The sequence below is a fragment of the Gluconobacter sp. Dm-44 genome (assembly GCF_018256175.1).
Classification (GTDB): Bacteria; Pseudomonadota; Alphaproteobacteria; order Acetobacterales; family Acetobacteraceae; genus Gluconobacter; species Gluconobacter cadivus.
The window spans coordinates 1-56,712 of the sequence record NZ_JAERLZ010000010.1 but is presented as its reverse complement, the minus strand read 5'-3'; the positions used below and the strand labels follow the sequence as shown (position 1 = coordinate 56,712).

The following is a 56,712-nucleotide window of genomic DNA, read 5'->3' as shown; positions in this document are numbered from 1 at the left end:
GTACCGACGAGAGCCCGGGCGAAACATTTCTGTATCAGGGCCGCTCCTACAAGGCTTATCGCGGCATGGGATCGCTCGGCGCCATGGCCCGCGGCTCCGCAGATCGTTACTTCCAGGCTGAAGTCCGGGATACGCTCAAGCTGGTCCCGGAAGGTATTGAAGGTCAGGTTCCATACAAAGGGGGCATGTCCGCCGTCATTCACCAACTCGTCGGTGGTCTGAAGGCGGGTATGGGTTACACGGGATCGGCCACCATCGCCGATCTTCAGGTCCGCACCATGTTCCGTCGCATCACGAATGCAGGCCTGCGTGAGAGCCATGTCCATGACGTGACGATCACCCGCGAAGCCCCGAACTACCGCCGGGACTGAACGTCCCTGCATCAAAGTCTCTCGCATTGAGAGGCTAAACGGGCTACGGGGGCGCTATGACCCCCGCAGCCCGTCTTTCAGGCGCCATCGATCTGCTCTGTGCGATCCAGAATGCGCCCCGCCGTCCCGCCGACGCCACAGCCAACGCTTTTTTCCGCGAACGCCGTTATATTGGTGGCGGAGACCGTCGGGCCATTTCCACGATCGTCTGGGATGTCCTGCGTGGCTGGAGACGGCTGCAATGGAATCTCAGGGATATTTCCGGCGACATTTCTCCACGGCTAATCTGTGCGGCATCGCTCCTGCTTGGCGGAGAGACGATGGAGAATGTCCGTCGGCTTTTCTCCGGGGAGCGTTACGCGCAGAACCCTCTGACGTCTCGTGAAGATGTGGCACTCAAGGGTTTGGAAGGAAAAGAACTTTCCACCCAGAAGCAGCCGCTGGCCGTGCGGCTTGAATACCCGGACTGGCTGGACAGCGCGCTCCGGGAAACGTTCGGCAACCGGCTGCCAGACGAAATGGAAGCAATGCTGGGCACGCCGACGCTCGATCTTCGGGTCAACCTGCTCAAGGGCAGTCGGGAGCAGGCCGCGCGCGAACTTCGGCGCGAATCGCTTCCTGCAGAAATGACGAAACTGTCTCCGTGGGGTCTGCGTCTCGATGGGCGCCAGCCTGTCACGGCAACGCAGGCTTTCAAAGACGGTCTGGTTGAGATTCAGGATGAAGGTAGCCAGCTTGTGGTCGCGGCCGCCGATGCACGTGGTGAGCACCGGGTTCTGGATTATTGCGCCGGGGCAGGCGGCAAGACGCTGGCACTGGCGATGACCATGGAAAACCGTGGGCATATCGTTGCCTGTGACGTGCATGAAAAACGTCTGGACGGAGCGGTCAAGCGGCTGCGTCGTGCAGGTGTTCATAACGTAGAACGGCATCTGTTGGTGTCCGGAGACAAATGGGCGAAGCGTCGGGCTGGCAGCTTTGATCGCGTGCTTGTCGATGCGCCTTGCTCGGGAACCGGGACATGGCGGCGCAACCCGGATGCACGTCTGCGCCTGACGCCCGAAGACATTCAGGAACTCGTCATCAAACAGGCGCAGATCCTTGATCGTGCAGCATCTTTGGTGAAGCCGGGTGGACGTATGATCTATGCGACATGCTCGCTTCTGGCCTGTGAGAACGGCCAGCAGATCGACGCCTTCCTCAAGCGTCGCGATGACTTCAGACGCCTGCCGAAAGAGCAGATGTCCGAACTTCTGCCTGCCGAGTTGCGGAGCAAGGCGCAATTCTCGCTAACGCCGTTGCGGGATGGCACGGATGGATTCTTCGCATGCGTTCTCGAGCGCATCGTGACGGAAGCAAAGACACAAGAGGAAGACGTTGCCGTTACGGCCCCGGTGGCAGAAGATCCTTCCACATAACAAGCGCGTCCACATATCCTTCCGAAGGGTGATCGAAGGCGCCCGGCAGCGTTCCGATCACCCGAAACCCCAGTAATTTCCACAGCTCTACGGCGCGCAGATTGGTGCTGACAACGAAATTGAACTGCATGGCGCGAAAGCCGAGTTTCGTCGCTTCAGCAAGTGCTTCCTCGGCCATTGCCCGCCCAGCACCAAAACCGGGTCGTGCAACGAATCCCGCATTGGCGATGTGACTTCCGCCGCCTTTCTGGTTGGCCTGAAGATAGAATGTGCCCACGATTTCATGATCGTGGGTCTGAGCGACATAAACGCGATGCTCGACAGCCATCCAATACGCCAGCGCCTGCTGCCGTCCCCAGTGTCGGGGCAGTGCGTAAGTTTCGCCTTTACGCAATACAGGAGACAGCAGACGCCAGATTCCTTCCCGATCCAGAGACTGGGCGGGACGAATCAGGAGACCGCTTCCGGTTTGAGCTGAAGACGATGGCATAACAGGGCTTTCTTCCATGTTTTAGGTGCGCGACGGCATTTGAGGTATGATACCGCTTCGTATCCATCATGCGGAGCCCGTGCCGAATATCCATGCAGTATGACATTCTTATCGGCATTGCCTCGACGTTTGGCGCAGGAATGCTGGCCCAGTGGGTCGCCTGGCGCTTTCGGCTTCCGGCCATTGTCCTTCTCTTCTCGCTGGGTCTGATTTTCGGGCCGGGGTTGGGTATTCTTCATCCCTCCGAAACGATGGGATGGATGTTCCGACCATTGGTGTCACTGCTTGTGGCGCTTGTCGTGTTCGAAGGCGGCATGGCGCTCGATTTCCGCCAGTTACGCGAAGCCGGGGAGGGTGTCGCACGCCTGACGATGCTCGCACTGCCCATTAACTGGGTTCTCGGATCCCTGGCAGCACATTACGTGGCCCATCTGGAATGGGGCACCTCCATGCTGTTTGGGGCAATCGTCGTGGTGACGGGCCCGACAGTCGTGTTGCCGCTTCTGCGAAGTGCCAAACTGCAACCGCGTGTGGCGGCGTTCCTGCGGTGGGAAGCCATTGTCAACGATCCGCTAGGCGCCATTCTGGCCGCAGTCGTGCTTCAGCTCATGCTGCTGCATGCGGACGTTCATGCAGGCGTCTTCTTCACCCACACACTGCCTGATCTGCTGGGCGCGATTGCCGTCGCGCTCTCTGCAGGCATCCTGCCAGCCTATCTGATCCGGTATCTGTTCACACGCGACTTGATGCCGGAAATTCTCAAAACGCCCATGTTGATCTCGATGGCATTGGTGATCTTCTCGCTGTGCAATCTGGAAATGGGTGGCGCAGGGCTGATGGCGGTCACGATCTTCGGCATGGCGCTGGCCAATCTTCATATTCCGGGTGTGACAGAGCTCCGGCGTATGAAGGAGTCACTGGTGGTTCTGGTCGTATCGGTGCTGTTCATCATGCTAACAGCCGATCTGCAGCGGAATGTTCTGGCGCAGCTCTCGATTCCGATTTTCGCACTGACGGTAGTGGTTTTATTTGTCGTGCGTCCGTTGGGTATTTTCCTTTCGACTCTGGGGACAAGCATGCCCTGGAAGGAAAAGCTGTTTGTCGGCTGGATTGCGCCACGCGGTATTGTCGCAGCTGCTGTGGCGGGTGAGGCAGGTGTCAGCCTGAAGGAAGCGGGCTATCATTCTGCCGATCTGATCATGCCCGCTGTATTCGCCGTGATTGCCGTTACGATGATCCTACACGGTTTTTCACTTGGCCCGATTGCGCGGCGCCTCAAACTCACACTCTCCAATGATCCGGCAATCGCAATTCTGGGATCAAGCGGATGGTCCATCAACTTTGCGTCCTGTCTGCGCAAGGCAGGGGTGCCAGTTTTGCTGGTCGATAACCGCTCCAGCGCACTTCTGCCCGCCACCCGGCAGGATATTCCAGTACTGCGCGCAGAACTCCTGTCACAACACGGACAGGAATCCCTCGAGGAGCGCCCTGCCGACTATCTGATCGCAACAACGGCTGACGGCATTTATAACGGCATGGTCTGCGGGCATCTGGCCCCGACCATGGGACGGCAGCGCGTCTACCAGATCAGCCCAGGTGTGGCGCGGCTCGACTTCTATCACGGTCTGTCACGCGATGCGCGCGGCAAGGTTCTGGGCGAACCGGCGTGGAATTATACGCTGTTCGATACGCTATTCGATCAAGGCTGGCGTTTCAGCGCCACAGAAGCCACCGAAGAGAGCGCCTCAATGTTCGGAAATGACGAAAATAGGCTTGATATTCTCGTCGTGCGCCGTGACGGAGGCATCCTGATCCGTTCAGCTGAAGACAATGACAAAGCCGTACCCCAACCAGCAGATTACATGATCTCCATGGTTCCACCGGATGTCGAATAAATATGAAGATACATCTCAAAAATGACGTCTGATTTTTTACAATAGAATTTCCTCTTCCCTTGCCCGCATGGCGCCGCCATCATACAGAAAACGGAGAACTCGCATGGACGTACAGACTTGCGTTTGTTACTGCACTGATCGATCATATCTTTTTCCGACTCTCGTCAGTGCACTTCAGGCGCGCGCCCATGCGGCATCACACATTGCAGACATTATTATTGTCTGTTTTGACGTCGATGCAGAGACAATTTCCGTTGCTCAATCAATATGCAATAAAAATAATATCATTCTCTTCTCAAGATCCGGAAAAGACATAGATGGCGCGCCAGCTATGCTTGGAAGACTGTATCTAGATGAAATTTTACCTGAAAATTATAGAAATATCCTTTATATCGATGGCGACACGCAGATCAAATCGTCGCTGAACGAATTTCTGGCCCGCGTACCGCCTGAAGGACGCTTTTTCGCTTCAGCCGATCCTATGGTTTTCCTGCTTGAAGATCAGTCAAAAGAAGGAGAGTCAGTCCGGAAGCATTTTCAGGAAATCGGCCTCAATCCTGAGCGATCCAGGCAATATTTCAATACAGGAGTGCTCTACTTCAATCGCTCAGCCTGGGCTGTTATTGCGGAGAAGGCGCGGACAATTATTCGGTCTCAGAACACAATGTCCAGATTTCCGGATCAAGATATTCTTAATATTGTCGGCATTGAGCGTGTATTGCCAATGTCGCTATCGTGGAATTTTCCCGTCTTTCTGTACAATGCCAGACTTGAGAGCGCGGTTCAGCCAAAAATTGTCCACTATATGTCCCAGCCAAAGCCATGGGACGGAATCTTTCAGCCGTGGCAGGCAGGTGATTATGCTCCATACCCGGCATTCGTTGCAGCTTATCCCGAAATTTCCGGACTATGGAAAAGAAGCTCGCCCCTTCGAAAGATACGATATTTCGCGCAGCAGCATTACAAACGCTTCTGCGAGACCCGGAAATGGGGGCATGGTGCTGTGCATGCCCTCGTTCTGGATTACGAAGCCAAATGCCGTAATGACGCGAAACAGGTTTAACGACTATAATTTCGATAGGGCCCTCAAGACGGCTCTTCGACTGTAATATGCGATAAACCGGCTTCAAGAAGCGCACGGAGGTCCTTTTCCTCAACGGCAATACAGCCCTCCGTGTATCCACTGGCAGGCGGTAGGTGCAGGAAAATCGCCGATCCGCATCCCGACTTGGCTGGCGCATCATTCCACCCCAGAACGATGCAAAGATCGTAAACATGATCGTCACGCCACAGGTTTTCGCATGAGGCCGGGTGAGGAAGCGTTACGGCGCGATTGTAATCAGAATGAGCGGGATCGTCGCACCAGCCATCATTAGGGGCGATAGGCTCGATGGGGAGCGCTGCTGTACAGGCCGGACGCGATATACGGTCTGCACGGTAGAGAACGCGCCGGAGTGGCAGTTCCCCGACGGGAGTACGAAGGTCTCCTTCTCTTTTGTCAAGAGACAGGCCGCGTTGTCCGATCAAAACCGGAATGATTTTTCCCTTAAAGTGAAGAAAAGCGCGGTCTCCAGCGGCTCTCAAAATAGCTTTAGCCACAATGCTGTTTCCTTTTTCAGCTGTACTTGCCATAGTCTGATGCGAAAGCATGCTGCTTTCTTCCCGTTTACCGGGAATGGTAAGTCCGGATGTGCAAGTTACGAACACCGAATTTTTGCGGATGTGACGTTTCTTCCGTCGCGAGAGAACGAGACAGGTTATTATGGCAGGTCCACGCCCCATCCTGGTTGTTGACGATGATGATACGCTCCGTCGTCTTCTGGCGGAGCAGCTTCAGCACGGCGGCGAACTGGAAGCGGTTGAGGCGACGTCCGTTGCCGCAGCACGCGAATTCCTCGCCAAGCCTGGTGCCCGGTATGACGCCATGTTGCTGGACATTACCCTTCCCGATGGCGATGGGCGCGATTTCTGCGCCGAACTGCGACGCGCGGGCGTCCGCATGCCAATCATCATCCTGACAGGCTCCGACGACGAACACGACGTGGTGCGCGGCCTTGATGCAGGGGCCAACGACTACGTTGCCAAGCCTTTCCGGATTGGTGAGCTTCTGGCCCGTCTGCGTGCCCAGTTGCGGATTTTCGAGAATAGCGAAGACGCCGTATTTGAAATCGGCCCTTATGCGTTCCGCCCGTCCGCAAAACTGCTGGTCGAAACAGCTCGCAACCGCCGGATCCGTCTGACGGAGAAGGAAGCAGCGATCCTGAAATATCTCTACCGTGCAGGTCAGCGTCCGGTGGCGCGTCAGGTTCTTCTGAACGAAGTCTGGGGTTATAACGCCGCCGTCACCACCCATACGCTTGAGACGCATATCTATCGCCTGCGTCAGAAAATTGAGCCCGATCCGACACGCACATCGCTTCTGATTACAGAAGGCGGCGGATACCGTCTTGATCCTGAAGGACGTGGCGTTATTGGCTCCGACAGCCTGTCAGCCTAAAGGCTGACAGGCGTGGTGAGGGGTCAGGCTGGATCGAAGTCCAGCACGACCGGGACGTGATCGGAGGGGCTTTCCCAGTCCCGTACGTCCTGTAAGACCCTGATATCCCGCAGGCCCGGCATAAGATCGGGCGTCATCCAGACATGATCCAGCCGCCGTCCGCGGTTGGATTTTTTCCAGTCCTTGTTGCGGTATGACCACCATGTGTAGAGCTTTTCCGGCTCCGGTGTGATCTTTCGCATGGCATCCTGAAATCCTGTCGCCATCCACGCTTTCAGACGTTCGATTTCGGGCGGTGTGTGGCTAACGATTTTCAGGAGCTGTTTGTGGCTCCAGACGTCATGCTCCAGCGGCGCGATATTGAGATCGCCGACCAGAATGCTGCGGGCAGGAGGCGTATTGCTGAACCAACCCGTGGCTTCATCCACAAAAGCGAGTTTGTGGGCGAATTTTTCATTTTCCACCGGGTCGGGAATATCGCCACCTGCCGGCACATAAAAATCATGCAGCAGGATCGGACCGGCCGGCGTCGCAATGCTGGCTGCCACATGTCGGCAGTCCGAGCGCGTGCACCAGTCGGGCGTACCCGCCACGCTTTGCAGCGGATGTCGCGACAGGATCGCCACACCATTATAGCCCTTCATGCCCTTATAGACCTGATGGGGCAGCCCCATTTCAGCCAGAGCCTGAGCGGGAAAGAGCGGATCCGGGACTTTCGTTTCCTGTAGACAGACGATGTCCGGGGCTTCCTGTTCGACGATCTGCTTCAGCAGAGGCAGTCTGAGTCGAAGGGAATTGATGTTCCAGGTGATGAGACGCATGACGACTGGATCGACCGGATCAGGCGTTTTGACAAGCACCCTCTTGCACACAAAGCTTTCCCGTCCGATCTAGAACGAACCATGACTGATCTGCACAACACGCTCCTGACGCTTGATTCCCATATCGATATTCCCTGGCCGGACCGGCAGGATGCCTGGGCGGAAGATACGCCGAGGCAGGTAAATGTCCCCAAGACACGCAAAGGTGGCCTGAAAGCCGTATGCCTTGCAGCCTATATTCCGCAGGGTTCGCGTGATGAGGCGGGACATGCCGAAGCCTGGGAGCGGGTTCAGGGCATGCTGGATGTCATTTCCGGGATCGAAGGACGTCAGGGCGATCACAGCGCACGCGTCTGTCGGACGGCGGCGGATCTCCGTGCGGCCCATACAGCAGGCGACCTTGCCGTCATTCCGGCGATCGAAAACGGCCATGGGCTGGGCGGTCAGCCAGAGCGTATCGCGGAACTCGCCCGTCGCTATGGTGTGCGCTACATGACGCTGACCCATAACGGGCACAATGCGCTCGCGGATGCGGCCATTCCGCGCAAGGATCTGGCGGACAGCGAAACACTTCACGACGGGCTGTCAGATCTCGGGCGTGAGGCAATCGCACACATGAACCGCTCCGGCGTTCTGGTGGACGTCTCCCATGCCGCAAAATCGACCATGATGCAGGCCAGTGAAGTCTCCGCCACACCGATTTTCGCAAGCCACTCCTGTGCCCGCGCCCTGTGCGATCACCCGCGCAATCTGGACGATGAGCAGCTTGATCGCCTGAAAGAAACGGGCGGCTTGATTCAGGTGACGGCGATGGGGTCATTCCTGAAGAAAGGTGGCGGCGGGACGCTCGAAGATCTGGTGCGCCACGTTTCGTATATTGCGAACCGGATCGGTGTCGAACATGTGGGCATCTCCTCGGACTTCGATGGCGGCGGCGGCATTCCGGGTTGGAAAGATGCAACCGAAACCGCGAATGTGACGCATGCCCTTCAGGCGGCCGGGTTCAGTGATGCGGACATTTCTGCCATCTGGGGTGGCAACATGCTGCGCCTTCTGGAGACTGCTGAAAAAGCAACAACGGCACCCTGAACCCAGCATTGAAAACCCGCTTCGATAGACCGAAAAAGAACAGAACATGATCATGGCGGGCAAAACAGGCACCGCTTCGTCCACCATGATCTGTTGAGGCCCTCGCAAGCCTCCTGTCGATCCTTTCCTCCCTTCCAAAAATGCTTCTTGGAAGGGAGGAAGAAAGTAAGAAGTGACTGTTTTCAACAACTTACAAAATATGATTAAAAATTAGGCAATCTGAAGGCAGGTCTGGCAAACCGTGGCTTTCATGATTCTGTCACAGACCAGCCCACAGACTTTTCCACAGGTTCAGTGGATGACTGAAGAAGCCCGATGACCGACCTTCCTCCCCAGAACTCCGACCGGCCTGACGACCATGACGAACCCACTGTTTCTTCGGAAAAAAGACAAGGTGTGGAGGCGATCCGCGAGGCCCTAAAGACCATACCATACAGCCCTGGCGTGTATCGCATGCTGAGTGCGAAAGGGGAGGTGCTGTATGTCGGCAAGGCGCTGAGCCTGAAAAAACGCGTCTCATCCTACACCCGCATCAACCAGCTCCCGGAGCGGCTGAGGCGCATGGTGTCGATGACGGTTTCAATCGAAATCGTCATCACGAAAACAGAAGCAGATGCACTGCTTCTGGAAGCAAATTACATCAAGCGCATGAAGCCGCGCTTCAACATCCTGCTGCGTGACGACAAGAGCTATCCGTGGTTGATGCTGACTGAAAGCCACGAGTTTCCGCAAATCACCAAGCAGCGCGGCAAACCCGTAAAAGGCGCGACCTACTGGGGCCCGTTTGCCAATGCCTGGGCCGTCAACCAGACGCTCAATCTGGTGCAACGCAGCTTTCTGCTCCGTTCCTGTTCGGATGCCGTGCTGAACAGCAGAACGCGGCCCTGCCTGCTGTACCAGATCAAGCGTTGCTCAGCGCCCTGTGTGGATCGCATTTCCGGGCCTGACTACGCGAAGCTGGTTGACGAGGCCCGGCAGTTCCTTTCGGGACACAGCACGGACCTGCAACAGCGCCTGGCTGCCGAGATGGAGCAGGCCTCGCAGGACATGGATTACGAGCGGGCCGCGTCGATCCGGGACAGGATCCGAGGCTTCGCCAGCATTCAGGGCTCCAGCACTGTTAACCCGGCGTCGATCAATGACGCCGATATCATGACGATCTGGCAGGAAGCCGGTCAGAGCTGCATTCAGGTATTCTTCATCCGTGGCAGTCGCAATAACGGCAACCGGGCGTTCTATCCGGCTCATGCAGAGGAAGAGACCGCAGCGGATGTGCTGTCGGCATTCATGATCCAGTTCTACGACAACAAACCGCCCCCGCCCACAATTCTGGTGAACTGCGAGATTCCCGAATTGAATCTGGTCGAAGAAGCACTCAGCATCCGGCGCGGACAGAAGGTCGAAATCCTCAGGCCACAACGGGGGGAGAAAAAAGACGTCGTCGAACACGCGGCTCTGAACGCCCGGGAGGCGCTGGAACGCAAGCTGGCCGAGAATACCGGACAGCGCAAACTCCTCGAAGGGGTTGCGGAGGTCTTTGGTCTTCCGGAAACGCCACAGCGCATTGAGACTTACGACAATTCCCACATCATGGGGCAGGCGCCTTATGGTGTAATGGTCGTCGGCGGTCCTGAAGGTTTCAACAAACGCGCTTACCGCAAATACGGGATCAAGGGGCCGGTCGCACCGGGAGATGATTTCGGCATGATGCGTGAAGTCATGGAACGCCGGTTCGGGAAACGACCGGAAAACGGAGAGCGGCCGGAGGACTGGCCGGATCTGCTTCTCATCGACGGCGGCCTTGGACAGTTCAATGCCGTGCGGAAGGTATTGGCCGATATCGGCGTTACCGGAATTCCGATCGTGGCCATCGCCAAAGGGCCGGACCGGGATGCCGGACGGGAATGGTTCTTCACAGAGACAAAACCGCCCTTCCAGCTCCCTCCAAGAGACCCGGTTCTCTATTATCTGCAAAGACTGCGTGACGAGGCGCATAGATTCGCGATCACCACCCACCGGGCAGGACGCTCGAAAGGCTTACGCAGCTCCGAACTGGATAATGTGCCGGGAATCGGCGCCGCCCGAAAAAAAGCTCTTCTCAATCATTTTGGCTCGGCAAAATCAGTCAGACAGGCGAGTCTTGAGGAGCTGGAAAGCGCGCCCGGCATCAGTTCGAGCACGGCAACTGCCATATATGGGCATTTCCATCCTGAATGGGTCCAGAAAGCCTCAACCGATCATCGCAGCCCCTGAGACCCGTTCGACGATTTACACGAAAAATACATCTTTCGCGGACACATTGGCGCATACCGGTATGAGGGAAACTGTTCTAGACTGAACGTGATGCTGACAGATCTGCCAAACATTCTGACACTGCTGCGTATCGCGTCCATTCCCGTACTGGTCGTGCTGCTCTCCGTGCATTCACCGACCGCGAATGTGATCGCCTGCGTGTTCTATACGGCCGCATGCATCACGGACTATCTGGACGGAGCACTGGCCCGTCGCTGGCAGCAGCTGTCCGAGCTGGGCCGGATGATGGACCCAATCGCAGACAAGCTTCTGGTCGGATCACTTCTGCTGGCTCTAGCAGGGCTAACGCAACTGCCTGTCTACTCGCTCTATGCAGCGATCATCATCATGATCCGAGAAATTCTGGTCAGCGGCCTGCGGGAATATATGGCGTCCCAGCGGGAAACCCTTCCATCGACCCGGTTGGCGAAATGGAAGACCGGCATCCAGATGGTGGCAATCGGTTTTCTCATCGGTGGCGATGGGGCCGCAGGAATGCTGGGGCTTTCCTTTCTGCCGGCAACGCTGATTGGCGGAATCCTCCTTTGGTTCTCGGTCATTCCGACCGTCATCAGCGGATGGGGATATCTGACCGCAGGGTTAGCCCGCATCATGGCGGGACAATCCCGTAAATCATCCAAAATCGGCTTCTGAGGTCATAAGGCGAAAGAATTGTAGCGTTCTTCGACTGTCTTCATCTGGCGCTCCGTTACAAGGACCGCTAAAGGTCATGGATTGACCTCGTGGGAGTAAGAAATGCGGAAGACCGCTCTGCTGGCACTACCTCTCGCTCTGAGCGGCTGTTCAGGCATGGGCAAGTATATCCGCGACACGATGGTCTGGACGGCGCTCGATAATCCGAACGGCCCTCATGGTGACAGCGAGAATATTCATCGCGCCCGCGGTGAGAAATACTCCGAAACTCCAATTCTTCCTGAAAGCGGAAATATCTGGCCCGGGGCCCCGCAACCGCTCCCGACGCTCAAGGATGTCGAAAACCCTAACAGTACGTTCAGCCACGCTCTCGGCGATCCGGCGACGTACTTTGGCGGTGCTGCACTTGACGAAAACTTCATGGGCGGAATCGCTGGCAAGGGCGCCCTTGGCGCATCCGGCCCGCAACTCATGCAGGGCCAAAGCCTGTCAGTCGGAGAGGGTGCCGATACGCATCAGGGTGTGTCACACGACCGTAGCCATCTTATTCCGACGCTTCCTTCGTCAGTTCCCGATAGTGCGGCCCGCTTTCTGAACAAAAGCCCCAGCAAGGCCATCATCATTCCTAACGGAGATGGCACCAGCACAGTTATCGGCCCGGACGGTAGTGTGAAGGTCATTCATGGAGCGGCCTTACCCCCAACCAAATAAGGATTTGCTGATAGGCCGTAACCGCATCAGCATCCTATCACTCCAGACGCCCCTCTTTAATACTGACGAAAAAGGGCGATCAGCCGTCCCTGAATGTTCACACGTTCTGCTGGGAAGATGCGCGTTTCGTAATCCCGGTTCGCAGCTTCCAGTGCGATCATTGATCCACGACGGCGCAGCTTCTTGAGCGTCACTTCCTGTCCATCAATGAGAGCAACGATAATCTGTCCATTTTCGGCCGTCTCACGTCGCCGGATAATGGCGATGTCTCCATCCAGAATTCCAGCCTCGATCATCGAATCGCCAGCCACCGTGAGAGCGTAATGCTCTCCGGTGCCCAGAAGCGAAATGGGAACTTCGATCCTGTCGCTGTCGTCCTGCATGGCTTCAATCGGCAGACCCGCTGCGATACGACCATAAAGAGGAATGCTGACGGTTTGACGATCATTGGCGACACTGGCTTCGGAGAAGGCTCCATCAAGGCCCGTCTCGCCCTGGCTCAGAACAGCCGGGACAAAACCGGTTTCCGGAGCCAGAGCGGCAACAGGAGCTTCCGTACCCATATGGGGCAGACGCAGCACTTCGAGCGCCCGTGCACGGTGATGGTGCCGACGCAGAAAGCCACGTTCTTCCAAAGCGGAAATCAGGCGATGAATGCCCGATTTGGAACGCAGTTCGAGGGCATCTTTCATCTCATCGAAAGAGGGCGAATATCCCGTGCGGCGGAGATGGTCGTCGATATACAGCAAAAGCTGGTGCTGCTTACGGGTCAGCATACAGGCGCTCCCATGCGCCTCGGCGGAGGCAGGTCAGAACAGGACACAGAATGACGGGCATCCTGCATTTGTTCCTTATAGGTTCCCACCTGTTGCCCTTCAAGCAAAGAGACGCACCGACAGAGTTATCCAGCAAGAATTTTTAAGCTTCAAACTCCTTGAAACCACAGGAAAACCGCTAAATCGTGCGCAAAGGTCTTGACCTACGGGCCACAAATCAGCATGGTGCGCCAAATCTAGAGATCAACATGCTGCATCGACACCTTCGAGCGGCATAAGTTATGGCGAAAGCCCGAGGGTATCATGGGAAAGAGCAACGTTATTCAGATCCGGCTCGTTTCGTCAGCTGAAACCGGCTACTTCTACGTCACGAAGAAGAATGCCCGTTCCGCTACGGGAAAGATGGAAGTACGCAAGTACGATCCGGTCGCACGCAAGCACGTCGTGTTTCGCGAAGCCAAGATCAAGTAAGGCTGCTCCAGCAGTCTTTATAAAAAAAGCGGCCTTCGGGCCGCTTTTTTATGCTCTGAGAGCTGTTCGTTTTAACTGCCGTTCAGAACAGCTTGTCATGCGGTCCGTAAGGAACAACCAGATCGCCGCTGCGCGTCAGGTTCATCGTGGCACGGGCACGCTCATCCAGCATATCAGCGTCCAGCGCTTTCTCCTTGAGGGCAACGACACGGCGACGCCAGACATTCTGCTCGTCATCAGCGTCCTGCCGGGCCTGAAGCGCATCCTTTTGAAGCTGGGTCTGCTCCTGATAGGCATGAATCCCGTGCGCTCCATGCAGCGCGTTCCAGCCGAAATAGGCGGTAAGCGACAGGAAAAAAGCCGGAGGAGCTACGGCGCGGACACCACGCTTGATAAGTCGGATCAGTGTCACGTCGTGAAAACTCCGTTCTGAGAGACTGTATCAGTCTATATCAGTCATTTGTGACCAGACAATGAATGATACGGATATCAATCATATTCAGGCACAAAAAAGGCCTCATTCCGGGGAGGAATGAGGCCTGGCTCAGTCTCAGGAGTTTCTGAGAATGTTGCGACCGGCATAACGGGCCGCACTGCCGAGCTGCTGCTCAATGCGAATAAGCTGGTTGTACTTGGCCGTACGGTCAGAGCGGGAGAGGGAACCCGTCTTGATCTGGCCGCAGTTCGTGGCGACCGCGAGATCAGCAATGACGGAGTCTTCCGTCTCGCCCGAACGGTGGCTCATGACGCAGGCGTAACCGGCCTTGTGAGCGGTTTCGACGGCTTCCAGCGTCTCGGTCAGCGTGCCGATCTGGTTGACCTTTACCAGCAGTGCGTTACCGGTTCCGGCCTTGATGCCGCGACGCAGACGCTCGGGATTGGTGACGAACAGATCGTCTCCGACCAGCTGGAGCTTCTTGCCCAGGCGAGTCGTCAGTTCGGTCCAGCCTTCCCAGTCATCTTCCGCCAGACCGTCTTCGATGGAGACGATCGGATAGCGGTTGGCCAGATCTTCAAGGTAGGAAATCATGCCCGACGCATCAAATTCCTTGCCTTCACCCTTCAGATTGTAGCGTCCGTCAGCATAGAATTCGGTGGCGGCGCAGTCGAGCGCGAAGGTTACGTCTTCACCAAGTCTGTAGCCAGCGGCTTCAACAGATTTTGCAATGAAACCAAGAGCTTCGTCAGCAGACTTCAGGTTCGGCGCAAAGCCGCCCTCATCGCCGACATTAGTGTTATAACCAGCTTCGGACAGACCTTTCTTCAAGCGTGCGAAAATTTCGGAGCCCATACGGATGGCATCCGCAATCGTCGGCGCGCCGACCGGCTGGATCATGAATTCCTGAATGTCGATCGGATTATCGGCATGCTCGCCACCATTGACGATGTTCATCATCGGCACGGGAAGAAGGTGGGAATAGGCGCCACCGACATAGCGGTACAGCGGCAGTTCCAGTTCCTCGGCGGTCGCCTTGGCAACGGCAAGCGAGACGCCGAGAATGGCGTTGGCACCCAGACGGGATTTGTTGGACGTTCCGTCCAGATCGATCATCGCATTGTCGATAGCGATCTGATCTTCGGATTCGGCCCCCTGAAGCACTTCAAGGATGTCGTTCTCGACGTGACTACAGGCCTTCAGGACGCCTTTGCCGCCATAGCGGGACTTGTCACCATCGCGCAGTTCCACGGCTTCATGCGCGCCTGTGGAAGCGCCGGACGGGACGGCTGCACGGCCGCGGGCACCGGAGGACAGCTCGACTTCGACCTCGACAGTGGGATTGCCGCGGCTGTCCAGGATTTCGCGGGCGATGATATCAACGATGGCGCTCAATGGAAGCTCTCCTGGGATGCGTGAACCGGGTTGGCTCGTGACCGTTCTGAATGGAACAGCTATTTCAAGTCTCAAAATCACGCCGTGAGGTCAACGACGACATGCGCCTTCCTTTTCCCATTTTCGTGCTTGGCATTGCCGGACTGATCCCTTTCATGACGCTTGGAGGGTGGATCTTCCTTGCTGGACTGTTTACGCCGCTGCCGCATCTGAAGATCATTCTGCTGGCGTATGGTGCCTGCATCCTGTCATTTCTGGGGGCCGTACACTGGGGGCTGGCCATGGAGCGACCGGACATCATTACGGTCGGTGGCACCTCACAGCAGGACCGGCAGCGCCTCGTGCTGGGTGTCTGCCCTGCGCTCTGGGCATGGCTTGCCCTCTGCATCGGCGTTCTCGGTCATGTCCGGGCCGGGTTCGGGCTGGAAATCATCGGTTTTGTCGGGACGTTTCTGGTGGAACGGGAAGCCTGGAGGAAAGGTGCGCTTCCCCCAGGCTATCTGCCACTGAGAGCCGGACTGACGGCTATTGCGGTACTGAGCCTGTTTCTGGCTGCTCTGGCTCCGTCGGGGAGTTAGGCCGGAAAGGATTTCGCCAGAGAATCAAAGGCTTGCAGACGCGTCAGGAGGCTGCGCATTTCATGAAGCGGCACCATGGTCGGGCCATCGCTTGGAGCATGGTCCGGGTCCTGATGTGTTTCTATGAAAACAGCCGCCACACCGATCGAGAGCGCCGCACGGGCGAGGGGTTCCACGAATTCACGCTGCCCCCCCGTTGATGCCCCAAGGCCACCCGGCTGCTGCACGGAATGCGTCGCATCGAACACGACGGGATAGCCCGTCTGCGCCATGATCGGCAGACCGCGCATATCGCTAACAAGCGTGTTGTAGCCAAAGCTCGTGCCACGATCGCAGAGCATGATGCGCTTATTGCCGGTCGAGGCAATCTTGGCCGCGACGTTCGCCATGTCCCACGGTGCGAGGAACTGGCCCTTCTTGATGTTGATGGCCCGCCCAGTTTCGCCCGCCGCCAGCAGCAGGTCCGTCTGACGGCACAGGAATGCCGGGATCTGTAAAACATCCACGGCCTGAGCGGCAGGTGCGCACTGCTCTGCAGTATGCACATCCGTCAGGACAGGAACACCGAATCGTTCACGGATGCTGGCAAGGATCTCCAGACCGGCATCCATGCCCACACCACGCGCAGCGTTGACCGAACTCCGATTGGCTTTGTCGAAGCTGCTTTTATAGATCAGCCCGATTCCGAGTTCGCGGCAGATGGCGGAGATGGCATCAGCCATCTCCGTTGCATGCTCGCGGGATTCGATCTGGCAGGGGCCAGCGATAAGCGTGAAGGGCTGATCCTGACCGACCGTAAGGTCTCCAATCCGGAAGCTCACTTGCTGTGAGCCTCCTTGATGGCGGCACCAATAAAGCCTGCAAACAACGGATGCGGATCGAAAGGCTTGGAGAGCAGTTCCGGATGGTACTGCACGGCCACGAACCATGCGTGATCCGGGTATTCGACCACTTCGGGCAGCACGCCGTCCGGGGAAAGGCCAGAGAACCGCAGACCTGTCTTTTCCAGACGATCCTTGTAATGCGCGTTGACTTCCCAGCGATGACGATGGCGTTCGCGAATTTCCGTACGGCCATAAATCTCGGCCACACGGGAACCCGGAACCAGCTTTGCCGGATAGGCGCCAAGACGCATCGTGCCGCCCAGATCGCCGCCTTCACGACGGCGGAGCAGCTCGCCCCCACGCGCCCATTCCGTCATCAGACCGACCACCGGTTCGTCCGTCGGACCGAATTCAGTAGAGGACGCTTTGGGGAGACCCGCAAGTGAGCGGGCGCATTCGACCACAGCCATCTGCATGCCAAAGCAGATCCCGAGGAACGGAATGTTGTTCTCGCGGGCATAACGGACAGCCTGGATCTTGCCCTCGGCACCGCGTTCACCAAAGCCGCCGGGAACGAGGATCGCATCTGCGTCTTTCAGGCGCTCGGCGATATTGCCGTTCTTTTCGAACTCTTCCGATTCGATCCAGTCCAGATTGACCTTCACATGATTGGCGATGCCACCATGCAGCAAGGCTTCAGCGAGCGATTTATAGCTATCGAGCAGAGCTGTGTACTTACCGACAACAGCCACGCGGACTTCGGCTTCGGGTTCGCGAATCGCATGGACGATCTTTTCCCAACGCGAGAGGTCGGGCTTGCTGTCATAGGGCAGGCCGAAATAGCGCAGGACTTCCTGATCCATTCCTTCATTGTGGTAGGAAATGGGGCAAGCATAGATCGTGTCCACATCCAGCGCCGCAATGACGGCTTCCGGGCGGACGTTACAGAAATTGGCGATCTTGCGACGCTCGTTGTCCGGAATGGGACGGTCCGAGCGGCACAGGAGCATCTGCGGCTGGATACCGACATTCTGCAGTTCCTTGACGGAATGCTGCGTCGGCTTGGTCTTGAGTTCGCCCGCTGCCGGAATGTAGGGCAGAAGCGTCAGATGCACACACATGGTCTGGGCGTGGCCCAGATCATTGCGGAGCTGACGGATGGCTTCAAGGAAGGGCAGACTCTCGATATCGCCGACCGTGCCGCCGATCTCCACCAGCACGAAATCGTAATCGTCCGTGCCCGTGACCACCACGTCCTTGATCGCGTCCGTGATATGCGGAATGACCTGCACGGTCCCGCCCAGATAGTCGCCGCGACGTTCGCGCGCAATCACATCCGAATAGATCCGGCCCGTCGTGGTATTGTCAGCCCGAGAGGCATGAACGCCCGTAAAGCGTTCATAATGACCGAGATCGAGGTCGGTTTCCGCCCCGTCATCGGTAATGAACACCTCGCCGTGCTGGTACGGGCTCATGGTGCCCGGATCCACGTTGAGATAGGGGTCCAGTTTGCGCATGCGGACCTTGTATCCGCGCGCCTGGAGGAGAGCAGCGAGGGCCGCAGAAGCGATGCCCTTGCCGAGAGAAGATACCACACCGCCGGTGATGAATACGAAACGCGTCATGGGCGGTCTTCATACACTGCCGACATGGGGCAGGGGAAGCGAAGAGACGCGTCTGTGTGAAAGATCCCCGTTAAAAAATCTGAACGGGGATCTTCAGGCCCGATTAGTGAGCAGGCGTGGACGCCGGAGCGGCGGGAGCTGCCGGGGTTGTGGTCGCGGGTGTCGTCTGAGCAGCGGGTGGCTGGGCCAGAATGTCGCGGGAGCCAACGCCGGAGGAGGCACCACGGTTCATGACGGCCAGCACCAGGCACAACAGCATGAAAATTCCGGCGAGGACGGACGTGGCCCGCGTGAGCAGCGTTGCCGTTCCGCGGCCACTCATGAACGAGCCCATCCCCTGGCCACTGCCGATACCGAGGCCGCCGCCTTCGCTGCGCTGGATGAGGATCACCCCGATCAGCGCCAGTGTGACCAGCAGGTTGAGAGCAAGCAGAAGAGTGGTCATGAACGATAGGGTCCGGACAATGGTTGGGCAGACAGGCGGAGAGAGGCTGATTCGGCAATGCGCAGAAAGCTCTTCGCTTCCAGACTGGCACTGCCCACCAGCACCCCTCCGAGCGACCCGATGGAAAAAATGGTCGGCGCCTGAGCCGGTGTTACGGAGCCGCCATACAGGATCGGGACACGAATGTCATCCATCTTGAGACGCGACTGCAACAGTCCGTGAAGCAAAGAGAGGGTCCGTTCAAGCTCCTCAATCGGCGGAACGGAGCCACTGCCGATGGCCCAGACGGGTTCATAGGCCAGTACACCATTGAAATTGTCCGTCAGCGACCCTTCGACCTGCGTTGCCAGAACGGTGGTCGTCCGCCCTTCGAGGCGCTCCTCCATCGTCTCGCCGATACAGACGATGGGAATAAGCCCGGCAGCCTCGGCCGCCTCGACCTTCCGGCGGATCAGCGCATCGGTTTCGCCATGGGCCTGACGACGCTCGGAATGACCGAGGATGACATACTGTACCCCCAGATCGGACAGCATATCCGCCGAGATATCGCCGGTATGTGGACCGGACGAAGTCGTATGGCAGTCCTGCGCGCCAAGGTGCAGTAGCGTATTTGGGCCTGCGGCATTGATGATGCCGTGAACGCTCGCAAGCTGGGTGAAGGGCGGGCAAAGGACGAGCCGCACATCATCAGGAAGGGCCTCTGCGCCCTCGGCGACGGCACGGGCCAGACGGGTGGACTGCTCACGCAGCCCGTGCATCTTCCAGTTACCAACGACAAGTCTTGGGGATGGGATCACTCTTCCTCCTTCGTGGCGATAGTAGCGGGATAACCGCTCAATCGGGGCTTAAGGACCGGACGGGGGCTAAAAGGATGCTTTCCGTTCCGGTCTGCTTCTGGTCAAGCCGTTCTCACGACATTATGGTGCGGCAAGTTTAGCGGTCCTACCGTGTCCGCACCATCCCGTTATCCGGATCTGCCCTGACCCCATGATTATCTCGCTCCGCCACCTGTTTGTTGACTCCTGGATTGGCCGTGCCGCCGCTCTTCTGATCTTTCTGGCCTTTATCGGCTGGGGCGTGGGAGATGTTTACTCCAATCTGGGCGCGACAGGGTCCAACGAAATCGTGCGCATCTATGATCGCAGCATCACTCCGGACGATTTCAGCCGAGCACTTTCAGCCCAGCTTCCCGCCGTCGCCAAGCAGATCGGACTTGCCGATCCCTCCAAGCTACCCAAGAGCGAAGTGGAGCAGATCGCCCGACAGACGCTTCAAAATCTCGTGATGCAGAACGAGATCCAGCTTGCGGCCGAGCGCGCAGGCATGATGGTGCCCGACGATCTGGTTCGGCAGGATATTTTCGCGATCCCCGCTTTCCATGACGCGGCCGGAAAGTTTGACCGAAGCATCTTTAACGACCGTCTGACCCGGATGGGTCTGACTGAAGGCAAACTGATTCAGGTCGTTCGCGAGGATATTGCGTCCCGTGGTCTGTTGCAGGGGATCGGTCAGGCCGTAGTCGCGCCCCCGTCATTGACGGGGCGCATGCTGTCTTTCGATGCGAACCAGCGCCTTTTCGATATGGTGGAAATTCCGTTTGCGAGCGGCACTGTGACTGCGCCTCCCACAGACGAACAGCTTCACCGCTTTTATGACAACCACCCACAGATGTTCCGCACGACAGAATATCGTCATGCCAAGATGGTCGTCATGACGGCGGACAGCGTTGCCAAGACAATCGAGGTTCCGGACGATGTTCTTCATCGTCTCTACGATTTTCAGGCGCGCACCTATGACATGCCCGAGACCCGGACGCTTCAGGTCCTGACCTTCACGGATCAGGCGAAAGCCGCTGCGGCAGCGACTGCATGGAAAGGCGGACTTTCTTGGGACGATATCCAGAAGAAGTTCCCCGAAGCCGCTGCCGTTGCCCTGCCATCGGTTCGGCAGAGCGATATTCCCAACCCCGAACTCGCCAAGGCCGCTTTCGCTGCACAGCCTGACCGCATTTCCGGCCCGGAAAAGACCGGAATGGGATGGGTCGTTTTCAACATCACGGCAGTCGTGGCGCCTCACAAAACGACATTCGAACAGGCAAAAGGCGATCTGAAAAAGCAGGTCCAGACGCAGGAATCTGCCGAGGCTCTTCAGGCACGCCAGAAGCAGTTTCAGGACGCGGTTGCCGGTTCTTCGACGCTGGAACAGATCCCGGGCGATCTCGGCGCTGTTCCGGCTGCGGGAACGCTGGACTCCAATGGCATGACGCAGGACGGTCTGCCCGCGCCCATTCCGGGCGATGAGGCTCTGCGTCAGGCCATCGTTCATCAGGTCTTCACGCAGTCCAAAGGTGCCCAGCCGACAGTGGTCAACGGCCCGAATGGCACCTTCTTTTCGGTACTGGTGGACGAGGTCCGCCCCGGAACCCTCAAGCCTTTCGACAGCGTACGCGATCAGGTCGTTCAGGCGTGGACGGCCGAACAGAAGCGCCGCGCCGCCAATCTGCGCGCAACAGCCCTGTTCGGTACCGCAAAGTCTGGCACGCTTCGCAAGGCCATGGAGGGACAGCCGGAAGCTTCGGCCCTGCGTCAGGACGTGAGCGTCTCGCGCGTTCATCCCGATCAAAGCCTGCCCCAGAACATCCTGCGCGGGATCTTTGATCTCAAGCCGGGTACGACCGGGATGTTTGAAACGCCGGATGCATTCTGGCTCGTTAACGTGACGGCCGATCGCCCTGCCTCGGCAGAAGACCTGAAATCCCTCGGCACCCGTCTTGTGGACGATTATCGTCAGTCCATGCAGTCCGATATTCCGATGGTCCTGAGTGCTGCGATGGAAAAGGCTTTTCCGCCCTCGCATATCAATATGGCGCTCTACAATCAGGTCGTAGCAGCCGCGGCTCCGGCCAGCGCACCCGCAGCAGAAAACGGGGCACACTGATGGGCATCGTCTACAGCATTGAGGCCGCCGATCTCCTGACGCCTGTTTCGGCATTTCTCAGACTGTCGAACCTGTCGGATGATCCGTATCGGCTTCTGTTTGAAAGCGTCGAGGGTGGTGCTGCACGCGGGCGTTATTCCGTCATAGCTCTACTGCCGGATCTGGTCTGGAAGTCCCGGGACGGGAAGGTCACGCTCGACGGCAAACCCATCGACGGAATACCGCTCGAGACGCTCAAGACCATCGTGGACGAAAGCCAGATGGATCTTCCGAGCGGAATGCCTCCCATGATCGGGGGCGTGTTCGGCGTGTTGGGCTACGACATGGTGCGGCAGATGGAGCGTCTGCCGAATGCGCCGGTCAACGATCTGGAACTGCCGGAAGGAATCATGATCCGTCCGCGCCTGTTTGCAGTCTTTGATTCCGTACGGGACGAACTGACGCTGGCCGTTCCGGTCCGTGGAGACACGACGGACGCGGAAGCTCACGCGCTTCTGGACAGGGCGCGCGCCGCTCTGGCCGCGCCACTTGGAGACGCACGCGAGACCCTGCCTACCGATACGGAACTGGAAGCTCCGGTCTCCAACATGACGCAGCAGCAGTTCGAAGACCATGTCCGCAAGGCGCAGGACTATATTGCGGCGGGCGATGCCTTCCAGATCGTGCCGAGCCAGCGCTTCACGACACCATTCCCACTTTCACCGCTTTCGCTCTATCGCAGCCTGCGCCGGGTCAATCCGGCGCCGTTCCTGTTCGTGATGGAGCTTGAGGATTACGCCCTCGTGGGTTCCTCGCCGGAAATTCTGGTTCGACTGCGGGATGGCGAAGTCACGGTGCGGCCGCTGGCGGGCACCCGTCCGCGCGGTGCAGACCGCGATGAAGATCTGGCTCTGGAAACAGAGCTTCTGGCAGACCGCAAGGAACTAGCCGAGCATCTGATGCTGATCGATCTGGGACGCAATGACGTAGGCCGCGTCTCGAAGCTTGGGACCGTCGCAGTGCCGGAGCAGTTCGTCGTCGAGCGCTACAGCCATGTGATGCATATTTCCTCGACCGTCACGGGCCAGATCAAGGATGGCAGTACGGCGATGGATGCGCTTGTCGCCGCGTTCCCCGCAGGAACCCTGACAGGCGCCCCCAAGATCCGCGCCATGGAGATCATCGACGAACTGGAGCCGACACGACGCGGGCCATATTCCGGCTGCGTCGGATATTTCGGCGCGGACGGCGAGATGGACACCTGCATCGGACTGCGCATGGCCGTTCTCAAGGACGGCAACATGTATGTGCAGGCCGGATGCGGCGTCGTTGCGGACAGTGATCCGAATGCTGAGTTCCGCGAAACTCAGGCCAAGGCCCGAGCCCTTTTCCGCGCCGCTGAAATCGCGGTTGCGACCGCGGCCAAAGCCTGACGGAGGGCCGAAACACGATGTGTTGTTTGACGAAAAGAGACGCGAAGGTCATTCTGTTGCCATGATCCTTCTCATCGACAATTACGACAGCTTCACGTTCAACATCGTCCATCATCTGGGCGCGCTTGGAGCAGCATGTGACGTGCGTCGCAACGATGCGCTGAGCGTTGAAGAGGCTCTGGCGCTCAATCCGGCTGCCATCGTAATCTCACCCGGTCCCGGTGCCCCTGCGGAAGCGGGGATCTGCTGCGATCTGATCCGCGCGGCTGCGGGACGTGTGCCGGTTTTTGGTGTGTGCCTCGGCCATCAGGCCATCGGGCAGGTCTTCGGTGCAGAAGTCGTGCGGGCGCCGGTGCCGATGCACGGCAAGATCAGCGCCGTTCACCATGATGGAACGGGGGTTTTTGCCGGATTACCCGATCCGGTCGATGTCGTGCGTTATCACAGCCTGACGCTTCGGCCCGACAGCATTCCCGAGACTCTGGTCGTCAATGCGCGGACGGAAGACGGGGTCATCATGGGCGTGCGCCATCGCGACTATCCCATACATGGCGTTCAGTTCCATCCTGAGAGCATCGCTTCCGTCGCCGGACGCGAACTGCTGGCCAATTTCCTGACGATTGCCGGGATTCCGGTCGTGACCTCGCAGGCCGCCTGACGGTGGGAATTGAGTTTACAACGCTTTTGCACAAAGCTGCTTCGGGACAGGTTCTCAGCAATCAGGAGGCAGAGACTGCTTTCCACGCCATCATGGCAGGAACGGTTGATCCGGTTCATCTTTCGGCTTTTCTGACGGCTCTGAAACTCCGTGGAGAGACTTTGGCCGAGCTGACGGGTGCCGTGAAAGCCGTCCGGCATCACATGACGCTCCTGCCGGATGTTCCGTCTGGAGCGATTGATGTTTGCGGAACGGGCGGGGATGGCCTGAAGACGCTGAACGTCTCGACGGCCGTAGCCTTCGTGCTCGCCGGTCTGGGCGTTCCCGTCGCCAAACATGGCAACCGCGCGCTCTCGTCAGCCACGGGCGCGACGGATGTTCTGGAAGTTCTGGGCATTCCGCCAACCGATGATCTGGCTCTGCAAGGTAGACGTTTGCGTGAGGACGGTCTTGTCTTTCTAGCGGCCCCCCAGCATCATCCTGCGATGCGTCATGCGGCACCGGTGCGTAAGGCGCTGGGTTTTCGGACATTGTTCAATCTGCTCGGGCCACTCTGCAATCCCGCTCAGGTGCGCCATCAGCTGATCGGCGTGTTTGATGGACGCTGGTGCGAGCCGGTGGCGAAAGCACTCGGTGCATTGGGGAGCCTGTCTGTCTGGGTTGTGCATGGCGAGACCCTGGAAGGTGGCAGTGACGAACTGACCCTCGCTGGCCCCTCTCAGGTCTCGGCCTGGGAGAAAGACGCTCTTTTTTCGTTTGAGATCGAACCGGATATGGCAGGCCTGAAGGCAGCTCCGATCTCCGCCATCCGGGGCGGTGATGCCCAGACCAACGCGACCGCACTGCTTTCCCTGCTGGAAGGCACTGTTGGTGCTTACCGTGATACGGTTCTTCTCAACGCCGCCGCGGCCCTGCATGTGGCAGGACGCGGCGATATCGTGAAGGGCGGGACGATTGACGTTCCGGCTTTCCGTCGCAATGTAGGTCTGGCGGCAGAGTCCATCGACCGTGGGCTCGCCCGCGCCGCGCTTGAGCGGGCGCGTCTGTCAGCTCATTCCCCGACTCATTCCATTGCTTCCACAGACGCAGGACGATCATGACATTCATGCACCATCGACCGGCGATGACATATTCGCCCGAGGGAACAGAACAGTTTCCGGACCCGGAAGTTCCGGAAACGACGACCCCTCCCATCAAAAATCCGGAAGCGGAAACCGCTGCCGACCGGAGTGATGTTCTGGCACGCATCTGCGCGCGTACGCGGGTGGATATCGAACAGCGCTCGCAGATCATGTCTCTCAAGGACATCACGGCGCGGGCGCGGGAAGTCACCACTCCCACACGGGGGTTCGGGCAAGCGCTTCAGCATCTGACGGCAGACCGTCAGGTCGGACTGATTGCCGAAATCAAGAAAGCATCTCCCTCCGCGGGAATCCTGCGCCCGGATTATGATCCGGTGAAGATCGCGCAGGACTATCAGGCCGCTGGCGCCACCTGCCTGTCCGTTCTGACGGAAGGCTCGTGCTTTCATGGCAGCACGGAAGATATCCGCGTTGTTCGCGAAGCCTGCAGTCTGCCGATTTTGCGCAAGGACTTTATCCTTGACCCTTGGCAGGTTCATGAAAGCCGTCTGATCGGGGCGGACTGCATTTTGCTGATCATGGCGGTGCTTACGGAAACGCAGGCCGCCGAACTGATCGCGATTGCACGTGGACTAGATATGGATGTCCTGCTGGAAGTCCATGATGAAGCCGAACTGAACCGGGCGCTGGCACTCGATACATTCCTGATCGGGATCAACAACCGTAACCTGCGCACTCTGAAAACCGATATCCAGACGACGATCGATCTGGCGCCGATGGTGCCGCCGGATCGTCTGGTCGTCTCTGAAAGTGGCATCCGGACGCAGGATGACATGATGAAGGTTGGCGCAGTTGGCGCGAGCGCCGTGCTGGTCGGTGAGAGCCTGCTGCGTGAGCCCGATCCGGGCGTGGCGGCACGTCGACTGCTCGGTTTTATTTAAACTCCGGCCGCCTTTCGGGGCGGTCAGGGCCGTTTTTTCACGGCATACCCCTCAGATCGGGGCGTTTCGCGCAAGCGGAACGTGGTCTGGCTTTTGGTGGCTTCTGCCGCTAAGAGCATGCGGGATTTTATGCATTTCCATCAGGAGACCGTCATGGACGAGACACCGTCCGCTTCAGGCCGGAGCAACGGTCCGGCCCTTTCGCCGGAGACCATGAAGCGCGCTTACAGGGACATGCTTCTTGTCCGGCGTTTCGAGGAAAAAGCCGGACAGCTTTACGGCATGGGTCTGATCGGCGGCTTCTGCCATCTTTATATCGGGCAGGAAGCCGTTGTGGTCGGGATCGGCCTCAACATGAAGCAGGGCGACAAGTCCATCACGTCCTATCGTGACCACGGACAGATGCTCGTGGCGGGTATGACGCCGCGCGGTGTGATGGCGGAACTGACGGGCCGGTCCGGCGGGTATTCCCGCGGCAAGGGTGGCTCCATGCATATGTTCTCCCGTGAAAAGGAGTTCTACGGTGGTCATGGTATCGTCGGTGCGCAGGTCGCACTGGGTACGGGTCTAGCTTTCGCGAACAAGTATCGCGGGACGGATGAAGTCTCGATCGTGTATTTCGGCGAAGGCGCATCGGCACAGGGGCAGGTCTATGAGAGCTTCAATCTCGCGGCACTGCATAAGCTGCCCTGCATCTATGTGATCGAGAACAACCGCTACGGCATGGGCACGTCCATTGAGCGCGCCTCGGCCTCGAAGGACCTGTCGCGCAATGGCGAGCCCTGGGGCATTGCCAGCCGCAAGGTCGACGGCATGGACATTTTCGCAGTTCATGAAGCCGCGCAGGAAGCTGTGGAATACTGTCGTGCGGGTAAGGGGCCGTTCCTACTGGAAATGGAAACCTATCGCTATCGTGGGCACTCCATGTCGGACCCGGCGAAGTATCGCCAGCGTTCGGAAGTCGAGGAGATGCGCCGGACGCGCGACCCGATCGAGACGCTGAAGGCCGAGATGCTGCGCAGCGGGATCGAAGAGAGTGTGTTCAAGGACATTGAGACGGACGTGAAAGCCATTGTCGCTGACGCGGCCGAATTTGCGCAGACGAGCCCCGAGCCGGATCATTCCGAACTCTGGACTGACATTCTGGTGGAGGCCTGATCCATGGCATCTCTAATTCTGATGCCGGCTCTCTCGCCGACCATGACCGAAGGGACGCTTGCGCGCTGGGTCAAGACGGCGGGTGAGGCCGTTTCCGCCGGAGACGTGATTGCCGAGATCGAGACCGACAAGGCGACCATGGAAGTGGAAGCCGTGGACGAAGGCGTGATCGGCAAGACGCTGGTTGCCGAAGGTACGCAGAACATTGCAGTCAACACGCCGATCGCCGTGCTTCTGGCAGAAGGCGAAGATGCTTCGGCTGCGGACACCGTGACCCGTTCTGCTGATCCGGCTGCTGGCGCTTCTATTGCGATTGAAACACCGGCTGATCCGGGGATCGTGGAAGCACCGGAAGTCGCACAAGCCGAGAATGACCGGGACTGGGGCGAGACCAGCGAAATCACCGTCCGTCAGGCCCTGCGTGATGCGATGGCAGCCGAACTTCGTCGTGATGAGGACGTGTTCCTGATCGGCGAGGAAGTGGCGCAATATCAGGGCGCCTACAAGGTCAGTCAGGGCTTGCTGGATGAGTTCGGCGAGAAGCGCGTCATCGATACGCCGATCACGGAACATGGTTTCACGGGTATGGCCGTGGGTGCGGCGCTGACGGGACTGAAGCCGATCGTCGAGTTCATGACCATGAACTTCTCGCTTCAAGCCGTTGATCATATTATTAATTCTGCTGCCAAGACGCTCTACATGTCCGGCGGTCAGATGGGCTGCCCCATCGTGTTCCGTGGCCCGAATGGTGCAGCGGCGCGCGTGGGGGCACAGCACTCGCAGTGTTTCGCAAGCTGGTTTGCCCATATTCCGGGCCTGAAAGTGGTCGCTCCCTGGTCGTCTGCGGATGCGAAAGGACTGCTGCGGGCGGCCATTCGCGATCCGAACCCGGTCATCGTTCTGGAAAACGAAATCCTCTACGGCCAGAAGTTTCCGTGCCCCGTGGATGAAGACTTCATCCTGCCGATCGGTCGCGCGAAGATCGAACGGGAAGGGACGGACGTAACGCTCGTGGCCTTCTCCATCATGGTCGGCGTGGCGCTGGAAGCCGCAGCCCTTCTGGCAGAAGAAGGCATTTCGGCCGAAGTCATCAACCTGCGCTCGATCCGTCCTCTGGATACCGAGACAATCGTACGCAGTGTGAAGAAGACGAACCGCATCGTCTCCGTCGAAGAAGGCTGGCCGGTCGCGGGCATCGGGGCGGAAATCTGCACCGTGGCCGTCGAGCAGGCTTTTGACTGGCTCGATGCTCCGCCAGCGCGTGTCTGCGGGCTTGACCTGCCGATGCCCTATGCGGCCAATCTCGAAAAACTGGCGCTTCCGAAACCTGAATGGGTTGTGGATGCGGTTCGCAAGCAGCTGCGGGACTGACAACGATGGCTACCGATATTCTGATGCCGGCGCTGTCGCCGACCATGACCGAGGGCAAACTGGCCCGCTGGCTCAAAGCCGAGGGCGATACCGTCGCTGCGGGTGACGTGATTGCTGAAATCGAGACCGACAAGGCGACCATGGAAGTGGAAGCCGTAGACGAGGGCATCCTTGGTCGCATTCTGATTCAGGAAGGCGTCGAGGGGATTCCCGTCAACACGCCGATTGCGATTCTTGTGGAAGACGGCGAGGCCGTGCCTGACGCCTCTTCCACGCAGACTGCAGCAACTCCGAAGGCTGAGACACCAAGCGCGGAAACAACGCCTGCGGCTCCAGCATCCAAAGCTCCGGCTGAGGACAAGGGAGAGCGGATTTTCGTTTCTCCGCTCGCCAAGCGTATGGCGCGTGAGCGGGGCATTGCCCTTGACGCCCTGACAGGAAGTGGTCCGAACGGACGCATTCTCAAGCGCGACGTTGAGAAAGGCCCTGCTGCACCCAAGACAGCTCCGAAAGCTGCTTCTACGCCCGTCATCACCGCATCGGAAGAGACGGTCCGTCGGGTGCCGAACTCGACGATGCGCAAGGTGATCGCGCGTCGTCTGACAGAATCCAAGACGCAGGTTCCGCATTTCTACGTCTCGGTCGATATCGAACTGGATGCGCTGTTGGCCCTGCGTTCGAAACTGAATGCGACAGCGCAGGAAAACAGCTTCAAGATCTCGGTCAATGACATGATGATCAAAGCCGTGGCGCTGGCACTGAAGAAAGTTCCGGGCGTGAACGTTCAGTTCACGGATGCCGAGACATTGCATTTCGAGAATGTTGATATCTCGATGGCCGTCTCAATTCCGGACGGGCTGATTACTCCGATCATCCGCAATGCCGATCGCAAATCCCTGCGCGACATCAGCGTCGAAGCCAAGGATCTAGCCAAGCGCGCGCGTGCCGGAAAGCTCAAACCCGAGGAATTCCAGGGCGGGACGTTCTCCGTTTCCAATATGGGGATGTTCGGCGTGCGTGACTTCGCTGCGATCATCAATCCGCCCCAGGCCGGTATTCTGGCGATTGCGTCAGGCGAAAAACGGGCTGTGGTCCGTGGTTCGGAGATTGCGATTGCAACCGTGATGACGGCGACGCTGTCGGTCGATCATCGGGCGGTTGATGGTGCCCTTGGGGCCGAGTGGCTGAATGCGCTGCGCGATATCGTGCAGAACCCTTATTTTCTGGTGGTCTGAACCATGTCCGAGACTTTCGATCTGATTGTTGTTGGTGGCGGCCCCGGCGGCTATGTGGCGGCGCTGCGGGCCAGCCAGCTCGGCATGAGCGTGGCGCTCGTGGAAAGCACGCATTTTGGTGGCGTCTGCCTGAACTGGGGCTGTATTCCGACCAAGGCGCTTCTGCGCTCTTCGGAAATCCATCATCTTCTGCATGAACTGGGTACGTTCGGCCTGTCCGCAGACAATATCTCGTTCGACCTGTCCAAGATCGTGGGCCGCTCACGCAGCATTGCGCGCCGGATGGGGGGAGGGATTGCCCATCTTCTGAAGAAAGCCAAGGTCACGACCTTTGACGGCCGCGCCAAACTGGCCGGTCGTTCGGGCGAGGCGCATCAAGTTGCTATCACGAAGGATGGCGCGGCGGTTGCGACCATCAAAGCCCCGCATGTCATTCTGGCAACGGGTGCGCGGGGGCGTCAGCTTCCGGGACTGGAAACGGATGGCACCCTGATCTGGGGGGCACGCGAGGCCATGACGCCGAAGGAGTTGCCGAAGCGTCTTCTAGTCATCGGATCGGGTGCGATCGGTATCGAATTTGCGTCGTTCTACCGGAACATGGGCAGTGAGGTCACGATCGCCGAAGTGGCGGATCGGATACTGATCGCCGAAGATCCAGAAATCAGCGCAGCAGCCCGCAAGGCTTTCGAAAAGCAGGGGATGACGATCATCACCAGCGCGAAGGTCGGGCCGCTAAATAAGGCTGAAAACGAGGTTTCCACGACGATCGAAAGTCCGACAGGCAAGATCGATCTGACGGTGGACCGCGTCATCTGTGCGGTTGGCATTGTGGGCAATGTCGAGGATCTGGGGCTTGAGGGCACCAAGGTTCAGGTGGACCGGACCCATATCGTCACGGACGGCTTCTGCCGGACAGGCGAGCCGGGTGTCTATGCGATCGGTGATGTGGCCGGAGCGCCGTGGCTGGCCCATAAGGCGAGCCACGAAGCCATCCTGTGCGTTGAAAAAATTGCCGGACGTTCGCCGCAGCCCTTGCATCCGCTGAACATTCCGGGCTGCACCTATTCGCGTCCACAGATCGCGTCTGTCGGGCTCAGTGAAGAGAAGGCCATTGCCGCAGGACACAAGGTCAAGGTTGGCCGTTTCCCGTTCATCGCCAACGGCAAGGCTGTGGCGATGGGTGAGACGGACGGCATGGTCAAGACCGTGTTCGACGCGACGAGTGGCGAACTTCTGGGTGCGCACATGATCGGCGCGGAAGTAACGGAAATGATTCAGGGTTATGTCATTGCCCGAACCGGGGAACTGACAGAGGCGGAACTGATCGAAACGGTCTTCCCGCATCCGACCATTTCCGAGACCATGCACGAGGCAACACTGGCGGCCTTCGACGGCCCGCTGCATATCTGAGCACCATGTCCCAGCGCATCACCATCGACCATCGCGCAGCACCCGCGCTCCGTCACCCGGAAAAGGCGCACCGACCTGACAATCCGATCCAGCGCAAGCCGTCCTGGATCCGGGTCAAGGCGCCGAACCATCCCGTGTATCACGAGACGCGGGCGCTGATGCGCGATGCAGGCCTCGTGACGGTGTGCGAAGAAGCAGCATGCCCCAATATCGGGGAATGCTGGTCGCAACGTCATGCCACGATGATGATCATGGGCGAGATCTGCACCCGGGCCTGTGCGTTCTGCAACGTCACGACCGGGATGCCAAAGCATCTTGATGCGGACGAACCCCGGCGTGTTGGCGAGGCTGTGGCGAAGCTTGGACTACGACATGTCGTCATCACGTCCGTGGATCGCGACGATCTGGCAGATGGTGGCGCGGAGCATTTCGCACAGGTCATCCGTTCGATCCGGCAGACCTCTCCAGAGACTACGATTGAAATCCTCACTCCTGATTTCCTTCGCAAAGATGGAGCGCTGGAGGTCGTCGTGGCTGCACGTCCCGACGTGTTCAATCACAATATCGAGACCGTACCCCGACTTTATCCCACCATCCGGCCGGGTGCGCGTTACTATCAGTCCGTTCGATTGCTGGACGGAGTAAAGAAACTCGATCCTTCCATTTTTACCAAGTCCGGCCTGATGCTTGGGCTGGGCGAGGAGCGTATGGAAGTGGCTCAGGTCATGGATGATTTCAGGATCGCGGACGTCGATTTCCTGACACTTGGGCAATATCTTCAGCCCTCCGCAAAACATGCGGCCGTTGAAAAGTTTATTACCCCCGACGAGTTTGACGGCTATGCTGCGGCTGCCCGTTCAAAAGGATTTCTTCAGGTCAGTGCCAGTCCGCTGACCCGGTCCTCCTATCATGCGGACAGCGACTTCGCGAAGCTTCAGGCTGCGCGGAAAAGCCGTCTGAAAGAAAGTCTCTGATGCCGACACATGCCGAGCAAAGGTTGATCGCCTACACTCCGGACCAGCTCTTTGATCTTGTGGCGGATGTCGAGAAATATCCGCAGTTTCTGCCTTGGTGCGTGAAGGCGAGCATCCGCACCCAGACGGAACAGGAGCTTGTGGCGGATCTGACGATCGGATTTGGCCCCTTCCGCGAGACCTTCACGAGCCGTGTGACGCTGGAGAGGCCGTCGCGCATCCGGGTGCGTTATGAAAAAGGGCCTTTCCGTTATCTGAACAATGTGTGGACGTTCAGCCCGGACCCTCGTGGCTGTCTGGTCGATTTCTTCGTGGATTTCGAGTTCAAGTCGCGCTTGTTGCAAAACGCGATGGGCGTGGTGTTCAATGAGGGTGTGCGCCTTATGGTGTCCGCCTTCATCAAGCGCGCACGGGATATTTACGGTGCGCAGGGGGCAAAGGCTGTTCCTCCGACACCCGGCCTTTCCCAAAGGACATAAAATTTCATAGTGTTGCCAGAACCATTTGCGGGTTGAGTCGTTACACAGTCAAGCACCGCGATGGTGACAGGAAAGGATTACGTTATGAAAAAGATTTCTTTTGGCGCATTCGCTCTGACTGCACTGGTCGCTGCGGCCTCTCCGGCCATGGCCGCGCATCATCACGGCAAGCATCATGACAAGGGCGAGCATGCTGCAAAAGCCAGCGGCTCACCCACGACAGAAGATCTGAACGCACGTTCGCTGCAGCAGGCCCAGACGCCGGTTTCTCCGACCGCTCCGACGGCAGCAATCCCGCCCGCTGCTCCGACCGCGATCCCGACCGCTCCCAGCCTTCAGGCAGCTCCGGCAGCCTCGACGATGCCAGCTCCGACGCAGGGCAACTAAGGCTGTAAACAGACCGGTGGTCTGTTACAGGTTTGCAGAAAAGGGCGGCTCCGTTCATTCGGAGCCGCCTTTTTTACGTCAGGCGTTCAGAACCATCTGAAGCGCTTGCTGCACAGCCTGAGAACGAATGCTGGTGCGATCTCCTGCGAAGTGACACTGAACGACCGAGGACAATCCGGTGCGAACAGCCAGTCCGAAACAGACAGTCCCGACCGGTTTGGCAACACTACCACCGCCCGGGCCTGCGATGCCTGTCACGGAAACGGCAATATCAGCATCCACGGCGTTCATAAGGCCGCCTTCCGCCATGGCCTGAGCCGTCTGGAGGCTGACGGCTCCGTATTGTGCGAGAACCGTTTCTGGAACGCTCACGGCGCTCATTTTCAAGGCATTGGAGTAGGTGATGAAACCGCCTTCCAAGACGTCTGACGAACCGGGAATATCACTGAGAGCCGCACCGATCAGGCCGCCTGTGCAGCTTTCCACTGTCACCAGTCTGCGACCGGACCGGCGGAGATGCTCCAGAACCTGTCCAGCGAGGGCTGCAATATCATTATCCGGCATGAAGATTCCTGACGCGATAGACCATCATTCCTGCCTCAATATTTTCGATATAAAGGCGGGTTTCCCGGTAGGGCAGGCGTTCGATCCAGTCCAGAACGCCGTCTTCTGACAGCGGGTCCGAAGGTGGGTTTGCTTTGAGCCAGAGGTCCACCCGATGCGGGCCTGCGTTATAGGCAGCCAGCGCATAGGGGATCACATTTCCGAAGCGTTCGAGAAGCTGCGAGACATAGGCGTTGCCGATTTTCAGGTTTATCTGCGGATCGGTCAGAGACGCGGGAGAGACGTTGATCGGCCCCAGATGCCCTTTGCGCACCACGTCTCTGGCTGCGGCGGGCAGGAGTTGCAGCAGGCCCACAGCCTTTGCGCCGCTTAGTGCGTTCGGATCGAAACCACTTTCCTGTCGGATGATGGCGGGAAGCAAGCCGTCCGGAACAGTTGATGCGGCTGGGTAGGGGTCGGGGAAGCCCTGCGGGTAAAGGGCAATGCCTTTGCGTGCCAAGGCATAGGAAGCAAAGACTTCCGGCGCAGGTAACCCAAGGCGGGACGCAGCATCGGCGACGGCTTTCTGGCCTTCCGGAGACGGATTGACGGCTTCCAGCATCATGAGGAAATCCCGTGCATGATCGGGATCACCTGCCTGCACGAGATCCGTGGCGGCTTCGAGCAGATCAGGGCGGCTGAGCGTTCCGGCGGGTGGAGTGGGCAGAGACTGAAGGGCCTGTAACAGGGCGTCGTCAAAGGCCGATGACGACTGACCTGAGACAAGAATTGCGTTGTTCTGCGTCAGAGATGCCAGAGCGAGCTGACCCGGAAACGTCGTGGGGAAGGTAGCAGCTTTTTGAAAAGCAGCTTGGGCATCCTGATGCTTTTCAGCGGCCTGAAGGGCGCGGCCTGTCCAGTAATAGCCGCGAGCCTGCATCTGAAGCGAGGTTGCGTTCTGAAGAAGGGTAAAGAACTGTTCCGCGCGCGCAGGGTCATGAAGCTCTCTAAGCGCAATGAAGCCGCTGAGAAGAGCCGCTTCCTGACGGTCGGTACTGTCCGGGGGCAGGGTGGTGTCATCTGCGAGATCGGCCGCCTCTTTCGGACGACCGGCCAGAAGCAGAGCGCGGGCGAGGCTAATCCGTTCGGAGGACCAGTCATGGGATGGGTTCGCCTGCTGGAGCGCCGCGCCCTGCGTGTTCCAGAGAGACAGCGCTTCATCCAGTCGATCCCCGCGACGCAGCGCACGCAGGCGATAGCGGATCAGGGTCGGGTCGGATTGTAGGTCCGAGGGTAGGGAGGCGAACAGAGAATCGGCATCGGGAGAGGCGAGACGTTCGGCCAGTCTGGCGCGGGCAAGAAGCTGCTGATCGGCGGAAAGACGCTCGATCTGTCTGGCCGCTGCCGAAAACTGTCCCCGCAGTTCAAGCGCTTCATAGCGGGTCCATTGATCGGCGGGCGTGAAGGTCTGACCAAACCGCGTGAGCAGGGTCTGCTCTTCGGCAGTGGTCAGGGCACTTCCCGACAGCCAGAGACGGCGCGCTGTGGAGGCCGGGTCCGGGAGATGGTCTGCACAGGCTGTAAACGCGGCTGGCACTGTCAGCGGATAAAGCGGGCAGAGGGCGTTCAGAGCCTGCGGGTCGGATGTCTGGGACAGGGCGTTCTGAAAACGCCACAGAATACGCACTCTCTGCGGCCATTGCGGCGTCTGTGCGAGGAAACTGGCGTAACGCTGTGCCGGGAAACTGCTTCCTTCTGGCCCGACAAGGAGCAGCCACTCTGCCAGCCGTTCCTGAACGGGCGAGGGGGCGGTGTCCATCGGGGGCGCTGCGAGGGCCGATGACGTGACAAGCAGCGTCATCAGTCCCGCGAAAAGGGTTTTGTCAGCTCGGAAGAACATGCGTCCAGACCTCCCCGCCGCCGCGGATGATGAGTTCGATTGCAACGCCCAGAACCACCAGAAGACCGATCCATGCAATCCAGCGATATCTGGCCAGAAGATTGGCGACGACCGATGCAGCAAGCCCCATCAGCAGCACCGACAGCACGAGCCCCGCAACCAGAATCCAAGGATGACCGACAGCCGCTCCGGCAACCGCCAGCACGTTGTCCAGACTCATGGACAGATCGGCCACGACAATTTTAAGCACGGCAGGGCCGAGCCGGGGCGGAGCAGCCTCGACGTCCTCATGATGTTCGCCGCCTCGAAGCTCACGATACATCTTCCAGCAGACCCACAAAAGCAGAAACCCACCCGCCAGCGTCAGGCCGACCACGGCGAGCAGCGTGGTCGCCAGCAGGGCTAGCCCCACACGCAGAATGGCGGCGAACCCCGTTCCAAACAGAATGGCGAGACGGCGCTGCCGCCCTTCCAGATTGCGCACGGCCATCCCAATAACGACCGCATTGTCACCGGCAAGGGTGATGTCGATCAGAGTGATCTGGCCGAGGGCGATGAGGGCGTGGAGCAGAGAGTCAGGGGCCAAGGTGTCATTCTTCCGAAAAGGGGTCCGTGCAATGTCTTCGTATTTGGTCTAAGGAGCCTCCGTAAAGCCCCACCTCGCATCCGGAGTTCCCATGGTACCCCGTTACAGCCGTCCGCAGATGACTGCCATCTGGTCTCCCGCCAACCGTTTTCGCATCTGGTTCGAGATCGAAGCCCTTGCCTGCGAAGCCATGGCACAACGGGGTGACATTCCCGCCGAATCAGCAAAGACCATCCGCGAAAAGGGTGACGTCGCCATGGCGGCGTTCTCCGATGCGGATCTGGCCCGCATCGACGAGATCGAAGCCGAAACGCGCCATGACGTCATCGCGTTCCTGACCTGGCTTGCGGAAAAGGTCGGTCCGGACAGCCGTTTCGTCCATCTGGGCATGACGTCTTCGGATGTGTTGGACACCTGCCTGTCCGTGCAGATGACGCAAGCTGCCGATCTGCTGCTGGAAGATCTGGACCGCGTTCTGGCCGCACTCAAAGATCGCGCCTACGAGCACCGCAACACGGTAACGATCGGCCGCAGCCATGCGATCCACGCCGAGCCGACCAGCTTTGGCTTGAAGATTGCCGGCCACTACGCCGAGTTCGCCCGGAACCGCGAGCGTCTGGTGCAGGCTCGCAAGGAAATTGCGGTCTGCGCGATTTCCGGTGCTGTCGGGACCTATGCGCATATCGACCCGGAAATCGAGGAATACGTTGCTGACAAGCTGGGCCTGGCCGTCGAGAGCGTGTCGACGCAGGTTATTCCTCGTGACCGCCATGCGGCGTTCTTCTGCACGCTCGGCGTGATCGCCAGCGGCATCGAGCGTCTGGCGATCGAAGTCCGTCATCTTCAGCGTTCGGAAGTCCGGGAAGCGGAAGAATTTTTCCACAAGGGGCAGAAGGGCAGTTCGGCCATGCCGCACAAGCGCAACCCTGTCCTGTCGGAAAACCTGACCGGTCTGGCGCGCCTCATCCGCTCGCATGTCGTGCCCGCGCTGGAAAACGTCGCACTGTGGCACGAACGGGACATCAGCCACTCCGCCGTCGAGCGCAACATCTGCCCCGATGCCACGATCGGACTGGATTTTGCACTGATGCGTCTGGCCGGGATGATGGAAAAGCTGGTCGTTTATCCCGAGCAGATGATCGCGAACATGGAGAGCCTCGGCGGCGTCGTCCATTCCGGCGAAGTCCTGCTGACGCTGGCTCGTGCTGGGATTTCACGCGAGGACGCCTATCGGATCGTGCAGCGTAACGCCATGGAAACATGGACGAAGCTGAACAAGCCGGGCTTCAAGACGTTCCGTGAAAACCTTGAAGCCGATCCGGAAGTCGCCGGTCGGGTCAGCAAGGAGATTCTCGATCAGGCGTTCGACCCGGCACAGCATCTGCGTGCCGTGGATCGCATCTTCGCCCGTATCTTTGACTGAGAGGCGTGCGGGACGCAGACTTCCTGCGATTTCCTGCGTTCCGCACACTCGCAGTTCCGGTTCCGCAATGCTATGGAACCACAATTCGTCGCTGCTCCAGCCGTCTGCATTTTCTGTCAGGACGGCGCAACGCTAAGGATTGCTCATGGCTCGCCGCCGCCAGCTCTATGAGGGCAAAGCCAAGGTTCTTTTTGAAGGCCCAGAACCCGGCACACTCGTTCAGTACTTCAAGGATGACGCCACCGCCGGAAACGGCGCGAAGAGCGGCATCATCACCGGGAAGGGTGTCCTGAACAACCGCATCAGCGAATACCTGATGCTCAAGCTTCACGAGATCAACATCCCGACCCACTTCATCCGCCGGCTGAACATGCGCGAGCAGCTCATCCGCGAAGTGGAGATCATCCCGCTTGAAGTTGTGATACGCAATGTGGCGGCGGGCTCGCTGGCCAAGCGGCTTGGCATCCCCGAGGGGACGCGCCTGCCGCGCACGATCATCGAATACTACTACAAGAACGACGCGCTCAACGACCCGATGGTGTCGGAAGAGCATATCGCAGCGTTCAACTGGGCAGCACCGCAGGACATGGACGACATGAACCAGCTTGCACTCAGAACAAATGATTTCCTGATGGGCATGTTCACGGCTGTCGGCATCACGCTTGTCGATTTCAAGCTGGAATTCGGCCGGATCTGGGAAGGCGAGGAGATGCGTATTCTTCTGGCCGACGAAATCTCGCCGGATAACTGCCGTCTGTGGGATTCCAAGACGAACGAGAAGTTGGACAAGGATCGTTTCCGCCGCGACATGGGTCGCGTCGAAGAAGCGTATCAGGAAGTGGCAAAGCGTCTCGGGATTCTGCCCGAGTCCGGGAATGGTGACCTCAAGGGTCCGGAGGCAGTTCAGTGAAAATCCGTGTTTTTGTTTCCCTGAAAGACGGCGTTCTCGATCCGCAGGGCAAGGCCGTGGGTCATGCTCTCGAAACCCTAGGCTTCAAGGGTCTGGGCGAAGTCCGCATCAATCGCGTCGTTGAACTTGATGTTCCGGCCGACAATGCCGCCGACGCACTGGCGCAGGGCGAGGCCATGGCGCGCGCGCTTCTGGCCAATGAGGTCATTGAGGATTTCAGCGTCGAGGTGGCCGGATGACCCGTCTTTCCACGATCTTCCTGCTGGCCGCTCTCGCAGTTGCTCCGGCTCTCGTGGCAGCCCCGGCTCACGCACAGCGCGTGTCCAAGGTTTCAGGCAAGGCTCTAGGCCAGATGTGCTCCAGCAAGTCCTCCATCGGCATGTGCGATGCCTATCTGTCCGGCCTGATGGACGGCGAGGCATGGGCGAAGAAGTACGACAGCTTTGCGCATGATGAGTCCGCTCCGGTCGCGTTCTGCGTTCCAGCCCAGCAGACAGCCCCGCAGGTCCGCGGTCTGGTCGTCGCGTGGCTGCATGCCCATAACGATGCGCTGACGGAGCCTGCAGGCAAAGCTGTCTATCGCGCGCTGCATGACACCTATCCGTGCCATGCGTCCGCTCCGGCGGAGGGCCAGAAATGAAGGCAGGTATCGTCGTATTTCCCGGCACGAACCGGGAGCGCGACATGGTCCATGCCCTGAAGCTGGTGACGGGGCAGACGCCGCGTCTGATCTGGCACGGGGAAACCTCTCTGGGTGATCTGGACCTCGTGGTGCTGCCGGGCGGTTTCAGTTTCGGGGACTATCTGCGCAGCGGGGCCATGGCCGCGCATTCGCCGATCATGCGTGACGTCAAGGCGTTCGCAGGCAAGGGCGGTCATGTTCTGGGCGTCTGCAACGGCTTTCAGATCCTGACGGAATCCCATCTGCTGCCGGGCGCGCTGCTTCGCAATGCAGGGTTGCGTTTCCTGTCGCAGGACTGCCACCTAAAGGTTGAGAACGCGTCGTCACCCTTTACTCAGGGCTGGACGCGCGGCGACGTGTTCCGCGCGCCGCTTGCCCATGGTGACGGCAATTACACGGCCTCTCCCGAGACGCTGAAGCGTCTTGAAGGTGAAGGCCGCGTGGCGTTCCGTTATTGCGGTGCGGATGGTGCGGTTTCGGACGATGATCGTGCAACCAACCCCAACGGGAGCACGCGCTCCATCGCCGGGATTCTGAGCGAGAATGGCCGTGTCTGTGGCCTGATGCCGCACCCGGAGAACCTGACTGACCCCGAAATCGGCGCAACCGACGGCGTGCCGCTTTTCAAAGGCCTTGTGGAGGCTCTTGTCGGATGAGTGTGACGATTGATGCCCAGCTTGCCCAGTCTTTCGGACTGACCGGCGAGGAATACGACAAGCTTGTCACGATCATGGGACGGACGCCGAGCTTTACGGAGCTTGGAATTTTCTCCGTCATGTGGTCCGAGCACTGCTCCTATAAATCGTCCCGCATTCATCTCAAGACGCTGCCGACCAAGGCACCGTGGGTCATCCATGGGCCGGGCGAGAACGCAGGCGTCGTGGATATCGGCGAAGGTCTGGCTGCCGTCTTCAAGATGGAAAGCCACAACCATCCGTCCTTCATCGAGCCCTATCAGGGCGCGGCGACGGGCGTGGGCGGCATTCTGCGTGACGTATTCACGATGGGCGCACGTCCAGTTGCGAACCTCAACGCCCTGCGTTTCGGTGATCCGAAACATGCAGGAACGCGTCGTATCGTTGATGGCGTCGTGCGTGGTGTTGGCGGTTATGGCAACTGCGTCGGTGTTCCGACCGTGGGTGGTGAGGTCAACTTCCACAAAGCGTATGACGGCAATCCGCTCGTCAATGCCATGACGGTCGGTGTGGCCAAGCAGGACAAGATCTTCCTGTCGGCTGCGGCCGGCGTGGGCAATCCGGTTGTGTATGTCGGCTCCAAGACGGGCCGTGACGGCATCCATGGCGCGACCATGTCTTCGGCGGAGTTCGACGAGGAAGCAGCCTCCAAGCGTCCGACCGTTCAGGTTGGCGATCCGTTCATCGAGAAGCTGCTGATCGAGGCCTGCCTTGAACTGATGGCCACCGATGCGATCGTCGCCATTCAGGACATGGGCGCGGCTGGTCTGACGTCTTCTGCCGTTGAAATGGCGGGCAAGGGCGGCGTTGGCATTGAACTGAATCTTGATGCCGTTCCGCAGCGCGAGCCGAACATGTCGGCTTACGAGATGATGCTGTCCGAGAGCCAGGAGCGTATGCTCATGGTCCTCAAGCCCGAGCGGACCGAAGTCGCGCGCGCGATCTTCGCGAAGTGGGAGCTGGATTTCGCCATCATCGGTGTGCTGACCGATACGGGCCGCATCACGATCCGTCATCATGGCGAAATCGAAGCCGATATTCCGCTGGCCCCGCTGGCGGATGAAGCTCCGCTCTATAATCGTCCGACCGTGCCGCTGACGGCGCCTGCACGCATCGAAACGCCTGCTGACCCGGAAGGGATCGAAAAGGCGCTGCTGACGCTGATCGGCTGCCCGGATCTGGCATCCCGTGCGTGGGTCTGGAACCAGTATGACGGCTCAGTCGGTGGCAACACAGCGCGTCGTCCGGGTGCAGCCGATGCGGCAGTCGTCCGCGTTGACGATACGCGTCTGGGTCTGGCCCTGACGACGGACTGCACGCCGCGTTACTGTCAGGCCGATCCGAAGACTGGCGGTGCGCAGGCCGTGGCCGAAGCCTGGCGGAATCTGACAGCAACGGGTGCCACACCGCTGGCCGTGACGGACAACCTGAACTTCGGCAATCCGGAACGGCCGGAAATCATGGCGCAGTTCGCCGATGCCATCAAAGGCATGGGCGATGCCTGTCGCGCGCTCGACTTCCCGGTCGTAAGCGGCAACGTCTCGCTTTATAACGAGACTCGCTCGCCGTCCGGTGAAGCTCAGGCAATTCTGCCGACGCCCGCGATCGGTGCGCTTGGCGTGCTCGCGGATGCGTCCAAGTCCATCGGGCTTGCGATGCCGGATGCCCATGATCTGGTGCTGGTCGGCTCTATCCGGGGCGAACTCGGACAGTCTCTGTGGCTGCGCGAAATCTGCCAACGTGAAGACGGAGCACCGCCGGTCGTTGATCTCGCGGTCGAACGTCGTAACGGGGACTTTGTGCGCAGCCAGATTACGGCAGGCGAGGTTGCGGCCTGTCATGACATCGCCGATGGCGGTCTGCTGGTGACAGTTGCGGAAATGGTCATGGCGAGCGGCGTCGGCTGCACGCTTGAAGCCGCTCCGACAAACATTCCCGCGCACGCCTTCTGGTTCGGTGAGGATCAGGGCTGCTACGTGGTTGCAACTCCCGATGGTGAGGCCCTTGTCGCAGCGGCGGAGAAGGCCAATGTACCGGCAATCCGTCTGGGACGTTCGGGCGGCAGTGATCTGGTCGTGCCGGGAACCGTCAGCGTCAGCGCGGAGCGTCTCAGCGAGATCAATGCCGCGTTCTTCCCGCGGTTCATGGGTGAGGGAGTCTGATTTTTATGCCAATGGCAGCTTCTGAAATCGAACGCACGATTCTCGCCGCCATCCCTGATGCCCAGATCGAGATCGAAGATCTCGCCGGGGACGGGGATCATTACGCCTGTCAGGTTACAAGCGAAGCCTTCCGCGGGCTTTCGCGTGTACGTCAGCACAAACTGGTTTATGATGCGTTCGGAACCCGCATGGGCACTGAACTGCATGCGATGGCCCTCAAGACGCTTACTCCTTAAGAGCCGGGGCTAACGTCTCTCTTTTCCAGACGAACACTGACAGCAGGAGCGGACGTTCTGTTCGCCCTGCCGAACCAAGGAAAATCCAATGTCCGAAACCGTGTTCCAGCATATCCAGACCCTGATCGACGCCAATTCGGTCATGCTGTTCATGAAGGGTGACAAGCTCTTCCCTCAGTGCGGCTTCTCCGCGCGCGTGGTCCAGATTCTCAACCATCTTGGCGTTCCGTTTGCGACCTGCAACATTCTTGAGAGCGCCGAACTGCGTCAGGGCATCAAGGACTTCTCGCAGTGGCCGACCGTGCCGCAGCTTTACGTCAAGGGCGAGTTCGTGGGCGGCTGCGATATCGTGACTGACATGTATCAGAGCGGCGAGCTTGAGACTCTGCTGACCGAAAAAGGCATCACGACAGCCAACGCCTGACAGCCGCTGCCTGATTCGGGCACGACTGTGACGAAAAGTGCTGAATTCAGCACTTTTTAAGCATTGCTCCTGCCACAATTCAGCCATGAAGCGACGAAAAGTGGCAGGACCTTGATTTTTTCGGAAACTTTCCCATCAGGGGTTGCCGGACCCCGAGTTCAGCGCATAGGCTGTTTCCATCAGAACGGGATGGGACACAACGTCAATGGCGCGCAACTGGGTCGGCAGAATTGCTCTGGGTATCATGGGTGTCGGTATCTGCATGGGGGCAGGCAAGGCCTATGCCCGTCCGGCCATCACCGATTACGAAGCCAGCAAGCTGACCTTTGACGCATTGACTGCAACGCCGGTCTATCACCGCGCCGTTTTCCATCATGCGCTTGCGCGCCGCACAACTTCGCATAACACAGCCGTTGCCTGGAGCAGCTCACACGCTGTGATCCGCAACGTCGCTTACCGCCCGCATGCAACCGCTCATGCCCATATTACGGTTGCATCCGCACATCACCACGCCCGCGTCCGTCGTACCTGATTTTTTAGAACTGGCGCAGCGCATCCTGAATGCGTCGCGCCTGACCTGACGGGTCCACGACGATCAGATCAAACCGTGTGTTGGGTCGCTGCCACTCCGGTTTCGTCAGCAGGATATACTCGAAGGCTTCCATCAGCCTTTGGGACTGTCTGACAGTCAGGCATGACGCACTTTCCCGCAGGCTGCGTCTCTGCTTGACTTCAACAGCAATCAGCCATTCCGAATCTGCCGCCAGAAGATCGATTTCGCCATAAGGCGTCCGCAATCTGCGCGCCATAATTGTCAGCCCGCGCTCCTCGAGGAGGCGGGCCGCAATATTTTCGGCGTTCAGCCCCGTGTAATAGGACTGAACACCGCGTATGCGCGGGCTTTTCAGCGCTCGTCCCGCAGGAGACGGGCGGCATCCAAAGCGAAATAGGTGAGAATGCCATTACAGCCGGCACGCTTGAAAGCGATCAGGCTTTCCATGATCGTGCGGTCACGGTCCAGCCAGCCGTTCTGGATGGCACCCATAAGCATCGCGTACTCACCCGACACCTGATAGGCGAAAGTCGGAACTTCGAAGCGTTCGCGGACGCGGCGGATGATATCGAGATAGGGCATACCCGGCTTGACCATGATCATGTCCGCACCCTCGCGCAGATCCTGTTCGACTTCACGCATGGCTTCGTCGGAATTGGCCGGGTCCATCTGGTAGGTCTTCTTGTCCCCGTGCAGCAGGCTGCCGGACCCCAATGCATCGCGAAACGGACCGTAGAAAGCGGAGGCATATTTCGCCGTATAGGCCATGATGCGGGTCGTGTCGTAGCCATTGCCGTCAAGCGTTTCGCGAATGGCTTTTACGCGGCCGTCCATCATGTCGGACGGAGCAATGATGTCGTTGCCGGCACGGGCCTGATTGAGGGCCTGCTGGCGGAGGATTTCCACGGAGGCGTCGTTAAGGATCCGGCCATTCTCGATCACGCCGTCATGGCCGTGATCGGTGTACGGATCCAGCGCCACGTCTCCGATGATGCCCAGATCGGGGAAGGCGTCCTTGATGGTGCGCGAAGCGCGACACATCAGGTTATCCGGATTCAGGGCCTCTGTGCCCGTGGCGTCGCGGACGCTCATGGGCGTTACGGGGAAAATGGCGACGGCCGGGATGCCGAGGTCCACGGCCTGTCGGACGTGTTCGACGACATTGTCCACGCTGACACGTTCGGCGCCCGGCATGGAGTCGACCTTCTGGCGCTGGTTTTCACCTTCGCAGACGAAAATCGGCCAGATCAGGTTGTCGACATGCAGGCGATGTTCCTGCACCAGACGACGGGTGAAAGCATCGTGGCGATTACGCCGCGGACGGGAAAGGGGATATGCTGCATTGCTCATACCCCCGATCATGCGCCTAACTTCAGTCCCTGCAAAGTCGACTGTTGCGGATGCCGTAGACGAAATAAATGACAAGCCCAATGATGAGCCAGACGATGAGCCTGATCCATGTCAGGCGATCAAGCGATACCATCACGGCCCCGCAGGACAGAACGCCGAGGACCGGAATGATAGCGCCACCCGGCACGCGGAACTGACGGGGTGCATCCGGCTGGGTTCGGCGCAGGACGGGGACGCTCGCACAGACAATAATGAAGGCAAGAAGCGTTCCGATCGAGGTCATGTTCCCAAGCACGCCAATCGGCACGAGAGCCGCGAGAAGGCTTGTCAGAACCGCGAACAGAAGATGAGATGTCCAGGGCGTGCGGGTACGGGTGTTCAGCCTTGCAAACAGCGGGGGGAGTAGCCCGTCATGGGACATCACGAGAAAGATCCGTGCCTGTCCCAGAAGCATTCCGAACAAAACCGAGACATAGCCCGACGTAATGCCAAGCTTCACAAGACTTGCGACCCAAGGGAGATGCGCGGTGTCGATGGCGGTCGCCACTGGGCTCGGGTCATTGGCCATGAGGCGATAATTGACCACCCCGGTCAGAACCAGCGAGAAAATGACGTAGACCACGGAACAGATCAACAGGCTTCCGATAATCCCGATCGGGATGTTCCGTGCCGGGTTCTGGCTGTCCTGCGCGGCGGTCGAGACGATATCGAAGCCGAGATAGGCAAAGAAGGCCATCCCGGCCGCGCGCATGACGCCAGAAAACCCGAAAGAGCCGAACGTACCGGTATTTTCAGGGATGAACGGGTGATAGTTCGCCATATGGACATGCGGCGCACAGACCACGATCACTATAGCGACGACCGCCAGCTTGATGACGACGACGGCCGTATTCACCTTCGCGGATTCGCTGACACCGCGCATCAGGAGCGCCGTCACGATCCACAGGGCGCAGGCTGCTGGCAGATTGAACCATGCAGTCGTGATGGTGCCGTCTGACAGCGTCACAGACGTTAGTGGCGGAGCAAGAAGCCTCGGGTCGATGGGAAGCCCCCATCCGCCCAGAAGCGATGCCAGATAGCCGGACCAGCTTGAAGCGACGGTCGCGGCTCCCACCGTATATTCGAGCACGAGATCCCAGCCGATCATCCATGCGATCAGCTCTCCCATGGACGCATAGGCGTAAGAATAGGCCGAGCCGCCGGAGGGAATCATCCCGGCCAGTTCGCCATAACACAAACCTGCAAACCCGCAGGCCACGGCTGCGATAACAAAAGACAGCGTTACAGCCGGACCGGCATTCTGGCCAGCAGCGACACCTGTAAGAGAGAAAAGGCCAGCACCGATCGTCACGCCGATACCGAGGGCGACGAGCTGCCAGGGACCGAGAACACGCCTGAGGCCAGTCTGGCTGTCGGCTGCGGATGATACGGGTTTGGTCCGCCAGAGCGGAGTGGTCATGAAGGATCCTCGTTTGTTAGGCGGATTGTTTTTGCCGAGGCAGGCAATCTGGGCTAGTCACATGCCGAACTCACCCTGGAGAATGGACCACGATGTCGGAACACGCCAGCCAGTCCACGCTGAATCGTTTCTTTCATGCCCCCCTCAAGGAGGTTGATGCCGAAGTTGCCGCCATTCTGAACGAGGAGCTGACGCGCCAGCAGGACGGCATCGAGCTCATCGCTTCGGAGAACATGGCCTCTTTCGCCGTCATGGAAGCACAGGGTTCGGTGCTGACGAACAAGTACGCGGAAGGTCTTCCGGGCAAGCGCTATTACGGCGGCTGCGTGGACGTGGACCGTGTTGAGAACCTCGCCATCGAGCGTCTGAAAAAGATGTTCGGCGCGGAATTCGCAAACGTGCAGCCGCATTCGGGCGCCAATGCCAATCAGGCGGCGTTCATGGCGCTGGCCAAGCCGGGCGATACGATTCTCGGCCTGAGCCTTGCCGCTGGTGGACACCTGACGCATGGCGCGGCTCCGAACTATTCGGGCAAGTGGTTCAACTCCGTACAGTATGGTGTGCGCGCCGAAGATGGTCTGATCGATTACGACCAGATGGAAGCGCTGGCCCGCGAGCACAAGCCGAAGATCATCGTGGCTGGCAGTTCCGCCTATCCGCGCGTCATCGACTTCGCCCGTTTCCGCAAGATTGCTGATGAAGTCGGGGCGTATCTGATGGTGGACATGGCGCATTTCGCCGGTCTGGTGGCGGCGGGTCTGTATCCGAACCCGGTTCCGGTTGCGGACATTACGACATCCACGACGCACAAGACGCTGCGTGGCCCGCGTGGCGGCATCATCCTGACGAACGACCCGGATCTGGCGAAGAAGGTGAACTCCGCCGTGTTCCCCGGTTTGCAGGGTGGCCCGCTCATGCATGTCATCGCGGGCAAGGCCGTTGCGTTCGGTGAAGCGCTTTCGGACGAGTTCAAGGACTATCAGAAGCGTGTTCTCGCCAATGCCCGCGCGCTGGCGGACGAGCTTCAGAACCGTGGCTTCGACATCGTCACAGGCGGTACGGACAGCCATCTGATCCTCGTGGATCTGCGTCCAAAGAAGGTGACGGGCAAGCTGGCCGAAGCCATTCTGGAACGTGCCGGCATCACGGCGAACAAGAACGCCATCCCGTTCGATCCGGAAAAGCCGTTCGTGACATCCGGCATCCGTCTGGGCAGCCCGGCGGCAACCGCGCGCGGTTTCGGAGAAGCCGAGTTCCGCGAAGTCGGTCGCATGATCGACGAAGTGCTGACAGCGGCTCTTGAGGAAGAAAATTCCGAAGCCGTCACGGCCCGCGTCCATGAAGAAGTGAAGGCCCTGTGCCGTCGCTTCCCGATCTATGACCGCGCGTCTGCCTAAGATCTGAACGGCGCTGCGGTCCGTCTGGCCAGACGGACCGCGAGCTGTCCCCGACGGGGACGCAGATTGGGCATGATCAGCAGGCACTCGTCATAGGGTGTGTAGATCAGATCATGCCCGTCATGGGCGAGGGGCGTTCCCGCTTTAGGAATCGTGACCCCGCCCTCCCATGGCCTGACGAAACTGAAATCCGAATGCCGGGCAATGATGTTGTCGGTCACGACGGCCAATTCGGGCTCGCAGGATTCCTGCGTAGCATGTCCACGCAGATGAATGGCTTCGGCCTGCGCCAGAAGACGCTCGATGGCGCTTTCCATAACCGTGACGGTTCCAGTCTCCCAGTGAGACCCGGCTTCCAGAAGGCAGCTTCGTCCTGTCCCACCCGGCGACATGAAATGCGCATGCTCTATCAGGCGTGAACCACCCTGATGCCCCAGATCCGTCAGTACCGTCTGGGGTAGATTGCGACCTGCCGCCAGAGCGCAGGCCAGTTCTGCCGAACGCTGACGGGGAGAGGCGATGAACAGGGGCTCGGACGGCCAGAGCGTGGAATGCAGATCCAGCAACAGGTCCGCCCGGGCGATATAGGGCTGAAGCTGTCTGGCCCGTTCAAGCTCGCTGGAATGGTCGCGGCCATTCAGGCGTGCGCTGTGCCACAGGCGGTTCAGATCTTCGTCGACATGGCGGGCCATGACGGGGTTGCTGATATCAAACCGGTCGAAGGCTTCCAGATTGGCCACAATGAAGGTCAGACGCCCCGATGTCAGGGACACGCCTCGTCGGCGAAAATTCTCAAGCGCCCATCCCCCGGCATATTCGTTGCCATGCACCATGGCGGTGATAACGATTTCAGGGCCGGAGCGCCCCGAATCGAAGATCCATACGCCCGGTACGCCTGAAGGCGGCAGACGCCACCTGGCAAGATCGGGCGGAGGCAGACTCACCTTAAAGACGGGCGGGGGCTGTCCGAAGCCGGGCAGCGTTTCCGACAGACGGGGCTGACGGATCCGCACGGGGTGATGCCGCTGTCCCGCCTTGCAACTCATGTCATGCCCCTCCGTCGCGGACTGACGCAACAACGGGCACCCTCCGTCCGGCAGCCCGGCGAAGCCATACCTGCACCACAGAGCGTAGGACATGGATCGGTCATGGATTGTAGTGTAAGCACGTTGGGCGCAGGTCGCCAGAGAGGGAACATCGCCTTTCTTTCCTTCCATAGCGGAAAGAAATCACATTTTTCCGAGGCCGGTCTGATAGTATCGTTTCCTGTTTTCCGCCCGGTTTTCCAGAGATTTCGGCTCCTTGCCCATGCTTGCGACCAAGGACAGACGCCCCATGAACGGACGATGAAACAGTCTCTCTCCATTTTTCACAAAGTATGGCAGCAGTTCCCTGCTGACGCCCGACGACGCTTTTTCGTTCGGGCCACCGCTCTGGCTGTGCCTCCGGTCAGACCGCAGAAACCTGTTGCGGCACTGGGGATGATCGTTGCTGGCGAATTCAGCCGTAGTTCCGGGCTGGGCGAAGGCGCGCGGCTGATGGTCCGGGCGCTGCGGGAGATGGGGATTCCCTGCGCGACATGGGATATTGACCGTCGCGTCCTCGAAGGAGACAGGACCGGACCGGGAGCGCCGCTGGTCATGCATGTGAATGCTCCCATGCTGCCTTATGCCCAGTTCTTCATGCCACGCCCACTGCGGACAGGGCGCCGGATTGTCGGATACTGGGCGTGGGAACTCCCGGTCGTCCCGGACATATGGCGCATCGCCCGGCGGCATGTGCATGAAATCTGGGCACCTTCGCGGTTTACGGCGGATGCGCTGCGCTCTCTTGGACGTCCGGTGCGGGTTGTGGAACATCCGGTTGGTCTTGCGGAAGAAAAATCTTCCGGGCGGGATCGGACGTCGTTCGGGTTGCCGGAGAACTGCGTGATTGTTCTCGTTTCGTTCAGCCTATCGTCCAGCATGGTTCGCAAAAGCCCGATCGAGACAATCCATGCCTTCAGGAAAGCCTTTGGAGACCGTACGGACCGGCTTCTGCTCCTGAAGATTGGTCATACCGCGCATTACCCCGAAGATCTGGCGACGATCCGGGCGGCCATCGGGGGAGCCCCCAATATCCGGATCGAAACCGGACAGCTTGATGGTGCCGACAGGCTCGCTTTGACAGAATGTGCGGATATCGTGCTGTCCCTGCATCGAAGCGAAGGCTTCGGACTTGTCGTGGCGGAAGCCATGGCGCTCGGGCGGTGCGTGATTGCAACCGACTGGTCCGCAACAGCCGAGTTTATGGACGAAACTTGTGGCCTGCCGGTTTCCTATACGCTCGTTCCCGCCCGTGATCCTCGTGGGATCTGGGACATGCCTGATACGCAGTGGGCGCTGCCTGACATGGAGGCTGCCGTGCAGGCCCTTCGGACAGCGGCTGATGATCCGGATCTGCGAGCCCGTCTGGGCGCGCATGCTAGACACAGAATTGCGACACGCCTGAATGGTGCGACATTGCGCGAAGCCGCGCAGGCCGTTGGAGCGCGACCGTGAGCAGACGTTCCGAAGGCAGTCCGGCCAGACGCATTCTCGTCTGGCAGTGGGGACGGCGGGGCGCAGGGCCACGCATTGCGGTAGATCTGGCGGGTGGCCTGAAAAGACTGCCAGAGACGGAGGTTTTGCTCTGCCTGTCAGAACGGGCCGAAATCCTGCGAAGCAAAAATGCCCCGGAAGCCGTAGTCAAGGTCGCGACCTACAGCTCGCTCCGCGGACTGCTAAAACGACTTCTGACGGCCCCCTGGCTTCGCAGGCAGCTTGCACGAATCGTACGGGACTTCCGTCCGGAGGTCGCTATCTGTGCCATGCCGGGACCGCTGGACATGCTGATGACGCAGGTGCTCCACAGAGCAGGCGTCTGGACCGTTGTTATCGTGCATGATGCACAGCCGCATCCGGGAGATGGATATCCGTTGCAGGCTCTATTGCAGCGGCGCCTGATTCGGCACGCCGATCAGATTGTCACGTTCAGCCGCCATGTTGCCGACGGGCTGACGTCAGGGCCGCATGCCGTGTCGTGTCCCGTAACGGCGCTTGCACACCCGCCCTTTATCGGCGGGACAGGCACAGTGCCATTTGCTCATGGAGGCGCGCCCCGCATTCTCATGTTCGGGCGCCTTCTGCCTTACAAGGGGCTGGACCTTCTGGCGGAGGCTCTGCCCCACGTCTGTCATGCCTTTGAATGCCGAGTTGTCGGGCATGGCCCGCAAAGCCCCGAACTCCACAGGCTTGCGACGCTCGAAAATGTCAGTGTCGAGAACCGCTGGGTTGAGGAAGACGCTCTGCCCGCGCTTGTCGAATGGGCCGATATCGTGGTTCTGCCCTATCGTGAGGCGTCCCAGAGTGGCGTAGGAGCGATGGCGATTGCCAGCGGGCGCTATGTGGTTGCAACGCGTGTGGGTGGTCTTGTCGAGCAGTTTGTCGACGATCCGCAGGCTGTCCTGTGCAATCCGGACCCCGCAGCGATTGCACGGGCGCTGGAGACACTCCTTGAAGCCCCTCCGCCCATACGGCCCCGCGTTGATAATGCGCAGGAATGGGAAAATCTGGCGAGGGACATTCTCGCCAGCCGCAACGCTTAACGGTCCAGCGAGTCTTCCGTCGCGATCCGGACGCGGTAGCCGATATGTTTCTCGACATCACGCAGAAAAGTCCGCTCATCGATATTGATGAGTGAAAACGCCACGCCCTTGCGTCCGGCACGGGCTGTCCGGCCGATACGATGGACATAAGCCTCCGGCGTTTCAGGCATATCCATGTTGATGACAAGATCCACGTCCGGAATATCGAGACCGCGCGAGGCGATGTCGGTCGTCACTAGAATGGGAACGCGCCCCTGACGGAACAGGTCGAGCGCCTTGTTACGAGCGCCCTGCGTGCGATCGCCATGCAGGGTTTCGATCCGCAGGTTGTGGCGCCGCAGGATTTTAGCGAGTGCATCCACCGTGTTCTTCGTCCGCGCAAACACGATGCTTCGGCCTTCGAAATGCTTCAGTAGACGAGCCACGGTTTCGGGCTTGTCGTCTTTTTCCACAAAGATCGCCCGCTGGCGAATATTTTTAGGCGTGAAAGACTCCGCCGCGATTTCAACACGGACGGGATCGCGCGTCACCCGCTTGGCAAGATCCATCACGGGCTCTGGCAATGTGGCCGAGCAGAAAACGGTCTGGGGAGGATGATCAGGAAAATAAGGCGTGAGAGCCGTCATACTAGCCGAAAAATCTTCGTCCAGCAGGCGGTCAGCTTCGTCCAGAACGAGATAGGTCAGATGTTCCAGAACAAGATCGGCCTGCATAACCAGATCCAGAAGACGCCCGTGCGTGGCCACGACGATATCCACGCCATCGCTGACAGACTGGACCTGCTGCTCACGCGATGTTCCACCACATACGACGCGCGTTTTCAAGGAAAGCCTGCGCCCAAGCTGCCGGCATACGGCGGCGGTCTGGGCGGCGAGTTCGCGTGTCGGCTCAAGAATAAGCGCACGGGGGCCGGGCGCCGGGCCCGCTTCTTCGAGCTTCTGAAGCATGGGCAGTACGAACGCCGCCGTCTTGCCGCTACCGGTCTGGGAGCCGACCAGAACGTCTTTTCCCTCAAGCAGGGGAGGAATGGCCTGCGCCTGGATCAGGCTCGGGCATTTATGTCCGGTCTGAGCGAGAGTTGCCAGCAGGGGCGCAATCAGCCCAAGCTCCTCAAATCCGGGAGCAGGAGCGGCTGGGGTTGTATTCGATGAGGCAGGGGGCGTCTGGGACGTTGTCATATGCGCTTCTTGCCAAATTTCTCGCAGTTCGGGAAACACCTTCTTTTTTGCGGAGTTCCGTCATGAAAGCCATCATCATCGCGGAGGACTTCGCCGGCATGCGCGCGCAGGGTGCGGGACTGGCCGAAAAGGCAGGTCTGAAGTGGGATTTCCGACCGGTCCGCATCCAGCCGTTCTGGTCGCGCTTTCCTGCACGGTACTGGCCGTTTCCTTTAAAGCGGGTCGATCCGATCAGGATTCCTGAAGACACACGGCTCATCATCTGCATTGGAGGAACAGGAGGCGTTGTTGGAAGGGCCGTGGCGCAACGCGAAGGGCTGCCCGTCGTCCAGATCCAGAACCCGCGCATGCCGGTCCGGAAGTTCGATCTGGTGATTGCCAACACTCATGATGGCATCACTGGGCCGAACATCTTGATCTCGCGCAATGCGCTTCATCCCGTAACGCAGCAGAAGCTCGATCTGGCGCGTGCCCAGTGGGAAGAGCGGCTGAAACGGGATGACCGTCCGCTTCTGTCCGTTCTGATCGGGGGCGCCAATGGCCGCTTCACACTGGGTGCGGCCGAAGCGGAGCGGATAGCGGAAGGGATCATCGCTTTTACAATGCGCAACACCATGCAGGCCATCCTCACACCATCGCGCCGAACCGATCCGGCAGCCGTGGATATTTTTCGCAAACGGCTGGAACCACACGGCATCGCGGTTCTAACGGGGGGCGGGGATAACAACCCCTATATGGGGATGCTGGCCTGTGCTGACGTCATTGCCGTGACGACCGACAGCGTTTCCATGATCTCCGAAGCTGTGGCGACATCAGCCCCCGTTCTGGTTATTCCGTTGCCCGGGCGTTCAAAACGAATTTCACGCTTTGTAAAAACCCTCGAAGACGCCGGGCGTGTGAAAATGTTCGATCCTGAACAGATCCCTTGGGACGTGACCCCGCTTGACGATACCCCCCTCGTGGCGAGAGAAATGCGCCGACGTCTGAAGCTCTGAAAGGGCCCCCTGTATGCTCGATATCCGCACCTTTGGTCCGCAGGGTGGCAATATTCTGTACAAGGCACTGGCACATCCGCTGGCCGCTGAAGCTCTCGTTCGCATGGAAGCCGAATTCGCAGGCCGGACACTGGCGGTCTACGACCCGGATGATGCCGCCCGCACGCTGGCTGCTCTCTATCCCGGCCTGAAACCGGCACATGTCTATGTTCATGATACCGAACAGGTCGGAAAACCGGACGGGTTTGGCGGTACGTTGCGAGCACTGGTGGATCTTCCCACGACGGAAGCGGATGTCATTCTCGCGCTGTCATTTGAAGATGCAAAAATGCGGACGCGCCTGAAGGGGCTTCTCAACGGACGTGAACTCCAGACCCTCGCACCAGCCCGTTTGCCGGATGATATGCTCGTCAAGGGGCGTCCCTATCTGGACAAGCTGAACTTCGCGACCAATTTTGCCTTTTTTCGCGAAACGGAGCGCTTTTCCTGCCGGATCGTGACGGCCAACTACTGGTCCAGCTATTCCGCCGAAAATCTACGTTACTGGATGCGGCTGTATGACGAAACCGGCAAAATTCTGGCGCAATGGGAGCAGCCGGTGACGGAAGCCGGGGCGGGGATTACGGTCGACAGCGCTGAAGTGCGGAGGCGGTTTGATCTACCTGAGTTTACGGGACAGCTTTTCATTCACGTTCTCGGCGCACGCGGTCATGACGTCGTAAAATATGCGCTCGATAGCTGGGGCAAGAACGGCGATCCAAGCCTGTCCGTCACGCATGACGCCAATGCCTGGCCTTCGGTCCGTTATGCGACCCTTCCGGCACCGGAACCTGACGAGACGCTGATCGTGTGGGTCCAGAACAGCCATGCGACGACAATCCCCGCTGGTGCGATTACTTTCAATCGTATGGGAGAAGACGCCCCGCGCGCGCTCAACCGTTCCGTAAAACCGTTCGAGACGGTCGCAGTAAATGTCGGCGCACTTTTTCCTGATCTGCACTGGCCCGCACAGCTTGAACTACGTTCCGGCCGACATCTGGTCCGTCCGCGCTATGAAATCACCCAGCGCGGGCGCACTCGCATTGCGCATCTGAATGTGGAGCGGGACAACCTGCGGCCAGATCCTGCCATCCGTCAGTTCCCACCGTCGCTGGGCCGTGGTTTCCTGCTGCCGTTCCCGATTCTCGATCCAAAGCGCTTCGAGACTTTTCTTCAACCCAATCCCATGTCTGAATCACTGGAAACGCTCCCTGTCAGACTGGACCTGTTTGATGAATCCGGCGAAAAAACCGGCTCGCATTTTCTGGGAAACCTTCCTCGCAATCATAACACGGTCGTTGCTCTGCACGACCTGACAGATCGTTCTGGTCATGCGGATCTGGTCTATGATTTCCGCGATGGCGGCGAGGCGGATGGATGGCTGCACGCCATGATGCGATACCGCCACCGTGAGAGCGACCATGCCGCCGAAACCAGCTTCGGGGCCCATATCTTCAATACGCTCATGACATGGCGTTCGGAACCGCAATCCTATTCCGGCCCGCCGCCGGGACTGACAACACGGCTGTTCCTGAAACTGGGTCAGAAAACTACTCAGGACACATTCCGCAGCTTCTGTTGCCTGATCCATCCGGCTTCCGTTGAAGGAACTGACGCCTCCGAAACAGTCCTGCTGCTTCATGCAGCAAATGGTGCGTTGCTGGCCCAGACGACGATCAGGATCGCACCCAATGGCTCTTTCATGGTGCGGCCACAGGAGTTGTTCGAAGCGTCGCATCTCGATCAGGCAGGGGAGGGCGGTTACGTCCTCATCCGTGATCTGACATGCCGTCTCTTCGGCTATCACGGACTGGAAAACGAGGAGGGAGCTTTCTCCCTCGACCATATGTTCGGTTTCTGAGCGCCCGATAAGGGAAGCCGGAGCGGACAAACCGGCTTCCTAAGAAAAAGATCTTGTCAGAAAAACAACATCTTGTTAGAAGCCCGTCCAACGGATGGGCGCGTAGCTCAGCGGTAGAGCACTGCCTTCACACGGCAGGGGTCACAGGTTCAATCCCTGTCGCGCCCACCATCCTAAATTACTGAAATCGCTATTTTATGCTCCTGATCTTGCGAGTCAGTTTGTCTTCGCAATGTGCATAATCATGGCGGTTCAAGGCATGCGCGACTCGCTTTGAGCTGGCAAAAATCTGTACAGTTTGTTCTGGAACCGTTCAGGGGGGGGCTGGCTAAGAGTAGCAACGGACAAGATTGACGCCCAACAGCCTTCCTCTCAGCCATCAGTCTCATTGCAGCTGTTATGCTCCAATTCTAAGTCCTGATCCTAAATATAGTATTATCTTAAAAAGAAATTTTAATACAGTGAGTAAATCCGTACCAAAATATCAGCTCCATCATCTGGTTTTCCTAGATAGAAATTTGAAGCATTCCCTAATGACGTTAATATAGCGTCTGTAACGACATCCAAGGTCGGAGTTATGCTTTCTGCCGTGAAGGTAATTCCTGTCTTTGATTCCGTTCCGCCTACCATCATTCCAGGCACTTTTTTCACTTGCCATCCTGACCTACGAAAAATTTCAGAAATAGAGTCTGATAAATGTTTGCAGTCGTTACAGTCGGCCGCAATAATCTCAACTGTGCCAGTTTGAGCATGAAGTGAGATAATATCTCGGATTGTATTTGCAATTAGATCTGGGCTTATTGTTCTTCCATCTACTTTTTTCTGAAAATTTTTCTGGATTTCCTGCAGGCGTCCGTTTTCTTTACTGAGCGCAGCCTGACCATGTTTTAGGTTATTTATTTTACCATTTAGAGAATCTATATCCGAGGAATTTTTTCTATCATTAGCTACTGTACAGATAATTCCAGAAAACGTACAAAAAAGAATACTTATCGCAATACATCTCCTTACTGTCTTATTCCACTGCAATCGCTCGCTTAATATTATTGCTGTCTGTTGAGACCGGGGGTCAGATGCAAGATTGGAAAAAATAATTTGCTCCCAATCTTCTTTATGTTGGTCCCCCTTTACGCTTAGGACTAAATCAAGCGCTGCTGCGACAAATCCGATGACAAGAAAAACATAGGTGACAACAGACCAATTCCACATGAGGCGAATCCATGGTAGCAATAATCTTGATAAGTTTATACGCCTTATTATTAGCAGCGATAGGAGTGTGGATTTTCAAATCGGAAAAAAAGAGAAAATACCGCAGAAATAACATAAAATTCCATTAATGGATCAAAATACAACCTTGTCTTAGATGATTTTCTTTCCAACCATGCCCAAGCATTTAATCATCCCGATTGAGCCAGTTTTCCACATCTTTTTTGTACTCGTCCGGCATCTTCATTGCGTACCTGGTTACGATTGAGAGTGTTGCCCAGCCTCCCTCATCTTTCAGTCGAAGGATGTCGCGGTGGAGGCAGTAGTGCCAAGTCGCCCAAGTGTGACGGAGATCGTGCGGAGTGATATCGGGCACAAAAGTAGTCTTTGGGCGATTGGTGCCCTCGGGGCGCCATTCCCGAATTCTTCCTAGAAGCCCAGCCTTGCGACATGCAACGCTCCAGGCGCTCTTGATCTGCCCCCCTGCGAGGCGGCCTTTGCTGGCATAGCCGTCATTGATCACTCCAGAGGCATCTGGACGTCGGATTCGCGGCCGGAAGACCGGACCATCCCGATGCCCTAGGCTCAGGACCTATTAATTTATTGAACTGAGCGGTGTTCCGTGATTCACAGTCTTACCGATGGAGGGTGGGCCT

At 58.7% G+C, this 56,712-nt stretch carries 56 protein-coding genes and 1 tRNA gene (1 of these 57 only partly in view); 38 read left to right on the top strand and 19 right to left on the bottom strand.

From position 1 onward, the window contains the following. Together guaB and JK213_RS11925 are read left to right on the top strand one after the other, a co-directional pair. A protein-coding gene (guaB, locus tag JK213_RS11930; RefSeq protein WP_099286745.1) for an IMP dehydrogenase crosses the window boundary here: on the top strand, positions 1-371 show its final stretch. Its footprint begins 1,123 nt before the window's first position; 371 of the gene's 1,494 nt are visible here — the last part of the coding sequence; the start codon falls outside the window, past its left edge; its stop codon occupies positions 369-371. Positions 372-427: 56 nt separating this feature from the next. After that, complete coding sequence (locus tag JK213_RS11925; protein WP_194263051.1) at positions 428-1,789, top strand: RsmB/NOP family class I SAM-dependent RNA methyltransferase; 1,362 nt, start codon at positions 428-430, stop codon at positions 1,787-1,789. Here the strand turns inward: JK213_RS11925 and JK213_RS11920 are convergent. Continuing rightward, a complete protein-coding gene (locus tag JK213_RS11920; protein ID WP_194263050.1) occupies positions 1,755-2,279 on the bottom strand; it encodes a GNAT family N-acetyltransferase in 525 nt (174 codons plus the stop codon). The two genes, JK213_RS11925 and JK213_RS11920, sit on opposite strands and share 35 nt — an antisense overlap. A 92-nt stretch (positions 2,280-2,371) precedes the next feature. On the opposite strand from JK213_RS11920, the gene JK213_RS11915 reads away from it, so the two are divergent. Together JK213_RS11915 and JK213_RS11910 are read left to right on the top strand one after the other, a co-directional pair. After that, positions 2,372-4,174 (top strand): sodium:proton antiporter, encoded by a 1,803-nt coding sequence (locus JK213_RS11915; protein ID WP_194263049.1) that lies wholly within the window; start codon positions 2,372-2,374, stop codon positions 4,172-4,174. Positions 4,175-4,277: 103 nt separating this feature from the next. Continuing rightward, entirely contained in the window at positions 4,278-5,237 is a 960-nt protein-coding gene (locus JK213_RS11910) for a glycosyltransferase (protein WP_194263048.1), read from the top strand. Between the two features lie 23 nt (positions 5,238-5,260). On the opposite strand, the gene JK213_RS11905 is transcribed toward JK213_RS11910, so the two are convergent. Continuing rightward, positions 5,261-5,773: a L,D-transpeptidase family protein gene (locus tag JK213_RS11905; protein WP_211571634.1), complete on the bottom strand. Its 513-nt coding sequence runs from the start codon at positions 5,771-5,773 to the stop codon at positions 5,261-5,263. A 163-nt stretch (positions 5,774-5,936) separates the two neighbouring features. On the opposite strand from JK213_RS11905, the gene JK213_RS11900 reads away from it, so the two are divergent. Further along, on the top strand, positions 5,937-6,671 hold the full coding sequence (locus JK213_RS11900) for a response regulator transcription factor (RefSeq protein ID WP_194263046.1): 735 nt from the start codon (positions 5,937-5,939) through the stop codon (positions 6,669-6,671). Positions 6,672-6,694: 23 nt separating this feature from the next. On the opposite strand, the gene xth is transcribed toward JK213_RS11900, so the two are convergent. Beyond that, on the bottom strand, positions 6,695-7,492 hold the full coding sequence (xth, locus tag JK213_RS11895) for an exodeoxyribonuclease III (protein ID WP_194263083.1): 798 nt from the start codon (positions 7,490-7,492) through the stop codon (positions 6,695-6,697). A gap of 81 nt (positions 7,493-7,573) precedes the next feature. Between xth and JK213_RS11890 the strand changes: the two genes are divergently transcribed. The 4 genes from JK213_RS11890 to JK213_RS11875 all read left to right on the top strand — a co-directional run bounded on the left by JK213_RS11890 (position 7,574) and on the right by JK213_RS11875 (position 12,238). Continuing rightward, on the top strand, positions 7,574-8,581 hold the full coding sequence (locus JK213_RS11890; RefSeq protein WP_194263045.1) for a dipeptidase: 1,008 nt from the start codon (positions 7,574-7,576) through the stop codon (positions 8,579-8,581). A 315-nt stretch (positions 8,582-8,896) separates the two neighbouring features. Then, entirely contained in the window at positions 8,897-10,834 is a 1,938-nt protein-coding gene (gene uvrC, locus JK213_RS11885; RefSeq protein WP_194263044.1) for an excinuclease ABC subunit UvrC, read from the top strand. Positions 10,835-10,924: 90 nt separating this feature from the next. Next, positions 10,925-11,527, top strand: a complete 603-nt coding sequence (pgsA, locus tag JK213_RS11880) for a CDP-diacylglycerol--glycerol-3-phosphate 3-phosphatidyltransferase (protein ID WP_194263082.1) — start codon at positions 10,925-10,927, stop codon at positions 11,525-11,527. A gap of 102 nt (positions 11,528-11,629) precedes the next feature. After that, complete coding sequence (locus JK213_RS11875; protein ID WP_194263043.1) at positions 11,630-12,238, top strand: hypothetical protein; 609 nt, start codon at positions 11,630-11,632, stop codon at positions 12,236-12,238. 56 nt (positions 12,239-12,294) lie between these two features. Here the strand turns inward: JK213_RS11875 and lexA are convergent, their stop codons facing one another. Further along, positions 12,295-13,014, bottom strand: coding sequence for a transcriptional repressor LexA (lexA, locus tag JK213_RS11870; RefSeq protein ID WP_194263042.1), 720 nt, complete (start codon positions 13,012-13,014; stop codon positions 12,295-12,297). 303 nt (positions 13,015-13,317) lie between these two features. Between lexA and rpmG the strand changes: the two genes are divergently transcribed. Further along, on the top strand, positions 13,318-13,485 hold the full coding sequence (rpmG, locus tag JK213_RS11865; RefSeq protein ID WP_011253780.1) for a 50S ribosomal protein L33: 168 nt from the start codon (positions 13,318-13,320) through the stop codon (positions 13,483-13,485). 82 nt (positions 13,486-13,567) lie between these two features. Here rpmG and JK213_RS11860 read toward each other — a convergent pair whose 3' ends face one another. Both JK213_RS11860 and eno read right to left on the bottom strand, forming a co-directional pair. Continuing rightward, positions 13,568-13,897 (bottom strand): septum formation initiator family protein, encoded by a 330-nt coding sequence (locus tag JK213_RS11860; RefSeq protein WP_099286734.1) that lies wholly within the window; start codon positions 13,895-13,897, stop codon positions 13,568-13,570. Positions 13,898-14,035: 138 nt separating this feature from the next. Then, positions 14,036-15,316 (bottom strand): phosphopyruvate hydratase, encoded by a 1,281-nt coding sequence (gene eno, locus JK213_RS11855; protein ID WP_194263041.1) that lies wholly within the window; start codon positions 15,314-15,316, stop codon positions 14,036-14,038. Between the two features lie 101 nt (positions 15,317-15,417). Between eno and JK213_RS11850 the strand changes: the two genes are divergently transcribed. Further along, complete coding sequence (locus JK213_RS11850) at positions 15,418-15,894, top strand: DUF3429 domain-containing protein (protein ID WP_228125595.1); 477 nt, start codon at positions 15,418-15,420, stop codon at positions 15,892-15,894. On the opposite strand, the gene kdsA is transcribed toward JK213_RS11850, so the two are convergent. From kdsA to tpiA, 4 genes are all read right to left on the bottom strand, one after another. Further along, positions 15,891-16,715: a 3-deoxy-8-phosphooctulonate synthase gene (gene kdsA, locus JK213_RS11845; protein WP_194263039.1), complete on the bottom strand. Its 825-nt coding sequence runs from the start codon at positions 16,713-16,715 to the stop codon at positions 15,891-15,893. The genes JK213_RS11850 and kdsA overlap by 4 nt on opposite strands. Then, entirely contained in the window at positions 16,712-18,343 is a 1,632-nt protein-coding gene (locus tag JK213_RS11840) for a CTP synthase (RefSeq protein ID WP_194263038.1), read from the bottom strand. Before JK213_RS11840 ends, kdsA begins: the two co-directional genes overlap by 4 nt. A gap of 103 nt (positions 18,344-18,446) precedes the next feature. Continuing rightward, positions 18,447-18,788 carry a preprotein translocase subunit SecG gene (gene secG, locus JK213_RS11835; RefSeq protein WP_194263037.1) on the bottom strand — a complete coding sequence of 114 codons (342 nt, stop codon included), beginning with the start codon at positions 18,786-18,788 and terminating at the stop codon, positions 18,447-18,449. Further along, positions 18,785-19,585, bottom strand: a complete 801-nt coding sequence (tpiA, locus tag JK213_RS11830; protein WP_194263036.1) for a triose-phosphate isomerase — start codon at positions 19,583-19,585, stop codon at positions 18,785-18,787. Before tpiA ends, secG begins: the two co-directional genes overlap by 4 nt. 190 nt (positions 19,586-19,775) lie before the next feature. On the opposite strand from tpiA, the gene JK213_RS11825 reads away from it, so the two are divergent. The 12 genes from JK213_RS11825 (at position 19,776) to JK213_RS11770 (ending at position 32,832) form a co-directional block, all read left to right on the top strand. Then, a complete protein-coding gene (locus tag JK213_RS11825) occupies positions 19,776-21,725 on the top strand; it encodes a peptidyl-prolyl cis-trans isomerase (protein ID WP_194263035.1) in 1,950 nt (649 codons plus the stop codon). Next, complete coding sequence (trpE, locus tag JK213_RS11820) at positions 21,725-23,137, top strand: anthranilate synthase component I (protein WP_194263034.1); 1,413 nt, start codon at positions 21,725-21,727, stop codon at positions 23,135-23,137. Before JK213_RS11825 ends, trpE begins: the two co-directional genes overlap by 1 nt. Before the next feature lie 61 nt (positions 23,138-23,198). After that, positions 23,199-23,795, top strand: coding sequence for an aminodeoxychorismate/anthranilate synthase component II (locus tag JK213_RS11815; RefSeq protein WP_194263033.1), 597 nt, complete (start codon positions 23,199-23,201; stop codon positions 23,793-23,795). Beyond that, a complete protein-coding gene (trpD, locus tag JK213_RS11810; protein ID WP_194263081.1) occupies positions 23,792-24,895 on the top strand; it encodes an anthranilate phosphoribosyltransferase in 1,104 nt (367 codons plus the stop codon). The genes JK213_RS11815 and trpD overlap by 4 nt, the downstream gene beginning before the upstream one ends. Beyond that, the gene (gene trpC, locus JK213_RS11805) at positions 24,892-25,818 is read left to right on the top strand and encodes an indole-3-glycerol phosphate synthase TrpC (protein ID WP_099286724.1); all 927 of its coding nucleotides are present in this window, start codon (positions 24,892-24,894) and stop codon (positions 25,816-25,818) included. Before trpD ends, trpC begins: the two co-directional genes overlap by 4 nt. Before the next feature lie 153 nt (positions 25,819-25,971). Then, positions 25,972-26,976, top strand: coding sequence for a pyruvate dehydrogenase (acetyl-transferring) E1 component subunit alpha (gene pdhA, locus JK213_RS11800; RefSeq protein WP_099286723.1), 1,005 nt, complete (start codon positions 25,972-25,974; stop codon positions 26,974-26,976). A 3-nt stretch (positions 26,977-26,979) separates the two neighbouring features. Continuing rightward, positions 26,980-28,347, top strand: a complete 1,368-nt coding sequence (locus JK213_RS11795) for a pyruvate dehydrogenase complex E1 component subunit beta (protein ID WP_194263032.1) — start codon at positions 26,980-26,982, stop codon at positions 28,345-28,347. 5 nt (positions 28,348-28,352) lie between these two features. Continuing rightward, the gene (locus JK213_RS11790) at positions 28,353-29,582 is read left to right on the top strand and encodes a pyruvate dehydrogenase complex dihydrolipoamide acetyltransferase (RefSeq protein WP_194263031.1); all 1,230 of its coding nucleotides are present in this window, start codon (positions 28,353-28,355) and stop codon (positions 29,580-29,582) included. Between the two features lie 3 nt (positions 29,583-29,585). Then, a complete protein-coding gene (gene lpdA / locus JK213_RS11785) occupies positions 29,586-30,992 on the top strand; it encodes a dihydrolipoyl dehydrogenase (protein ID WP_194263030.1) in 1,407 nt (468 codons plus the stop codon). 5 nt (positions 30,993-30,997) lie between these two features. Then, complete coding sequence (gene lipA, locus JK213_RS11780) at positions 30,998-31,966, top strand: lipoyl synthase (protein WP_194263029.1); 969 nt, start codon at positions 30,998-31,000, stop codon at positions 31,964-31,966. Then, entirely contained in the window at positions 31,966-32,445 is a 480-nt protein-coding gene (locus JK213_RS11775) for a type II toxin-antitoxin system RatA family toxin (RefSeq protein WP_194263028.1), read from the top strand. Before lipA ends, JK213_RS11775 begins: the two co-directional genes overlap by 1 nt. A gap of 84 nt (positions 32,446-32,529) precedes the next feature. Beyond that, positions 32,530-32,832 carry a hypothetical protein gene (locus tag JK213_RS11770; protein ID WP_194263027.1) on the top strand — a complete coding sequence of 101 codons (303 nt, stop codon included), beginning with the start codon at positions 32,530-32,532 and terminating at the stop codon, positions 32,830-32,832. Between the two features lie 78 nt (positions 32,833-32,910). On the opposite strand, the gene JK213_RS11765 is transcribed toward JK213_RS11770, so the two are convergent. The 3 genes from JK213_RS11765 to JK213_RS11755 are packed head-to-tail and all read right to left on the bottom strand — an operon-like array spanning position 32,911 to position 35,861. Next, the gene (locus JK213_RS11765; protein ID WP_194263026.1) at positions 32,911-33,396 is read right to left on the bottom strand and encodes a CinA family protein; all 486 of its coding nucleotides are present in this window, start codon (positions 33,394-33,396) and stop codon (positions 32,911-32,913) included. Then, a complete protein-coding gene (locus JK213_RS11760) occupies positions 33,386-35,275 on the bottom strand; it encodes a transglycosylase SLT domain-containing protein (protein ID WP_194263025.1) in 1,890 nt (629 codons plus the stop codon). The genes JK213_RS11765 and JK213_RS11760 overlap by 11 nt, the downstream gene beginning before the upstream one ends. Next, positions 35,259-35,861, bottom strand: coding sequence for a YjbE family putative metal transport protein (locus JK213_RS11755; RefSeq protein ID WP_099286714.1), 603 nt, complete (start codon positions 35,859-35,861; stop codon positions 35,259-35,261). Before JK213_RS11755 ends, JK213_RS11760 begins: the two co-directional genes overlap by 17 nt. Before the next feature lie 91 nt (positions 35,862-35,952). Here JK213_RS11755 and purB point away from each other — a divergent pair, with 91 nt between their 5' ends. The 9 genes from purB to JK213_RS11710 all read left to right on the top strand — a co-directional run bounded on the left by purB (position 35,953) and on the right by JK213_RS11710 (position 42,925). Continuing rightward, positions 35,953-37,284 carry an adenylosuccinate lyase gene (purB, locus tag JK213_RS11750; protein ID WP_194263024.1) on the top strand — a complete coding sequence of 444 codons (1,332 nt, stop codon included), beginning with the start codon at positions 35,953-35,955 and terminating at the stop codon, positions 37,282-37,284. A 145-nt stretch (positions 37,285-37,429) separates the two neighbouring features. Next, a complete protein-coding gene (purC, locus tag JK213_RS11745) occupies positions 37,430-38,194 on the top strand; it encodes a phosphoribosylaminoimidazolesuccinocarboxamide synthase (protein WP_194263023.1) in 765 nt (254 codons plus the stop codon). Then, positions 38,191-38,433, top strand: a complete 243-nt coding sequence (gene purS / locus JK213_RS11740; protein ID WP_099286711.1) for a phosphoribosylformylglycinamidine synthase subunit PurS — start codon at positions 38,191-38,193, stop codon at positions 38,431-38,433. The genes purC and purS overlap by 4 nt, the downstream gene beginning before the upstream one ends. Beyond that, complete coding sequence (locus tag JK213_RS11735) at positions 38,430-38,834, top strand: Rap1a/Tai family immunity protein (protein WP_194263022.1); 405 nt, start codon at positions 38,430-38,432, stop codon at positions 38,832-38,834. Before purS ends, JK213_RS11735 begins: the two co-directional genes overlap by 4 nt. After that, on the top strand, positions 38,831-39,532 hold the full coding sequence (gene purQ, locus JK213_RS11730) for a phosphoribosylformylglycinamidine synthase subunit PurQ (protein WP_194263021.1): 702 nt from the start codon (positions 38,831-38,833) through the stop codon (positions 39,530-39,532). Before JK213_RS11735 ends, purQ begins: the two co-directional genes overlap by 4 nt. Then, complete coding sequence (gene purL, locus JK213_RS11725; RefSeq protein ID WP_194263020.1) at positions 39,529-41,733, top strand: phosphoribosylformylglycinamidine synthase subunit PurL; 2,205 nt, start codon at positions 39,529-39,531, stop codon at positions 41,731-41,733. The genes purQ and purL overlap by 4 nt, the downstream gene beginning before the upstream one ends. A 5-nt stretch (positions 41,734-41,738) precedes the next feature. Next, positions 41,739-41,969 carry a BolA/IbaG family iron-sulfur metabolism protein gene (locus tag JK213_RS11720; RefSeq protein WP_194263019.1) on the top strand — a complete coding sequence of 77 codons (231 nt, stop codon included), beginning with the start codon at positions 41,739-41,741 and terminating at the stop codon, positions 41,967-41,969. A gap of 88 nt (positions 41,970-42,057) precedes the next feature. Continuing rightward, positions 42,058-42,393, top strand: a complete 336-nt coding sequence (gene grxD, locus JK213_RS11715; RefSeq protein WP_194263018.1) for a Grx4 family monothiol glutaredoxin — start codon at positions 42,058-42,060, stop codon at positions 42,391-42,393. 205 nt (positions 42,394-42,598) lie between these two features. Continuing rightward, a complete protein-coding gene (locus tag JK213_RS11710) occupies positions 42,599-42,925 on the top strand; it encodes a hypothetical protein (RefSeq protein ID WP_194263017.1) in 327 nt (108 codons plus the stop codon). A 4-nt stretch (positions 42,926-42,929) separates the two neighbouring features. Here the strand turns inward: JK213_RS11710 and JK213_RS11705 are convergent, their stop codons facing one another. From JK213_RS11705 to JK213_RS11695, 3 genes are read right to left on the bottom strand one after another with little or no spacing between them, the layout of a single operon-like run. Next, positions 42,930-43,241 carry a YraN family protein gene (locus JK213_RS11705; RefSeq protein ID WP_194263080.1) on the bottom strand — a complete coding sequence of 104 codons (312 nt, stop codon included), beginning with the start codon at positions 43,239-43,241 and terminating at the stop codon, positions 42,930-42,932. 56 nt (positions 43,242-43,297) lie between these two features. After that, on the bottom strand, positions 43,298-44,308 hold the full coding sequence (gene hemB / locus JK213_RS11700) for a porphobilinogen synthase (RefSeq protein ID WP_077802851.1): 1,011 nt from the start codon (positions 44,306-44,308) through the stop codon (positions 43,298-43,300). 10 nt (positions 44,309-44,318) lie between these two features. Next, entirely contained in the window at positions 44,319-45,755 is a 1,437-nt protein-coding gene (locus JK213_RS11695; RefSeq protein WP_194263016.1) for an amino acid permease, read from the bottom strand. Positions 45,756-45,847: 92 nt separating this feature from the next. Here JK213_RS11695 and glyA point away from each other — a divergent pair, with 92 nt between their 5' ends. Further along, positions 45,848-47,152, top strand: a complete 1,305-nt coding sequence (glyA, locus tag JK213_RS11690; RefSeq protein WP_194263015.1) for a serine hydroxymethyltransferase — start codon at positions 45,848-45,850, stop codon at positions 47,150-47,152. Here glyA and JK213_RS11685 read toward each other — a convergent pair. After that, positions 47,149-48,291: a succinylglutamate desuccinylase/aspartoacylase family protein gene (locus tag JK213_RS11685; protein WP_228125594.1), complete on the bottom strand. Its 1,143-nt coding sequence runs from the start codon at positions 48,289-48,291 to the stop codon at positions 47,149-47,151. The genes glyA and JK213_RS11685 overlap by 4 nt on opposite strands. A 207-nt stretch (positions 48,292-48,498) precedes the next feature. Here JK213_RS11685 and JK213_RS11680 point away from each other — a divergent pair, with 207 nt between their 5' ends. Continuing rightward, positions 48,499-49,692: a glycosyltransferase family 4 protein gene (locus JK213_RS11680; RefSeq protein WP_194263014.1), complete on the top strand. Its 1,194-nt coding sequence runs from the start codon at positions 48,499-48,501 to the stop codon at positions 49,690-49,692. Continuing rightward, positions 49,689-50,777 carry a glycosyltransferase family 4 protein gene (locus JK213_RS11675; RefSeq protein ID WP_194263013.1) on the top strand — a complete coding sequence of 363 codons (1,089 nt, stop codon included), beginning with the start codon at positions 49,689-49,691 and terminating at the stop codon, positions 50,775-50,777. Before JK213_RS11680 ends, JK213_RS11675 begins: the two co-directional genes overlap by 4 nt. Here JK213_RS11675 and JK213_RS11670 read toward each other — a convergent pair. Further along, the gene (locus JK213_RS11670) at positions 50,774-51,955 is read right to left on the bottom strand and encodes a DEAD/DEAH box helicase (protein ID WP_194263012.1); all 1,182 of its coding nucleotides are present in this window, start codon (positions 51,953-51,955) and stop codon (positions 50,774-50,776) included. The genes JK213_RS11675 and JK213_RS11670 overlap by 4 nt on opposite strands. Before the next feature lie 62 nt (positions 51,956-52,017). On the opposite strand from JK213_RS11670, the gene JK213_RS11665 reads away from it, so the two are divergent. The 3 genes from JK213_RS11665 (at position 52,018) to JK213_RS11655 (ending at position 55,021) form a co-directional block, all read left to right on the top strand. After that, complete coding sequence (locus tag JK213_RS11665; protein WP_194263011.1) at positions 52,018-52,950, top strand: mitochondrial fission ELM1 family protein; 933 nt, start codon at positions 52,018-52,020, stop codon at positions 52,948-52,950. Between the two features lie 13 nt (positions 52,951-52,963). Then, positions 52,964-54,850, top strand: a complete 1,887-nt coding sequence (locus JK213_RS11660) for a hypothetical protein (protein ID WP_194263010.1) — start codon at positions 52,964-52,966, stop codon at positions 54,848-54,850. Between the two features lie 96 nt (positions 54,851-54,946). Beyond that, positions 54,947-55,021, top strand: a tRNA-Val gene (locus JK213_RS11655). 282 nt (positions 55,022-55,303) lie between these two features. Here JK213_RS11655 and JK213_RS11650 read toward each other — a convergent pair. After that, the gene (locus tag JK213_RS11650) at positions 55,304-56,059 is read right to left on the bottom strand and encodes a hypothetical protein (RefSeq protein ID WP_194263009.1); all 756 of its coding nucleotides are present in this window, start codon (positions 56,057-56,059) and stop codon (positions 55,304-55,306) included. Positions 56,060-56,712 lie beyond the last annotated feature (653 nt).

Coding starts and splice junctions, on each gene's coding strand:
- JK213_RS11925 (WP_194263051.1), top strand. CDS start 428: ATGACCCCCGCAGCCCGTCTTTCAGGCGCCATCGATCTGCTCTGTGCG.
- JK213_RS11920 (WP_194263050.1), bottom strand. CDS start 2,279: ATGCCATCGTCTTCAGCTCAAACCGGAAGCGGTCTCCTGATTCGTCCC.
- JK213_RS11915 (WP_194263049.1), top strand. CDS start 2,372: ATGCAGTATGACATTCTTATCGGCATTGCCTCGACGTTTGGCGCAGGA.
- JK213_RS11910 (WP_194263048.1), top strand. CDS start 4,278: ATGGACGTACAGACTTGCGTTTGTTACTGCACTGATCGATCATATCTT.
- JK213_RS11900 (WP_194263046.1), top strand. CDS start 5,937: ATGGCAGGTCCACGCCCCATCCTGGTTGTTGACGATGATGATACGCTC.
- xth (WP_194263083.1), bottom strand. CDS start 7,492: ATGCGTCTCATCACCTGGAACATCAATTCCCTTCGACTCAGACTGCCT.
- JK213_RS11890 (WP_194263045.1), top strand. CDS start 7,574: ATGACTGATCTGCACAACACGCTCCTGACGCTTGATTCCCATATCGAT.
- uvrC (WP_194263044.1), top strand. CDS start 8,897: ATGACCGACCTTCCTCCCCAGAACTCCGACCGGCCTGACGACCATGAC.
- pgsA (WP_194263082.1), top strand. CDS start 10,925: ATGCTGACAGATCTGCCAAACATTCTGACACTGCTGCGTATCGCGTCC.
- JK213_RS11875 (WP_194263043.1), top strand. CDS start 11,630: ATGCGGAAGACCGCTCTGCTGGCACTACCTCTCGCTCTGAGCGGCTGT.
- lexA (WP_194263042.1), bottom strand. CDS start 13,014: ATGCTGACCCGTAAGCAGCACCAGCTTTTGCTGTATATCGACGACCAT.
- rpmG (WP_011253780.1), top strand. CDS start 13,318: ATGGGAAAGAGCAACGTTATTCAGATCCGGCTCGTTTCGTCAGCTGAA.
- JK213_RS11850 (WP_228125595.1), top strand. CDS start 15,418: ATGCGCCTTCCTTTTCCCATTTTCGTGCTTGGCATTGCCGGACTGATC.
- JK213_RS11840 (WP_194263038.1), bottom strand. CDS start 18,343: ATGACGCGTTTCGTATTCATCACCGGCGGTGTGGTATCTTCTCTCGGC.
- secG (WP_194263037.1), bottom strand. CDS start 18,788: ATGACCACTCTTCTGCTTGCTCTCAACCTGCTGGTCACACTGGCGCTG.
- JK213_RS11825 (WP_194263035.1), top strand. CDS start 19,776: ATGATTATCTCGCTCCGCCACCTGTTTGTTGACTCCTGGATTGGCCGT.
- trpE (WP_194263034.1), top strand. CDS start 21,725: ATGGGCATCGTCTACAGCATTGAGGCCGCCGATCTCCTGACGCCTGTT.
- JK213_RS11815 (WP_194263033.1), top strand. CDS start 23,199: ATGATCCTTCTCATCGACAATTACGACAGCTTCACGTTCAACATCGTC.
- trpC (WP_099286724.1), top strand. CDS start 24,892: ATGACATTCATGCACCATCGACCGGCGATGACATATTCGCCCGAGGGA.
- pdhA (WP_099286723.1), top strand. CDS start 25,972: ATGGACGAGACACCGTCCGCTTCAGGCCGGAGCAACGGTCCGGCCCTT.
- JK213_RS11795 (WP_194263032.1), top strand. CDS start 26,980: ATGGCATCTCTAATTCTGATGCCGGCTCTCTCGCCGACCATGACCGAA.
- JK213_RS11790 (WP_194263031.1), top strand. CDS start 28,353: ATGGCTACCGATATTCTGATGCCGGCGCTGTCGCCGACCATGACCGAG.
- lpdA (WP_194263030.1), top strand. CDS start 29,586: ATGTCCGAGACTTTCGATCTGATTGTTGTTGGTGGCGGCCCCGGCGGC.
- lipA (WP_194263029.1), top strand. CDS start 30,998: ATGTCCCAGCGCATCACCATCGACCATCGCGCAGCACCCGCGCTCCGT.
- JK213_RS11775 (WP_194263028.1), top strand. CDS start 31,966: ATGCCGACACATGCCGAGCAAAGGTTGATCGCCTACACTCCGGACCAG.
- JK213_RS11770 (WP_194263027.1), top strand. CDS start 32,530: ATGAAAAAGATTTCTTTTGGCGCATTCGCTCTGACTGCACTGGTCGCT.
- JK213_RS11765 (WP_194263026.1), bottom strand. CDS start 33,396: ATGCCGGATAATGATATTGCAGCCCTCGCTGGACAGGTTCTGGAGCAT.
- JK213_RS11760 (WP_194263025.1), bottom strand. CDS start 35,275: ATGTTCTTCCGAGCTGACAAAACCCTTTTCGCGGGACTGATGACGCTG.
- purB (WP_194263024.1), top strand. CDS start 35,953: ATGGTACCCCGTTACAGCCGTCCGCAGATGACTGCCATCTGGTCTCCC.
- purC (WP_194263023.1), top strand. CDS start 37,430: ATGGCTCGCCGCCGCCAGCTCTATGAGGGCAAAGCCAAGGTTCTTTTT.
- JK213_RS11735 (WP_194263022.1), top strand. CDS start 38,430: ATGACCCGTCTTTCCACGATCTTCCTGCTGGCCGCTCTCGCAGTTGCT.
- purQ (WP_194263021.1), top strand. CDS start 38,831: ATGAAGGCAGGTATCGTCGTATTTCCCGGCACGAACCGGGAGCGCGAC.
- purL (WP_194263020.1), top strand. CDS start 39,529: ATGAGTGTGACGATTGATGCCCAGCTTGCCCAGTCTTTCGGACTGACC.
- JK213_RS11720 (WP_194263019.1), top strand. CDS start 41,739: ATGCCAATGGCAGCTTCTGAAATCGAACGCACGATTCTCGCCGCCATC.
- grxD (WP_194263018.1), top strand. CDS start 42,058: ATGTCCGAAACCGTGTTCCAGCATATCCAGACCCTGATCGACGCCAAT.
- JK213_RS11710 (WP_194263017.1), top strand. CDS start 42,599: ATGGCGCGCAACTGGGTCGGCAGAATTGCTCTGGGTATCATGGGTGTC.
- hemB (WP_077802851.1), bottom strand. CDS start 44,308: ATGATCGGGGGTATGAGCAATGCAGCATATCCCCTTTCCCGTCCGCGG.
- JK213_RS11695 (WP_194263016.1), bottom strand. CDS start 45,755: ATGACCACTCCGCTCTGGCGGACCAAACCCGTATCATCCGCAGCCGAC.
- glyA (WP_194263015.1), top strand. CDS start 45,848: ATGTCGGAACACGCCAGCCAGTCCACGCTGAATCGTTTCTTTCATGCC.
- JK213_RS11685 (WP_228125594.1), bottom strand. CDS start 48,291: ATGTCCTACGCTCTGTGGTGCAGGTATGGCTTCGCCGGGCTGCCGGAC.
- JK213_RS11680 (WP_194263014.1), top strand. CDS start 48,499: ATGAAACAGTCTCTCTCCATTTTTCACAAAGTATGGCAGCAGTTCCCT.
- JK213_RS11670 (WP_194263012.1), bottom strand. CDS start 51,955: ATGACAACGTCCCAGACGCCCCCTGCCTCATCGAATACAACCCCAGCC.
- JK213_RS11665 (WP_194263011.1), top strand. CDS start 52,018: ATGAAAGCCATCATCATCGCGGAGGACTTCGCCGGCATGCGCGCGCAG.
- JK213_RS11660 (WP_194263010.1), top strand. CDS start 52,964: ATGCTCGATATCCGCACCTTTGGTCCGCAGGGTGGCAATATTCTGTAC.
- JK213_RS11650 (WP_194263009.1), bottom strand. CDS start 56,059: ATGTGGAATTGGTCTGTTGTCACCTATGTTTTTCTTGTCATCGGATTT.